Source organism: Streptomyces sp. NPDC048106, assembly GCF_040706415.1.
Taxonomy (GTDB): Bacteria; Actinomycetota; Actinomycetes; order Streptomycetales; family Streptomycetaceae; genus Streptomyces.
Window position 1 is genome coordinate 1 of record NZ_JBEZND010000022.1, and the last position, 57,532, is coordinate 57,532.

Annotated in this window: 48 protein-coding genes and 8 pseudogenes (1 of these 56 cut by a window edge); 28 read left to right on the forward strand and 28 right to left on the reverse strand. The window is 69.3% G+C overall.

All coding sequences use genetic code 11. The features are described from left to right. The 3 genes from metH to AB0927_RS22220 form a co-directional block, all read right to left on the reverse strand. Positions 1-2,774 (reverse strand): methionine synthase (gene metH / locus AB0927_RS22210; protein WP_366669406.1); only part of this gene is annotated, 2,774 nt, incomplete at its 3' end. Between the two features lie 118 nt (positions 2,775-2,892). Then, a complete protein-coding gene (locus AB0927_RS22215) occupies positions 2,893-3,606 on the reverse strand; it encodes an SUMF1/EgtB/PvdO family nonheme iron enzyme (protein WP_366669407.1) in 714 nt (237 codons plus the stop codon). Then, entirely contained in the window at positions 3,603-4,406 is an 804-nt protein-coding gene (locus AB0927_RS22220; protein ID WP_366669408.1) for an SUMF1/EgtB/PvdO family nonheme iron enzyme, read from the reverse strand. The genes AB0927_RS22215 and AB0927_RS22220 overlap by 4 nt, the downstream gene beginning before the upstream one ends. A gap of 199 nt (positions 4,407-4,605) precedes the next feature. Here AB0927_RS22220 and AB0927_RS22225 point away from each other — a divergent pair, with 199 nt between their 5' ends. Further along, positions 4,606-6,192, forward strand: coding sequence for an AMP-binding protein (locus AB0927_RS22225; protein ID WP_366669409.1), 1,587 nt, complete (start codon positions 4,606-4,608; stop codon positions 6,190-6,192). A 557-nt stretch (positions 6,193-6,749) separates the two neighbouring features. On the opposite strand, the gene AB0927_RS22230 is transcribed toward AB0927_RS22225, so the two are convergent. Then, entirely contained in the window at positions 6,750-7,766 is a 1,017-nt protein-coding gene (locus AB0927_RS22230; RefSeq protein WP_366669410.1) for a radical SAM protein, read from the reverse strand. A 252-nt stretch (positions 7,767-8,018) separates the two neighbouring features. Between AB0927_RS22230 and AB0927_RS22235 the strand changes: the two genes are divergently transcribed. Next, entirely contained in the window at positions 8,019-9,239 is a 1,221-nt protein-coding gene (locus tag AB0927_RS22235; RefSeq protein ID WP_366669411.1) for a cytochrome P450, read from the forward strand. Between the two features lie 52 nt (positions 9,240-9,291). Here the strand turns inward: AB0927_RS22235 and AB0927_RS22240 are convergent, their stop codons facing one another. After that, positions 9,292-10,524: an MFS transporter gene (locus AB0927_RS22240; protein ID WP_366669412.1), complete on the reverse strand. Its 1,233-nt coding sequence runs from the start codon at positions 10,522-10,524 to the stop codon at positions 9,292-9,294. Between the two features lie 4 nt (positions 10,525-10,528). Next, complete coding sequence (locus AB0927_RS22245; RefSeq protein ID WP_366669413.1) at positions 10,529-11,734, reverse strand: GNAT family N-acetyltransferase; 1,206 nt, start codon at positions 11,732-11,734, stop codon at positions 10,529-10,531. Between the two features lie 74 nt (positions 11,735-11,808). On the opposite strand from AB0927_RS22245, the gene AB0927_RS22250 reads away from it, so the two are divergent. Beyond that, a complete protein-coding gene (locus AB0927_RS22250; protein ID WP_366669414.1) occupies positions 11,809-13,089 on the forward strand; it encodes an ATP-grasp domain-containing protein in 1,281 nt (426 codons plus the stop codon). Between the two features lie 155 nt (positions 13,090-13,244). Here the strand turns inward: AB0927_RS22250 and AB0927_RS22255 are convergent. After that, positions 13,245-13,445: pseudogene (locus tag AB0927_RS22255) on the reverse strand (IS5/IS1182 family transposase); the annotation flags it as partial. Positions 13,446-13,599: 154 nt separating this feature from the next. On the opposite strand from AB0927_RS22255, the gene AB0927_RS22260 reads away from it, so the two are divergent. The 3 genes from AB0927_RS22260 to AB0927_RS22270 all read left to right on the forward strand — a co-directional run bounded on the left by AB0927_RS22260 (position 13,600) and on the right by AB0927_RS22270 (position 15,199). After that, entirely contained in the window at positions 13,600-13,734 is a 135-nt protein-coding gene (locus tag AB0927_RS22260; protein ID WP_366669523.1) for a hypothetical protein, read from the forward strand. 132 nt (positions 13,735-13,866) lie between these two features. Beyond that, a complete protein-coding gene (locus AB0927_RS22265) occupies positions 13,867-14,652 on the forward strand; it encodes a DUF4253 domain-containing protein (RefSeq protein ID WP_366669415.1) in 786 nt (261 codons plus the stop codon). A 10-nt stretch (positions 14,653-14,662) separates the two neighbouring features. Then, positions 14,663-15,199: a hypothetical protein gene (locus AB0927_RS22270; protein WP_366669416.1), complete on the forward strand. Its 537-nt coding sequence runs from the start codon at positions 14,663-14,665 to the stop codon at positions 15,197-15,199. 212 nt (positions 15,200-15,411) lie between these two features. On the opposite strand, the gene AB0927_RS22275 is transcribed toward AB0927_RS22270, so the two are convergent. Continuing rightward, positions 15,412-16,317 (reverse strand): helix-turn-helix domain-containing protein, encoded by a 906-nt coding sequence (locus tag AB0927_RS22275; RefSeq protein WP_366669417.1) that lies wholly within the window; start codon positions 16,315-16,317, stop codon positions 15,412-15,414. A gap of 76 nt (positions 16,318-16,393) precedes the next feature. Here AB0927_RS22275 and AB0927_RS22280 point away from each other — a divergent pair, with 76 nt between their 5' ends. Continuing rightward, positions 16,394-17,251, forward strand: a complete 858-nt coding sequence (locus AB0927_RS22280; RefSeq protein WP_366669418.1) for an alpha/beta fold hydrolase — start codon at positions 16,394-16,396, stop codon at positions 17,249-17,251. Positions 17,252-17,269: 18 nt separating this feature from the next. Beyond that, on the forward strand, positions 17,270-18,535 hold the full coding sequence (locus tag AB0927_RS22285; protein WP_366669419.1) for an FAD-dependent monooxygenase: 1,266 nt from the start codon (positions 17,270-17,272) through the stop codon (positions 18,533-18,535). Between the two features lie 25 nt (positions 18,536-18,560). Here the strand turns inward: AB0927_RS22285 and AB0927_RS22290 are convergent, their stop codons facing one another. Further along, entirely contained in the window at positions 18,561-19,181 is a 621-nt protein-coding gene (locus AB0927_RS22290) for a DUF2238 domain-containing protein (RefSeq protein ID WP_366669420.1), read from the reverse strand. A 181-nt stretch (positions 19,182-19,362) separates the two neighbouring features. On the opposite strand from AB0927_RS22290, the gene AB0927_RS22295 reads away from it, so the two are divergent. The 3 genes and pseudogenes from AB0927_RS22295 to AB0927_RS22305 all read left to right on the forward strand — a co-directional run bounded on the left by AB0927_RS22295 (position 19,363) and on the right by AB0927_RS22305 (position 21,613). Continuing rightward, complete coding sequence (locus AB0927_RS22295) at positions 19,363-20,136, forward strand: hypothetical protein (protein ID WP_366669421.1); 774 nt, start codon at positions 19,363-19,365, stop codon at positions 20,134-20,136. 149 nt (positions 20,137-20,285) lie between these two features. Then, complete coding sequence (locus AB0927_RS22300) at positions 20,286-20,810, forward strand: DUF5707 domain-containing protein (protein ID WP_366669515.1); 525 nt, start codon at positions 20,286-20,288, stop codon at positions 20,808-20,810. Positions 20,811-20,850: 40 nt separating this feature from the next. After that, a pseudogene (locus AB0927_RS22305) lies at positions 20,851-21,613 on the forward strand (DUF2071 domain-containing protein). Positions 21,614-21,703: 90 nt separating this feature from the next. On the opposite strand, the gene AB0927_RS22310 reads toward AB0927_RS22305, so the two are convergent. The 3 genes and pseudogenes from AB0927_RS22310 to AB0927_RS22320 all read right to left on the reverse strand — a co-directional run. Continuing rightward, positions 21,704-22,312, reverse strand: coding sequence for a hypothetical protein (locus AB0927_RS22310; RefSeq protein ID WP_366669422.1), 609 nt, complete (start codon positions 22,310-22,312; stop codon positions 21,704-21,706). Between the two features lie 113 nt (positions 22,313-22,425). After that, the gene (locus AB0927_RS22315) at positions 22,426-22,878 is read right to left on the reverse strand and encodes a DUF1330 domain-containing protein (protein WP_366669423.1); all 453 of its coding nucleotides are present in this window, start codon (positions 22,876-22,878) and stop codon (positions 22,426-22,428) included. Positions 22,879-23,805: 927 nt separating this feature from the next. Then, positions 23,806-24,339 (reverse strand): annotated as a pseudogene (locus tag AB0927_RS22320) (helix-turn-helix domain-containing protein); the annotation flags it as partial. 134 nt (positions 24,340-24,473) lie between these two features. On the opposite strand from AB0927_RS22320, the gene AB0927_RS22325 reads away from it, so the two are divergent. Both AB0927_RS22325 and AB0927_RS22330 read left to right on the forward strand, forming a co-directional pair. Next, entirely contained in the window at positions 24,474-25,484 is a 1,011-nt protein-coding gene (locus AB0927_RS22325; RefSeq protein ID WP_366669516.1) for a hypothetical protein, read from the forward strand. A gap of 417 nt (positions 25,485-25,901) precedes the next feature. After that, a complete protein-coding gene (locus tag AB0927_RS22330) occupies positions 25,902-26,126 on the forward strand; it encodes a hypothetical protein (protein ID WP_366669424.1) in 225 nt (74 codons plus the stop codon). Positions 26,127-26,504: 378 nt separating this feature from the next. Here AB0927_RS22330 and AB0927_RS22335 read toward each other — a convergent pair whose 3' ends face one another. From AB0927_RS22335 to AB0927_RS22350, 4 genes are read right to left on the reverse strand one after another with little or no spacing between them, the layout of a single operon-like run. After that, complete coding sequence (locus AB0927_RS22335; RefSeq protein ID WP_366669425.1) at positions 26,505-28,802, reverse strand: FtsX-like permease family protein; 2,298 nt, start codon at positions 28,800-28,802, stop codon at positions 26,505-26,507. After that, a complete protein-coding gene (locus AB0927_RS22340) occupies positions 28,799-29,497 on the reverse strand; it encodes an ABC transporter ATP-binding protein (RefSeq protein WP_366669426.1) in 699 nt (232 codons plus the stop codon). Before AB0927_RS22340 ends, AB0927_RS22335 begins: the two co-directional genes overlap by 4 nt. Further along, on the reverse strand, positions 29,494-30,018 hold the full coding sequence (locus tag AB0927_RS22345; RefSeq protein ID WP_366669427.1) for a PadR family transcriptional regulator: 525 nt from the start codon (positions 30,016-30,018) through the stop codon (positions 29,494-29,496). Before AB0927_RS22345 ends, AB0927_RS22340 begins: the two co-directional genes overlap by 4 nt. A gap of 32 nt (positions 30,019-30,050) precedes the next feature. Next, positions 30,051-30,347 carry a hypothetical protein gene (locus tag AB0927_RS22350; RefSeq protein WP_366669428.1) on the reverse strand — a complete coding sequence of 99 codons (297 nt, stop codon included), beginning with the start codon at positions 30,345-30,347 and terminating at the stop codon, positions 30,051-30,053. Positions 30,348-30,585: 238 nt separating this feature from the next. Between AB0927_RS22350 and AB0927_RS22355 the strand changes: the two genes are divergently transcribed. Together AB0927_RS22355 and AB0927_RS22360 are read left to right on the forward strand one after the other, a co-directional pair. Further along, a complete protein-coding gene (locus AB0927_RS22355) occupies positions 30,586-31,071 on the forward strand; it encodes a hypothetical protein (RefSeq protein WP_366669429.1) in 486 nt (161 codons plus the stop codon). Between the two features lie 151 nt (positions 31,072-31,222). Further along, positions 31,223-32,053 carry a DUF2625 family protein gene (locus AB0927_RS22360; RefSeq protein WP_366669430.1) on the forward strand — a complete coding sequence of 277 codons (831 nt, stop codon included), beginning with the start codon at positions 31,223-31,225 and terminating at the stop codon, positions 32,051-32,053. A 25-nt stretch (positions 32,054-32,078) separates the two neighbouring features. Here AB0927_RS22360 and AB0927_RS22365 read toward each other — a convergent pair. After that, positions 32,079-32,721: pseudogene (locus AB0927_RS22365) on the reverse strand (transposase). Positions 32,722-32,917: 196 nt separating this feature from the next. Here AB0927_RS22365 and AB0927_RS22370 point away from each other — a divergent pair. The 3 genes and pseudogenes from AB0927_RS22370 to AB0927_RS22380 form a co-directional block, all read left to right on the forward strand. Next, positions 32,918-33,701, forward strand: a pseudogene (locus tag AB0927_RS22370) (IS5 family transposase); the annotation flags it as partial. 589 nt (positions 33,702-34,290) lie between these two features. Next, positions 34,291-34,635, forward strand: coding sequence for a recombinase family protein (locus AB0927_RS22375; RefSeq protein WP_366669431.1), 345 nt, complete (start codon positions 34,291-34,293; stop codon positions 34,633-34,635). Position 34,636: 1 nt separating this feature from the next. Then, entirely contained in the window at positions 34,637-36,142 is a 1,506-nt protein-coding gene (locus tag AB0927_RS22380; protein WP_366669432.1) for a S1 RNA-binding domain-containing protein, read from the forward strand. Between the two features lie 216 nt (positions 36,143-36,358). Here the strand turns inward: AB0927_RS22380 and AB0927_RS22385 are convergent. After that, positions 36,359-37,233, reverse strand: a pseudogene (locus tag AB0927_RS22385) (transposase); the annotation flags it as partial. A gap of 282 nt (positions 37,234-37,515) precedes the next feature. Further along, positions 37,516-37,947 (reverse strand): MerR family transcriptional regulator, encoded by a 432-nt coding sequence (locus tag AB0927_RS22390; RefSeq protein WP_366669433.1) that lies wholly within the window; start codon positions 37,945-37,947, stop codon positions 37,516-37,518. 56 nt (positions 37,948-38,003) lie between these two features. Between AB0927_RS22390 and AB0927_RS22395 the strand changes: the two genes are divergently transcribed. Both AB0927_RS22395 and AB0927_RS22400 read left to right on the forward strand, forming a co-directional pair. Continuing rightward, the gene (locus tag AB0927_RS22395) at positions 38,004-38,987 is read left to right on the forward strand and encodes an SDR family NAD(P)-dependent oxidoreductase (protein WP_366669434.1); all 984 of its coding nucleotides are present in this window, start codon (positions 38,004-38,006) and stop codon (positions 38,985-38,987) included. Positions 38,988-39,096: 109 nt separating this feature from the next. Further along, positions 39,097-39,444, forward strand: a pseudogene (locus tag AB0927_RS22400) (transposase family protein); the annotation flags it as partial. 64 nt (positions 39,445-39,508) lie between these two features. On the opposite strand, the gene AB0927_RS22405 reads toward AB0927_RS22400, so the two are convergent. Then, the gene (locus AB0927_RS22405; RefSeq protein ID WP_366669435.1) at positions 39,509-39,919 is read right to left on the reverse strand and encodes a hypothetical protein; all 411 of its coding nucleotides are present in this window, start codon (positions 39,917-39,919) and stop codon (positions 39,509-39,511) included. A 303-nt stretch (positions 39,920-40,222) separates the two neighbouring features. Here AB0927_RS22405 and AB0927_RS22410 point away from each other — a divergent pair, with 303 nt between their 5' ends. Further along, a complete protein-coding gene (locus tag AB0927_RS22410) occupies positions 40,223-41,710 on the forward strand; it encodes an FG-GAP-like repeat-containing protein (RefSeq protein WP_366669436.1) in 1,488 nt (495 codons plus the stop codon). A 254-nt stretch (positions 41,711-41,964) separates the two neighbouring features. Here AB0927_RS22410 and AB0927_RS22415 read toward each other — a convergent pair whose 3' ends face one another. After that, positions 41,965-42,744 (reverse strand): NAD(P)H-dependent oxidoreductase, encoded by a 780-nt coding sequence (locus AB0927_RS22415; RefSeq protein WP_366669437.1) that lies wholly within the window; start codon positions 42,742-42,744, stop codon positions 41,965-41,967. A 137-nt stretch (positions 42,745-42,881) separates the two neighbouring features. Here AB0927_RS22415 and AB0927_RS22420 point away from each other — a divergent pair, with 137 nt between their 5' ends. The 4 genes from AB0927_RS22420 to AB0927_RS22435 all read left to right on the forward strand — a co-directional run bounded on the left by AB0927_RS22420 (position 42,882) and on the right by AB0927_RS22435 (position 47,428). Further along, the gene (locus tag AB0927_RS22420; RefSeq protein ID WP_366669438.1) at positions 42,882-43,709 is read left to right on the forward strand and encodes a helix-turn-helix transcriptional regulator; all 828 of its coding nucleotides are present in this window, start codon (positions 42,882-42,884) and stop codon (positions 43,707-43,709) included. A 527-nt stretch (positions 43,710-44,236) separates the two neighbouring features. After that, the gene (locus AB0927_RS22425; protein ID WP_366669439.1) at positions 44,237-45,121 is read left to right on the forward strand and encodes an ATP-grasp domain-containing protein; all 885 of its coding nucleotides are present in this window, start codon (positions 44,237-44,239) and stop codon (positions 45,119-45,121) included. An 8-nt stretch (positions 45,122-45,129) separates the two neighbouring features. Beyond that, positions 45,130-45,957: an alpha-L-glutamate ligase gene (locus AB0927_RS22430; RefSeq protein WP_366669517.1), complete on the forward strand. Its 828-nt coding sequence runs from the start codon at positions 45,130-45,132 to the stop codon at positions 45,955-45,957. A 193-nt stretch (positions 45,958-46,150) separates the two neighbouring features. After that, the gene (locus AB0927_RS22435) at positions 46,151-47,428 is read left to right on the forward strand and encodes an endonuclease domain-containing protein (protein ID WP_366669440.1); all 1,278 of its coding nucleotides are present in this window, start codon (positions 46,151-46,153) and stop codon (positions 47,426-47,428) included. Between the two features lie 15 nt (positions 47,429-47,443). On the opposite strand, the gene AB0927_RS22440 is transcribed toward AB0927_RS22435, so the two are convergent. Both AB0927_RS22440 and AB0927_RS22445 read right to left on the reverse strand, forming a co-directional pair. Beyond that, a complete protein-coding gene (locus AB0927_RS22440) occupies positions 47,444-47,944 on the reverse strand; it encodes a hypothetical protein (RefSeq protein ID WP_366669441.1) in 501 nt (166 codons plus the stop codon). A 425-nt stretch (positions 47,945-48,369) separates the two neighbouring features. Beyond that, positions 48,370-48,903, reverse strand: coding sequence for a GNAT family N-acetyltransferase (locus AB0927_RS22445; protein ID WP_366669442.1), 534 nt, complete (start codon positions 48,901-48,903; stop codon positions 48,370-48,372). A gap of 740 nt (positions 48,904-49,643) precedes the next feature. Between AB0927_RS22445 and AB0927_RS22450 the strand changes: the two genes are divergently transcribed. Then, positions 49,644-50,621 carry a helix-turn-helix domain-containing protein gene (locus tag AB0927_RS22450; protein ID WP_366669443.1) on the forward strand — a complete coding sequence of 326 codons (978 nt, stop codon included), beginning with the start codon at positions 49,644-49,646 and terminating at the stop codon, positions 50,619-50,621. A 190-nt stretch (positions 50,622-50,811) separates the two neighbouring features. On the opposite strand, the gene AB0927_RS22455 is transcribed toward AB0927_RS22450, so the two are convergent. The 3 genes and pseudogenes from AB0927_RS22455 to AB0927_RS22465 form a co-directional block, all read right to left on the reverse strand. Continuing rightward, positions 50,812-51,360: a GNAT family N-acetyltransferase gene (locus tag AB0927_RS22455; RefSeq protein ID WP_366669444.1), complete on the reverse strand. Its 549-nt coding sequence runs from the start codon at positions 51,358-51,360 to the stop codon at positions 50,812-50,814. A 145-nt stretch (positions 51,361-51,505) separates the two neighbouring features. Continuing rightward, positions 51,506-52,411: an oxidoreductase gene (locus tag AB0927_RS22460; RefSeq protein ID WP_366669445.1), complete on the reverse strand. Its 906-nt coding sequence runs from the start codon at positions 52,409-52,411 to the stop codon at positions 51,506-51,508. A 273-nt stretch (positions 52,412-52,684) separates the two neighbouring features. Further along, positions 52,685-52,786: pseudogene (locus AB0927_RS22465) on the reverse strand (IS5/IS1182 family transposase); the annotation flags it as partial. 179 nt (positions 52,787-52,965) lie between these two features. On the opposite strand from AB0927_RS22465, the gene AB0927_RS22470 reads away from it, so the two are divergent. Both AB0927_RS22470 and AB0927_RS22475 read left to right on the forward strand, forming a co-directional pair. After that, positions 52,966-53,370, forward strand: coding sequence for a hypothetical protein (locus AB0927_RS22470; RefSeq protein ID WP_366669446.1), 405 nt, complete (start codon positions 52,966-52,968; stop codon positions 53,368-53,370). A 954-nt stretch (positions 53,371-54,324) separates the two neighbouring features. Continuing rightward, on the forward strand, positions 54,325-55,506 hold the full coding sequence (locus AB0927_RS22475; protein ID WP_366669447.1) for an MFS transporter: 1,182 nt from the start codon (positions 54,325-54,327) through the stop codon (positions 55,504-55,506). A gap of 120 nt (positions 55,507-55,626) precedes the next feature. On the opposite strand, the gene AB0927_RS22480 is transcribed toward AB0927_RS22475, so the two are convergent. Further along, positions 55,627-56,442 (reverse strand): methyltransferase domain-containing protein, encoded by an 816-nt coding sequence (locus AB0927_RS22480; RefSeq protein WP_366669448.1) that lies wholly within the window; start codon positions 56,440-56,442, stop codon positions 55,627-55,629. A 61-nt stretch (positions 56,443-56,503) separates the two neighbouring features. Further along, positions 56,504-57,532, reverse strand: partial view of a low temperature requirement protein A gene (locus AB0927_RS22485; protein WP_366669449.1) — the 3' portion only. It continues 99 nt past the right edge of the window; the window shows 1,029 of its 1,128 coding nt (coding positions 100-1,128); the start codon falls outside the window, past its right edge; it ends in the stop codon at positions 56,504-56,506.

The window sequence follows — 57,532 nt, forward strand, 5'->3', positions numbered from 1 at the left end:
ATGCCCTTGACGACGCGGGTGCCCCAGAACGGCGGGGTGGGCACGGGGTTGTCGGTGGCCACGTCGGAGCGGACGTGGCCCTCCTCGGGCCGCTCCTCGACCTCGGGGGCGGCCGTCGCGCGGACCCGGCGCTGCTTCAACTCGGGCAGCTTCGCTCCCGGCACGCCCCGCTTGACGCCGATCAGGGCATCCATCAGGCGCAGCCCCTCGAAGGCGTCACGCGCGTAGCGGACCTCGCCATCGTAGATCTCGTGGAGGTCCTGCTCGACGTAAGCCCTGGTCAGGGCGGCGCCGCCCAGGATGACCGGGAAGCGGGCGGCGAGGCCGCGCTGGTTCAACTCCTCCAGGTTCTCCTTCATGATCACCGTGGACTTCACCAGCAGGCCGGACATGCCGATGACGTCGGCCCGGTACTCCTCGGCGGCCTCCAGGATCGCGGAGACCGGCTGCTTGATGCCCAGGTTGACCACGTTGTAGCCGTTGTTGGACAGGATGATGTCGACGAGGTTCTTGCCGATGTCATGGACGTCGCCGCGCACGGTGGCCAGCACGATCGTGCCCTTGCCCTCGGCGTCCGACTTCTCCATGTGCGGTTCCAGGTGCGCGACCGCGTTCTTCATGACCTCGGCGGACTGCAGGACGAACGGCAGCTGCATCTGTCCGGAACCGAACAGCTCACCGACGACCTTCATGCCGTCCAGGAGCGTGTCGTTGACGATGTCCAGGGCGGGCGTGGTCGTCAGCGCCTCGTCCAGGTCGGCCTCCAGGCCGTTCTTCTCACCGTCGATGATGCGCCGCTTGAGCCGCTCCTCCAGCGGGAGGGCGGCCAACTCCTCGGCCTTGCCCGCCTTCAGGGACTTCGCCGTGGCGCCCTCGAACAGGGCCATCAGCTTCTGGAGGGGGTCGTAGCCCTCGCTGCGGCGGTCGTAGACCAGGTCGAGGGCCGTCTGAACCTGCTCCTCGTCGAAGCGGGCGATCGGCAGGATCTTGGAGGCGTGCACGATCGCCGAGTCCAGGCCCGCCTTGACGCACTCGTCCAGGAAGACGGAGTTCAGCAGGATCCTCGCGGCCGGGTTCAGGCCGAAGGAGATATTCGACAGACCGAGGGTGGTCTGCACGTCCGGGTGGCGCTTCTTCAGCTCGCGGATCGCCTCGATGGTGGCGATGCCGTCCTTGCGGGACTCCTCCTGGCCGGTGCAGATCGTGAAGGTCAGGGTGTCGATGAGGATGTCCTCCTCCCGGATGCCCCAGTTCCCGGTCAGATCCGCGATCAGCCGTTCGGCGATCTCGACCTTCTTCTCCGGGGTGCGGGCCTGGCCCTCCTCGTCGATGGTCAGCGCGATCAGCGCCGCACCGTGCTCCCGCGCCAGCCTGGTGACCTTCACGAAGCGGGAGTCCGGGCCGTCGCCGTCCTCGTAGTTCACCGAGTTGATCACCGCGCGGCCGCCGAGCTTCTTCAGGCCCGCCTCGATGACGTCGACCTCGGTCGAGTCCAGGACGATCGGCAAGGTGGAGGCGGTGGCGAAGCGGCCGGCCAGTTCCTCCATGTCGGCGACACCGTCACGGCCGACATAGTCCACACACAGGTCGAGCATGTGCGCGCCCTCGCGGATCTGCTCGCGCGCCAACTCCACGCAGTCGTCCCAGCGGCCCTCCAGCATGGCCTCACGGAACTTCTTCGACCCGTTCGCGTTCGTCCGCTCGCCGATCGCCAGGTAGGCGGTGTCCTGCCGGAACGGCACGCTCTGATACAGCGAGGAGGCACCCGGCTCGGGCTGCGGAGTGCGCGGTGCCGGCACGCTGCCGTGGACTCGCTCCACCAGGTGGCGCAGGTGCTCGGGCGTCGTCCCGCAGCAACCGCCCACCAACGACAGCCCGTACTCGCGCACGAAGGTCTCCTGCGCATCCGCCAGTTCGGACGGGGTCAGCGGGTAGTGGGCGCCGTCCTTGCCCAGGACCGGCAGGCCCGCGTTCGGCATGCAGGACAGCGGCACACGGGAATGCCGGGCGAGGTAGCGCAGATGCTCGCTCATCTCGGCCGGCCCGGTGGCGCAGTTCAGGCCGATCACGTCGATGCCCATCGGCTCCAGCGCGGTCAGCGCCGCGCCGATCTCGGAGCCGAGCAGCATGGTGCCGGTGGTCTCGACGGTGACCGAGCAGATCAGGGGGACGACGAAGCCGAGACGGTCCATCGCGCGGTGCACCCCGAGCACCGCGGACCGTGCCTGCAGCAGATCCTGCGACGTCTCCACCAGCAGCGCGTCCGCACCGCCCTCGAGCAGCCCTTCGGCGCTGGCCTGGTAGGCGTCGCGCAACACTTCGTACTCCACATGGCCCAGGGTGGGCAGCTTGGTGCCGGGGCCCATGGAGCCGAGCACCCAGCGCTGCCGGCCGCTGGACTCCGAGGACCGGTCGGCGGCTGCCCGGGCCAGCGCCCCGCTGGCCCGGGACAGCTCGAAGACCCGGTCGGCGATGCCGTACTCCGCCAGCGCCGAGTGGTTCCCGCCGAAGGTGTTGGTCTTGATGCAGTCCACGCCCGCGTCCAGGTACGCGGTGTGTACCGAGTCGACCACGTCGGGACGAGTGATGCTGAGAACTTCGTTGCACCCCTCAAGACCCTCGAAGTCCTCCAGGGACGGCTCCAGGGACTGGAGCATCGTGCCCATGGCACCGTCCGCCACCACGACCCGGGAGGCGAGGGCGTCCCGGAGAGCGGTGACGCGGGCGGAGCGCGTGGAAGCAAGGACGCCAGTGAGGACAGAGCTCGAGGACATAGAGTCTCCTGCGGTTGCGACGGCTGTCGGCGTACGGCTGCCAGAAGATCGGCAGCCGTCCCCTTCACGGTACCGGTTCTTGTCCGTCCTGGAGCGCCAAAGGCGGGCAGGAGCGCTGCTATCCGCCCACGCGCAGCACCCGGAAGCCGATGTAGGGAACGGTGCTCAGCTCATCGGCGGTGAAGACGGTCGCGTTGTCGAAGCTCTCGGGGTTGCGTACCGTGTATGCCCCTCCCTTGATCACCCGTGAGCCCAACCGCTCCCCCGACGGAGCGGTGAGTCCGTCCGCACACCATTCGAAAATGTTTCCGGTCATGTCTCGCAGGCCGAAGGCATTGGGGCCGGTGGTGCCGACCGGCCGGGGCGCGTCGGCGTGCGGGGCGTAGGTCGCACGATCGAACGTGTCTCCCAGGGACCAGCGGAACCGCTGCGGACCCGCGGCGGCGTACTGCCACTCGGCGGCCGTCGGCAGACGGCAGGACGCGCCCGTCCGGGTGCCGAGCCACTCGCAGTAGGCGACCGCGCCGCGCCATGTCACACGAGTCACGGGCAGCTCGCTGAGCTCCTCGTCCAGGACGACGGTGCCCGCCGGGTCGGTGCGCAGTCCGCTGCCGGGGTGCCGGGCGAAGAAGTGCAGGAGCGGCCGTGGCGCATCGACGAGCTCCCGGTCCACCAGGTAGCGCCAGTACTGGCCGACGGTGACCGGGAAGACGGACAGGTCGAACCCGGCGGTCTCCTCGCCGCCGGGCAGCTCGCCCGCGAGGACGGCGGCGAAGTCGGGCAGGGCACCGGTCCCCGTGCCGGGGACGACGGAAGCGTCATGTGTGGTCATCCCTGACGCACCACCCGGAAGCCGTAGACCTCGCACCTGGTGTCCTCATGTGCCGCCGTGCGTGTCGCGGGCGACAGGGTGTGCCCCGGATCGACGAACGAGCCGCCGCGGACCACCCGGAACGCCCCGCGGGCCGAGCCGACGGGGTTGCGCTGGAACCCGGGTGCGTAGGCCCCGTAGCGGTCGTGGCACCATTCGCGCACGTTGCCGAGCATCTGGTGCAGCCCTGCGGCGTCCGGTGACAGGCCGGCCACCGGTATCGGGGCCGGGGCCCCAGGCAGGAAGTTCCCGGCCAGGGTCTCGCCGGCGCGCAGTGCGCGACACGTCGGGCCCGCGTCGGCCGAGTTGCACTCGTCGGGTGCAGGACGCGTGCCCTTCGGCCGGCCCTCCTGGCACGCCGCCTCCCATTCGGCCTCGGTGGGCAGCCGGTAGCCGCCGGTGCCCAGCTCGGCGGTGCGCTGCTCCAAGTCGTATACGACGGGAAGCGCCTCGCGGTGCGAGAGCCAGTTGCAGTAGGCCGCCGCGCCCCAGTAGCTGATCTGGATCATCGGGAAGTCGCCGCAGCCGGGGCGGAGTTCGAACGCACCCGCGCGGTTCACGATGAACGCCGGGTCGATGCAGTCGATGAGGGTGTGGTCCAGGGCATCGGGTTCGTCCCTCAGGAACTCGATGAAGTCCGCAGCGCTCACGCAGCGGTCAGCGAGCTGGAAGGCGTCGATCTCCACCTCGTGCGGTGGTTCCGCGTGGTGGTCCGGATCCGACGAACCGACGGAGAAACGCCGGCCTGCGAACCCGACCATGGTGAAGGCACGTTGCGTGACGCTCTGCACTCATTCCCCCAAGTGCATTGAGATACAGGCTGGTTATGGGATTGCGGAAGTCGTCATCGTGTCAGTTGGGTTCAGGTCGCAGCAAGGCCTGTCGGGTGTGAGGCGTACGGCATCTACGAATTCGGGCAACGCGGCGACGTACCGGCACGTGCTGATTAGGATCCGCGAAATGAGGATCTTCACCGTTTCGACTGTCGGGGCGCTCGTCGACTCCGCTGCCCAGCAGTACGGTCCGCGTCCCGCGCTGCAGGACGGCGCGCTGTCGTTGACCTTCGACGAGCTGCGCGAGAGGGCGGTCAGGACGGCCGCCGCGCTCGGCCGGGCCGGTGTGCGGCGCGGCGACCGGGTCGGCGTCTGCATGGCGAAGAGCGCCGACCAGGCGATCGCCGTACTCGGGGTGCTGCTGGCGGACGCGATCCTGGTTCCCGTGCTGCCCAAGCTGAAGCGCGAGGGGGTGGCGCACATCGTCCGTGACTCGGGCATGCGGCTGATGATCACCGACGAGGCGCGCGCGCGTGAGGTCACCGAGGCGGTACCCGAACTCCCTTTGCTGTACGGCAGTGAGGCCGACGTGGACCCGTCGCTGGTCCTGCCGAGGCTGCGCGGGAGCGAGTCGCCGGACGGGGGCCGTGCCGGTGCGTCGATCGGCCCCGACGTCGCCGCGATCATCTACTCCTCCGGATCCACCGGCAGGCCCAAGGGCATCATGGTCACTCACCGCAACATCACGGACGGTGCGCGGATCACGGCGCAGTACCTCGGTGTCGGCCCGGACGACCGGATCGGCAGTCTGCTCTCCCTCAACTTCGACTACGGGCTCAACCAGCTGTGGCAGGCCCTGCTCACCGGGGCCTGCCTGTGCCTGCACGAACTCGTCTTTCCCACGGACGCCTTCCGTTTTCTGCACGAGCAGCGGATCACGGTCCTGCCCGTCATGCCGGTGATCATCACCCGGTTGTTCGACCCGCGGCTGCTGCGCCGGCGGCCTTCCTACGACCTGTCAGCGGTGCGCTGTGTGTCCACGTCCGGCGGGGCGGTGTCCCAGCGGATGATCGACGACCTCGCGGGCGTGTTCCCCGCTGCCGAGGTCTTCCTCATGTACGGGCTCACCGAGGCGTTCCGTTCGACGTATCTGGAGCCGGACCAACTGGCCAAGCGGCCGAACTCGATCGGCAGGGCGATACCGGACGTGGAGATCCTGGTGCTCGACGAGGACCTGCGCGAGGTCGGCCCGGGCGAGCGGGGCGAACTCGTCCACCGGGGCGGCTGTGTGAGCAAGGGGTACTGGAACGCGCCGGAGGCGACGGCCGCCCGGTTCCGGTCGCTGCCTCAATTCCCGGGTGAGCGAGTCGTCTTCAGCGGTGACATCGTGACCCGTGACGAGGAGGGCTACCTCTACTTCGTCGGGCGTCGCGACGCCATGATCAAGACGTCCGGTTACCGTGTCAGCCCGACCGAGGTCGAGGAGATCGCGGCGGGCTTCCCGGCCGTGGAGACGTGTACGGCCGTCGGCGTGCGCAACATCGAGATAGGCGAGGACATCGCGCTGTTCTACTCGTCCACGGGAGCCGAACCGGTCGACGAGGAGGCTTTGCGGAGCTTCCTCAAGGACCGTCTGCCGTCCCACATGGTGCCCAGGTACCTCTGGCGGCGCGACGCGTTCCCCGTCACCGGCAACGGCGGAAAGATCGATCGGCAGGAACTGGCCGCGGAAGCCGCCATGCTGGTGAGCGGGCCGGGCGACGAAGACCGCTGAGTCGGGAGCGGGCCGCACACAGGGCCGGCAGCGGCCCGTACGCCCGCAGGCCGGGTGTCGCGTCGACGGCGGCCCTGCGGGCGAAGGGCCGGCCGCCGCACGCGGCTTCGGCCACCCTGCTCGTCGTCCGGCGGCAGGGCCGTCGCGTCTGCCTCGACCGACCGAGACCGAGCCCGCTGAGCATTCGGCTGTCGACGGAGCGCGGGCCAGGACCGACGACCGCGCTCCGGGACCAGTTCGCGGGTGGCCGGCGTACGGCAGCACGCCAGGCAGGCCGCGTCCGGTGAGGATCCGGCCGATGTCCACGCACGCCGTCTCCCCCTCGCCGTTGATGGAGGAGGAGACACGCGTACGACACGGCTGCCGGTCTCCGGTGCCGCGCCCACGAAGTCGTCGATCTCGGTGTGCGTCCCGATGCCGAACGGACGGAATCTGTTCTCGGCGAGTCCGAGGGCCAGGACGCGGTCGGCGACGACGTGGATGTCGTGCCCGATCACTCCCAGGACGATCGCTGGCCGGGCTGTCCCCCGGACTCGTCGGTGGATCCTGCGGTCACCTCACTGCTGGGGGCGGACCGCCAGCGTGGGCATGGGCAGCAGCGTGACCGTCTCGTTCTTCTTGCCCTGGATGTCGAAGTGCCGGAAGCAGGAGAAGGTGTCCTCCTCGTGCTTGCTCTGCACGAACTCCTGCAGCTTCGGGCTCTCCTCGTAGATGCTGAGCAGGTCGGTGTCGAAGACGTTGCCGATGACCTCGGGAGCGCCCAGTTCGCAGATCAGCACGTCGCCGTTGGAGTGCAGGTGGAGCTGGGCCTTGCCCTCGATGCAGCTGGCGTAGACGACGCCGGGGTCGCGCAGCAGCGGCTGCAGGCGCTTCCAGGCTTCGGTGCCCGGACGGAAGTACGCGGACAGGCAGCTGAAGAAGATCGAGGTCCGCGGGTCGCGGGCGCTGATCAGGTCCGAGATCGCATCGCAGATGACGTCGGGAGAGAGCGTGTTCTCGTAGCCCTGGTGGACGCCGGGGATCTCCATCTGGATCTCGTGCTTGCGCACCCCGAGGTCCGCCGCGAACCGGTGCACGTCCGCCATCCGCGTCTGCGTCTCGTCGAACAGGATGGTCTCGACGACGGTGTCGATCGAGGAGGAGGCCACCGAGCGGCTGATCGCCTTGACGATCTTCGGGAACATCTTCTCGGTGACCTTGTAGAACGCCGAGTGGCTCTGGGCGTCGGTGTGGTTGAGCGAGAAGTGCAGCACGCCGAGTCCGGCCGCCTCGAGGCGGGCGAACTTCTCGTCGTTCAGCAGCGTGCCGTTGGAGTTGATCTGGGTGTGGATGCCCTTTTCGGAGCAGTACGCGACGATGCTCTCGCACAGGTCGAACTCGAGGAGCACCTCACCGCCGGACAGCTTGACGCGCTCCAGGTCGGGCAGCGTCTCCACCGTCTGCTTGACCTCGTCGAGCGACAGGATCCGGCGCTCCTGGAGGTCGTAGGCTCCGCAGTAGGAACATCGGAAGTTGCACCGTGAGGTGACGCCGATCTCGATCGCGCGCAACTTACCGAAGCCGGTCTTGCTCATCTCAAGCGACTTGAAAGACAAAATTCCCCCATTTGGCGCTCGTCGAACGCAGGCCTGCGATCGGATTCGGTCAGCAGCTTAAAGACAGCCGACGTCCGACCACAAGGTGGCGACAGCGACATTGAATTCGACCAAGTCCGGCTGACTATAGGGAAGTTGTTGCCATGCCGGACTGAAAGTGGTAAGTGCGCGACACGCTGTCAGGGACCCCAACGCCCTTATGATGCACGGAACATGACAGCGGAGGCGATCTTGACGGACACGCAACTCCCCACGCCCATACGGCTGGACGAGGACTTCCTGCAAAATCCGCACCAGCTATTCACCCAGTTGCGGGCGCAATCCCCGGTGCGTGAGGCGATCTTGCCGCGCGGCATCAAGGTGTGGCTGGTGACCCGTTACGACGACGTCCGCACCGTGCTGGCCAGCCCGCACGTCAGCAAGGACATCCTGAGTGCCGTACCCCTGCTGGAGCGGCACTCGACATCCGACGAGCCCCAGTCCTTCGAGGCCGAGCTGGCCCTGGCCGGGCACATGCTGAACACCGATCCGCCGGACCACACCCGGCTGCGGGCGCTGGTGAACAAGGCGTTCACGCCGCGCCGGGTGGAACAGCTGCGCACCAGGGTCGAGCGTGCCGCCGACGAGCTCCTGGACGCGATGGCCGGACACGCCGAGGTCGATCTGCTGACCAGTTACGCCTTTCCTCTGCCCACCACGGTCATCTGTGAGCTGCTCGGCGTTCCCGACACCGACAAGGAGGAGTTCCGGGAAACCTCCGTCACCATGACCTCCGCCGCGCAGCATCAGGAGATGGCCGACGCCGCGATGCGCATGGTGGACTACCTCACGCGCCTGGTCGAGTCGAAGCGGAGCGATCCGGGCGACGACCTGCTGTCCGCGCTGGTGCACGCCCGCGAAGAGGGCGTCGGACTGACAGCCGACGAGCTGCGGGCCATGACGTTCCTGCTGCTCGTCGCGGGGCACGAGACGACCGTCAACCTGATCGGCAACAGCGTGCACCTGCTGCTGCGCCATCCGGAGCAACTGGCCGCGCTGCGTGCCGACCCCGCCCTGCTGCCTGGCGCGGTCGAGGAGGTACTTCGGCACGAAGGACCCCTCAACATCGCGACGTACCGCTACACCACGAAGCCGCTTCAGCTCGGTGACGTGCTCGTACCGGAAGACGAATTCGTCATGATCTCCCTGGCATCGGCGAACCGCGACGGTGCCAAGTTCCCCGACGCCGACCGGCTGGACATCACCCGGGATCCGACGGGTCACCTCGCATTCGGCTACGGGATCCACTACTGCGTGGGCGCCCCGCTGGCCAGGATGGAGGGCGAGATCGCGCTGCGCAGACTGCTGGACCGGTTCCCGGGGTTGGCCCTCGCACGAGACCCGGAAGAGCTGCGGTGGCGCCCCAGCACGCTGATGAGGGGTCTGGAGAGCCTGCCCGTGCGCCTGCGATGACCCTTCTTCCGTCCTGTCTCCTGCCCGCCGAGGCAGGCAGGAGACAGGACGGTCAGAGGGTGACCCGGCGGACGGCCGGCAGGGTGAGCAGCGCGGCCGCGCTGAGCACCTGCCACAGCGCGGCCGCCCAGAGCACGACTCCCGCACCGCCGACCGCCTCGGCCACCACGGCCGCCGCCACCAGCCCGATCGGCGAGAGCGAGTACGAGCACACCGCGTCGAACGACGACACCCGGGCGATCAGCTCGCCGGGCACCTTGCGCTGGAGCAGGGTCGTCCAGATCGCGTTGAAGACGGCGAGGGCCGCACCGCCGATGAAGGCCGCCACCACCGTGAAGGGCAGCCCGGTGGGCACCGCGAGGCACATCACGGGAATCGCCCAGGCCGCCTGCGCCAGGATGATCACGACCACCGGCCTGCCGGGACTCCACCGCATGAGCATCGGGGCCGCCAGGATGGAACCGGCGCCCAGGGCCGCCAGCACCACTCCCCATCCGTCGCTTCCGCCGAGGTCCTCCTTGGCGACGATCGGACCGAGGACCAGGAAGGGCGCGTACAGCAGCCCGTTGAACAGCGCGAACGTGACACTGGTGAGCCAGATCCAGGTCTGCCGGCGCCACTCGCCGAAACCCTCCCGCAGGTCGCCCAGCGGCGATCTGGCGGTGCGTTTCGTGTACGGCGGTACCTTCACGACGGCCACCGCGATCACACTGACCAGGTAGGTGAGGGCGTCCAGGCCGAGCACCGTGCCCGGGCTGGTCGTCACGATCAGGATGCCGGCGACCGCGGGGCCCGCGACGACGCCGATGTCCTTGGCGAGACCGAGCAGCACATTGGCCCGTTGCAGTTCCCCGGCGGGAACGATGTCGGGGACGAGCCCTGCCATCGCGGGGGTGAAGAAGCCGGTGCCCACGCTCTGCAACGCGTGCAGGAGGAACATCGCCCAGACCGGTGCGTGTCCCAGCAGCACCAGCGTGGCGAAAACACCCTCGGCGAGGAAGCGGAGCGTGTCGCTGGCGAGCATCACGCCGCGGCGGCCGTACCGGTCGGCCACGACCCCGCCCGCCAGCATGCACAGCACGTTCGCGGCGACTCCACCGGCGATGACCAGACCGAGGTCGGAGGCCGAACCGCCGGTGTCGAGCACGGCGAACGCGACCGCGATCCGCTCCATGCCGGTACCGAACAGCGAGACGCTGTGCCCGGCGTAGAAGCGGCGGAAGTTGCGATGGGCGAGGGGGCCGAACCGTCCGCCCGTCGGCAACCGGGTCTCGATCGTGCTCATCCGCTCAGACACCGGCGACGCGGGAGCCGGGCGTGGGCCATTCGCCCTTGGTGCACAGGGCCTGCCACTCCTCGGTGTCCAGCGCCTTCGCCACAGCCGGGGACTCGGCCGTCAGACGCTTCACGAAGGCCGTGTTGTGCGCCTGGATCTCGGCCTCATGGTCTTCGAGGGGGCTGCCGGGCGTCAGGTCGAGCAGCCACAGAGGGGTCAGATCCGCACCCCGCAGGGCCTTTCCGCCCGGGGTGGCGATACCGGCGTGCAGCCGACGCACACCGGGCATCCGCGCCGGTATGTAGTAGGCGAGGTTGAAATACTCGGCGGCGCCGAGCAGTTGCTCGTACTCGAAGCCGACCGCGCGCAGGTACACCGTGTCCCCGTCGCGGACGTAGAGGCAGCAGCCCACGGGCGGCTTGTCGCCGAGGGAGCACAGCAGCACCTCGGCCCGGTCCCCGGCGAGTTCGGCGTGCTTGCGGAACGCCTCGATGTAGGCGTCGGCGCTGCCGGCGATGCCGTACCGCTGCTCGGTCCTGGCCGCGAGCCGGCCCACGTCGGCGTAGCAGTCGCGCAGCACCCGGTGCTCGACCCGGTATCCGGCCTGCTCGAACTTACGGACCTCGCTGCGCACCCGCCGGCGCCGGTGGCCGGAGCCCATGGTCGTCAGCCACTCCTCCCAGCCGCCCTCCGGAATCGCCAGCGAGGCGTCGGCGGTCAGAGCGACCGGCAGGGCCCGCACGCCGGCCGCCCGCAGGGCCAGCACGTCCGGCGTGGTGAGGTACATGGCGACACGGGCCGGGCCCGACGGAGCACCGGACGGCCCGAGGGGGTCGGGCATCGACCGTACGGCCTCCAGCAGGGCGCCGGCCGCCTCGACGCGGTCCGCTCCGGGCGTGGTCAGCAGATGCGCCAGGTAGCCCCGGCGCTGGGCCACGAGGACTCCGCCGGACGCGGGACTGGGCAGCCCCCGCTCGGTGAGCTGGTCGTGCCAGCACAGGTGCGGGTTGGTCATGCCGTCCGGTTCCGTCGCGGCGAGGGGGACCGTCGCGCGTCCGCCGCCCGGCAGCGGCACATGGGCGCCGCCGGAGACCGCTCCCGGCTCCAGGGCCACCAGCCGCAGCCAGAACGCGGACGAGTAGAAATGGCCTTGGGCCGTCTCGTCCCACTCGGCGTCGGTCAGGCCGCCGAGTGGGCCGGTGAAGTAGTCGGCCTCCATTGCGAAGTGCCCCCCATGTTCACGTTCCGCGGTTCGATGTCGAAGGCTGTAAAAACTGCCCTAGTCTAACGTTCATGGGATCATCTACTGCCGGGGAAAGCCAGTACCTGCTCGTGTTCGGCGCGACAATGGCCTTGCGTGAACGAGCAGTTGTGGCCGCTTTGCGCGTCTTCGACGGTCCGGTCGTCACGATCGCGCGCTCTCGCGACGCCCGCGCGGCGAAGTTCTTCGACCATGTGCTGCTGGGCGACTTCAGTGACCCCGAGGCGTCACTGACGGCGGTGGTGGACTTCGAGAAGGAGACGGGGATGACACCGGCAGGTGTCGTGCCGTTCTTCGACCCGGGACTGATGCCGGGCCGTGCGATCGCCGACCACTACGGACTGCCCTTCCTCAGCCGGCAGGCCATCCTGGACTCCTCCATCAACAAGGACCGGATGAAGGATCGCCTGCTGGCCGCAGGGGTCGCCACACCGCGCTACGTGACGGTGGACGGCCTCGACGCGGTCCGTGCGGCCGTCGCCGAGCTGGGGCTGCCGTGCGTCATCAAGCCGGCGGCGTTCGGCGGCAGCCTCGGCGTCCGGCTCATCACCGACGAGTCCGAGATCACCGATGCCTACGACACCGTGCGCGGCGTCATCGCGGCCAACTCCGCGACCTTCACGGTGCAGAACCACGGCATCCAGGTCGAGGAGTTCTGCTCGCTGACCGACGAGGTGTCCGTCGAGGTGCTGACCCACGGCGACCGTCCGCGGGTGCTGGCCGTGACCGACAAGTCCCATGGTCCCAGGCCCTACTTCGCCGAGGTCGGCCACCGCGTCCCCAGCGTGTACTCGGAGCGCGCCGACGTCATCGACCTCGCCGAGCGCGCCTGCGCGGCCATCGGCCTCGATCGCGGTGTGGCGCATGTGGAGATCCGTCTCGAACCGGATCAGCCGCCCCAGATCATGGAGGTCGGTGCGCGGACGGCCGGTGACGGCATCCTGGACCTGGTCGAGCAGGCCCTCGGCTTCTCCCCGTACGAACTGCATGTCCGCTCCTACCTGGACCGGCTGGACGGCCCGCTGCCCGAACCCCGGCAGGCGGGTCTCGCCGCCCTCGCCGTGCTCAAGGCTCCGCCCGGCCGGATCGCCGCGGTCCGGCCGGCCCGCGCGGTGGGCGCCGAGGTGCGCTCGTACGAGGTGTTCGCCGCCGCCGGGTCCGTCTCCAGCGGTCAGCAGGCCAACTACCTTGACCGGGAAGGGTACGTGGAGTGCTTCTGGCCGGGCGCAGCGCCCGAATCCGTGCCGCGCTCGGCACACCTCGACATCGCGGCCGCCCTGGCAGCCGAGGTGTTCGAGATGGATTCAGCCTGACCTTGTCAGCAAATCCCGCAAGTTGACGCCCTGTTGCGCCTGTCCCTGGGGATCACGGGGACAGGCCGGGCAGGCCGAGCTCTCCCGCGACATGTTCACGGGAGAGCAGATCGGCGAGCACGTCCGCAGGCTCGGTGCCGAGATCACCGGTGGGCCTGGTAGTTCTTCGACCGCTCGGCGCTGGTGTGGTCCCGCGTTGGCACCAGAGTGCCGTCCACGATGAACACAGCACCCTTGGCGAACCGTTTGCGGGGCTGGAGCGCTGGCATCGGCCCGAGATGGTCGGTGATCCGGTGCGCCACCGACTTCGGCACCCCGGACAACGGGGCGAGCTGCCGCATGGTGAGGTTCGCGCGCGAGTCCGACTGTTGCGAACGGCGTCCGCATCCTGACGCCGCAGACTCCGGCGCCGTGATCACACCAGCCAAGACGAAATCGATAGGACGAACAGGAGACGGATGATGGAGCAGGACGAGGCGCTGCAGCTCGCGGTGGCGTTTTTGGCGCTCCGTGCAGTACTTCGTCTCGCGTGACGACAGGCAGATGCTGCTGGACTGCTGGCCCATCCTCGTCGACCTCGAACACGGAGACGTGCGGTTCGGGACGCTGGACGATCGGCATCTGTGGCGCAACCAGGGCGTCTGACGAGACTGCGGCTCTCCGCAACCACTGTTACGGGCCAGCCCTTCGGGCGCTTCATTTGGATCACTGGCGGCGGATGCGTCCTCGTGCCCTGTGGGTGGCTGCGCTGTCAGCACCACGGTCTACGGTGCGACCATGTCGTTCGCCCTGCCCGATGGTCTGCCTCCCGGCCGCTTACTGTCTTCCGGCCCGGTACGCATATGGGTCTCTGACGCGTTCCCTCAAGACGTCGATCAGCTATGGCCTCGCCTGCTGAGCGAGCAGAAATCCTGCGGCCTGGTTCCGCTCCTGTGCCGACCCGACGCCATGGGAAGACCGCTCGGCCTGGACCACCTCGATCCCGTCCGCTTGGAGGAGGTGTTGGCCACGGACTTCGCCGAGTACCGGCGCAGGAGGCTGCCCTTCTGGATGGATCCGACACCAGCCCCGGCGCCTGAAGGCATCGAGCCATGGCCGCACGACCCCGGTCCGCCCTTCGAACAGTGGCCGGGCCTGGCGCCGCAGATGCCGGCTACGTCCGCGGACCCGAAGCCCGGGGAGGCCGCCACAAGCCTGCTGGCCCGGCTCATCGGGACGGGCCAATCCGGGTTGGACGAGTGCCGCCTCGTGCTCGTCCCTGCCCGTCGCGGCAGCGATGCCCTCGCATTGATCGGCTGGTCCGCGCAGGCACCACTGCCTCTGCTGTGTGCACTCCTGCGGAGCTGGGAGGAACGCTTCGGCGCCCAAGTCGTCGCGGTGTCCGGCAGCGAGCTACACGTCTCGGTCGCGAGGCCTCCCGTTGAAGCAGGAGACGCGAACCTGCTCGCTTTGGAACACGTGCTGTCGACCGCGAACAACATCGTCGATGACCCGCCCACACCGTTCCCCCAGTACGCCACGGACCTCGTGGGACGGACTTCCTGGTCGTTCTGGTGGGACTAGGTCGTGTCCGATGGGTCGCATCACCCGCCCCCTGGTGGATCGTTCCGGTCGTCGCGAGACGTTCACCCTGCCCGAACGGCAGCGTGAAGTGGCAGACGTTCAGCAACACGCGGCAGAAGAGGCACAGCGCGATGGTCGCGTGCCGATGATTCTTGGGCTGGGCCTCGGGCTGGTCGTCGGATTCACGACGCGGGAAGCCGTGCTCACGATCTTCCAGCACACCTGGACCTACTGTCTCTACATGGACTGGCCGCCCACCGCCGACCTGGTCGACTCACCGCGCTTCAGCCTGCTGCCCTGGCTCGGCTACGGCATGCTCTACTCCGCGTGCCTACCAGCGGGATTCTGGGCCGGCCGACGGCTGCTCCGCTCCCACGTCCGCTCGCCACAACTCCTCCTGGGCCTCTTGTTCACAGCAATTCTGCTGAGCGGCAGCGCCTTCGCGGACCTGTCGATGCACATCGGTCTCCACACGGCAGCCGCAAACTCCTCCCGTTGCCAGACAGGCTTGCCGACCTGCTGGCCAACCTGGTGGCCCGCCCGGTAACCGAGCAACGGCCAGGGCCCGACGGGCCGAACAGCGCGGCGAACGTTGGGTGCAGGTGGCCACGCCGCCACGCAAGGCGGTCACGCGCGTGAGAACGCGCCCCGGGCCTTTGTTTCAAACTCCCGCAGCCAGCAGCCACCGGGCCGGTACGGCAGGCGCCCTTGACCGCTGAGCGCCGCCGGACCGCCCGGCGCAGGCGACCGCGGCGACCTTCACAGCGGCAGCCGTCCCACCTTCGGTCGGCGACCGAGCAGGGGATCCCTGGAGACGTGAGGCTTGGCGAGTGTTCCCCAGCCGGGCCATGCGATGTCATCAACGGCGAGAAACCGCTCGCCGGCCACGGTCGCGGGCGTCGCCCCGGTGAACGCCATGACGTCCCGATGCAGGTGGGACTGGTCGGCGTAGCCGGCGTCGGCTGCGACTTGGGCCGCGCCTTCACCCGCGACCAGGCGGTGCGCGGCATGGTCGAAGCGGACCAGCTTCACAGCGGACTTGGGCGGCAGGCCGAGCTGCGACCGGAACCGGGACCACAGCCGCTTACGGCTCCATCCGACCTCGGCCGCGAGCCCGTCGACCCGGGCCCCGCCACGGCTGTCGACGATTCGTCGCCAGGCCCAGGCCACCTCCGGGTCCACCGGCGGCCCCGCCTCATGCCGGCGAGCGAGCAACGCGTCCGTCAGCGCGAAGCGATCCTGCCACGACGAGACATCGCCCAGTTGCTCGCGGATCCGGGACGCCTCCCGGCCCCACAGGTCGCTCAAGGGCACGACGGCGCCGTCGAGGTCGGCGGGGGAAGCGCCCAGAACCGCGCGTGCGATCACCGGAGACAGCCGCACCTGCACACACTCGACGTTCATCCCTCGCGCCCGCACCGCACCCCCGGCCCCGAGCCCGGGCCCGGCGACCATGCTCCCCCGCTCCTGTCGACCGTCGGCACAGTCAACGACGGGCGAGCCGGCGCCGAACTCCAGGAGCAGCGTCACGGCCGGGTGCGGGACCATCCGGAGTGGGTCGAGGTCACGGACACGGAATCCGGCCATGGTGAGACCGGCCACCCGGCTGGGACGCTGTGGGCATGCGACGTCCCACACAGCCGCACCGTGCATGAAAGTCCGCACTGCTCCATGCTACTTGAGCCGGCCCAGGGGAACATTTATCCAATCCCCGGTGGGGAACGGCGGTGACAGTGGGCTCATGACTGTTTCTGAGGGCGGACCGCACGTGAATGCCGGCGCCGAGGCCACGGAGAGTTCCACCCTGTCGCTGGACGACGGCGACATCCACGTGTGCCAGGACGGCCCCCGCGACGCCCCCGCTCTCCTGCTCGTCCACGGGTCCGCATCCTCGACCCGCTCATGGGATCCGCTGGTTCCCCTGCTGACCAGATCTCACCGCGTCATCCGGATCGACCTGCTCGGGCACGGCCGGTCGGCCAAACCGGCCGACCGCAGCTACGCGCTCCCGGACCAGGCACGCAGGGCCGGCGTGGTACTGGACCGGCTCGGCGTCGAGCACGCCGTGGTCGTAGGTCATTCCAGCGGTGGCGTGGTCGCCACCGCCCTCGCCGAACAGCGGCCCGACCTGGTGACCGCGCTCGCGCTCATCAACACCGGACCCAGCCTGGACGCCTTCATCGCACCGCGGTCCGCGGCAAACGGTCCCTCGCAGTGGCCGCCGACCGACGAGCAGATCCGCCGGTTCGCGAGCACCGGTTTCAGCCGCGCCGGCTACCAGATCCCACCCGAACTCCTGGACGACGTACGCCGCATGACCCACCACACGCTCACCACGACGATGCAGGCCACCCGCGACTACCTGGAGCAGCGGGCGCTCCCGGACAGACTCACGGCCCTCGGCAAGCCGCTACTGGTGATCTTCGGCGAGGACGACCGCAGGTGGCGATCCTCCTGCGCCGCCGACTACCGCGGCGTTCCGGGCGCGAAGGTCGAGTTGCTGCCGGGTCTCGGACACTCGCCCATACTCGAGGATCCTCCGCGGACCGCCATCCCCCTACTGGCCTTCACCACGATCCACGCCTCACGGGTGGACTGAATGACAAGGAGGGGTGCCGTGCGGATTCTCGTCTCCGGCGCCAGCATCGCCGGTCCAGTTCTGGCGTACTGGCTCACCAGGTACGGCTTCTCCGTCACCGTGGTTGAGCGTGCGCCGGCTCCACGCAAGACCGGCGGCCACGCGGTCGACCTGTTCCGGCCCGCGATGGACATCTCGGAGAAGATGGGTGTGCTCCCCCGCGTCGAGGAGCGGGCCACCGGCACCAACCGGATGTCTGTCCACCAGGAGGGCGCACGGCGTCCCGTCCGGGTAGACCTCTCCAAGGTCTTCAGTGCCGCCTCCGACCGGCACGTCGAGGTCATGCGCGACGACCTGAGCGAGATCTACTACGACGCCGCGCGCGACGACAGCGAGTTCATCTTCGGCGACTCGATCACCGCGATCTCGTCGGACGGCGAGGTGCGGTTCGAGAACGCCGCCTCGCGCCACTTCGACCTCGTGGTCGGCGCGGACGGGCTGCACTCCAACGTGCGCCGCCTCGTCTTCGGCGACGAGTCCCGCTTCAGCGCCTTCATCGGGGCCTACCTCGCGGTGCTGACCCTGCCGAACGCCTCCGCGCTCGACGGCGAGCTCCTCATGCACGTCGGCGTCGGCCGCACTGCCGGCATGTACGGCGCGCGGCACCTCGGAGACGCGCGGGCGCTGTTCCTGTTCCGGAGCGAGCGCGAACTCGACTGCCACCACCACGACGTGCCCCGCCAGAAGGAGCTGCTGCGCGGTGCGTTCGACGGCATGCACCCAGAGGTGGACCGCTGGCTGGACGAGCTCGACCGGACCCCGGCGTTCTACTTCGACTCGATCACCCAGCTCCGCATGGACACCTGGTCGCGAGGGAGGGTGACGCTCGTCGGCGACGCGGGCTACTGCCCCGGCCCGGCCGTCGGCGGCAGCACCAGCCTGGCCGTCGTCGGAGCGTACGTCCTCGCCGGGGAACTGGCGCGGGCGGACGGTGACCACCAGCGTGCCTTCCCCGCCTACGAGCACGCGATGGCGGAGCACGTGCGCGGCAGCCAAGCGGCCGCGCTCAGCGCGGCGAAGACCCTGATCCCCACTTCGCGCCTCGGCGTGCGTGGGCTGGCCCAGGGCGCCCGCCTGATCTCCGCCCTGCCCGCAGGGGCCGGCCGCGCCCTCCTCCGCCTCACCACCAAGAGCGTACGCCTTCACAACTCCATGACCCTCGACGACTACCCGCCGTCGCCCACCACATCACGAGGTCGGGTCGGCCTCGCGATCGACCCCGGAGGCGGGCTGGGGGTGGAGTGACCGCCACACCGCTCCACCGGCCCGCTCAGTGTGGCAGTTGGCGGTCGTGGACGCGGGAGAGCAGCGTCACCGAGAGCGTGGCACCGATCAGGGCGCAGAACATGTCCCACTGCGTGTCCCACACGTCTCCCTGCGTGGCGAGGAACGCGTCCGCGGAGTGCCCGCCGATCACGGCCGTCACCCATTCGAACATCTCGAAGACGGCGCTGAAGGCCAGGCACGCGCACACCGTCAGCGGTGCCAGCCAGCGGCTGCCGCGCAGCGGGGAGGTCCGGATGAGCAGCTCGCGCACCAGAACGGCGGGCACGAACCCCTGCATCAGATGGCCGAAGCGGTCGTAGGGGTTGCGGTGGAGACCGAACGTGTCGCGCACCCAGTTGCCGACCGGTACCTGCGCGTACGTGTAGTGTCCGCCGACCGCCAGCACCAGCGCGTGTACGGCGAGCAGGCCGCACAGCAGGCCGGATAGGGGGAAGCGGCGCCAGGTGAGCATCACCAGCGGCAGCCCGACCAGTGCCCATACGGTCTCCAGCAGCCAGGTGGTGCGGTCACGGGGATGCCAGGCCGAGACGGCCAGGCCGGCGACGACGACACCTGCCCACAAGACAGGCGGGACACGCCGCGGGACGGTCAGTGCAAGGGACATCGCGAGAACTCCTGTCGTTGGTGCGGTCATCCTGGCGTCCACGCCCCGACGGCGGCATGAGCATGCCTACTCATCCTTCTGACTGAGCAGTCCCGGTACTGGATGAGCGGCGGGCCCTGATCGAACCGGTGACCAGCACGAGGGATGTCCGGCGCCGTTCAGAGCACTCCATACTCTGCTCATGCTCGTCGTACTCCTCACCGTGCTCGCTCTGACCGTGTCGGTCGGCTCGGCGGCCTGGGCCGCCGAGCACACGCTGCGCCGCACGCGTCAGCAGACCGAGTTCGGGCGGTACGCGCCGTGGATCCACGCAAGCGGCCGGTCCGCCGCCCCTCTGAACTGGGCGGCGAACAGCCGTCTGCTGCGCGCACTGTGCGAGCGCATCCCATCGGTCGCGTTCGTCAGCGACGTCACCGACGTCGTCTACGTCAATTACCTGGTCGATGCCGACCGCATCGCCCCGCTGATACCACCCGGCCTGGAGTTGCAACGCATCGGTGAGCGCGGTGACCGGGCCATGCTGACCTTCCTGACCTACCACCACGGTCACCTGGGCCCGGCTCTTCTCGGCCGGTGGCGGCGGCTGCTTCCGTCCCACGGCCGTACAGACCTCCTCCTGGACCCTGGACGCGGCACAGCACCGGATGCCGAGGCCCATCTCATCCCGCTGTCGAAGTGGCCGGCGGACGGGCCCTGGCGCCAGGGGTTCGCCGACTACGAGCAGATGCCGGCCTACTGCGTCCCCCAGGACCGGGCGCTCTCGGTTCAGCCGTGGCACGGACAGGTGACCCGGCAGGAGATCGCCCTGGACATCCCCCTCGACTCCTGCGTCCCTCTGACCGGGCCGGTCATCTCCACTGTTGCCGGTGCCATCACGGGCAACGCCGAACCGTTCACCTTCTTGGTCCCACGCGTGACTTTCCGCTTCGAGCGCCAAGAACGTACCCGCCTCTGAACCCGTGTCCCAGGAGGCGAGGAAGAGGCCGCCGCACCGTCCGTCGCAGGGTCCGCGCCTGCGTGGGTGCGAATTACGGTACGCGGCACGGCTGTTGAGTAGCGGCTGAGTACCTGTCCCCATGCCGGGCAAGGCCCCCGCGCCACACGCTGTACACACAACGCCCACCGCGCACCGAGCGCCCGGCGAAGACCACAGCAGCCACCTGCGAAGGGAACCACCATGTCCAGGCGCATCGTCATCCCGGCACTCGTCGGAGCCGTCACCGTCGCGGCCGCCGCCACCGTGTTCGTCACCTCGGCCCACGGCGCGACGCCCGTCAAGCCGACGATCTCCAATGGGCGGCCCGCTTCACCCCGACCAGCACAGGCGGCGTCACGCTCACCTTCAACGCCACGGTCGCCGCCAAGTCCGGCGTACAGAACCTCAAGGTGCTGGCCTGGCCCGCCGGCTCGCATCTCGCCCCCACTGCCCACGAGATGACGCAGGTCGACGACGCCACGTGCAAGGCCACCTCGCCGACGACCGCGACGTGCACCTACGCCGAGAAGAGTTCCGCCAAGGAGGCCGCCGCACTGCCCAAGGGGACCTGGTACGTCTCTGCGCTGGCCACCACCAAGGACCACCACACCACCTTCGCGCCCAAGGCCGCACACTTCACCGTCAACCACTGACGCGAGCCGCCGCACCACGAAGACACCGGCATGCGACGCCATGCCCTCAGCCCCGATACCCACGGAGCGGATAACGCCCGATCCGGCACGCCAGGTGCCCACCACCCTGCTCACCCAGTCTGGCTCGACCTGACGTTCCTGCACTGGGCCGCCGACCCGGCCGACGTGGCACCGTTGCTGCCACCCGGAACCGTGCCGGACACGTTCGACGGGCTCACGTACGTCGGACTGGTGGCCTTCCGGATGCACGGGTGGGCTGGTTCGCGCTGCCAGGCATCCCCTACCTCGGCACCTTCCCCGAAACCAACGTACGGCTGTACTCCGTCGACCGGCACGGGCGGCGCGGCGTGGTCTTCCGTTCGCTGGAGGCATCACGGCTGTTGCCGGTGGCCATCGCGCGCAGCGTCTTCCGGCTGCCCTACATGTGGGCCCGGATGACGATCCACCGCGACGCGGAAACGGTCACCTACACCAGCCGCCGCCGCTGGCCGGGGCCGCGCGGGGCGAGCTCCCGGATCTCGGTACGCATCGGCGCGCCGATCGAGGAGCCGACCGCGCTCGACCACTTCCTGACCGCCCGATGGGGCATGCACAACGCCTTCTTCGGCGAGTCGCTGTACCTGCCCAACACCCACCCACGCTGGCCACTGCACCGGGCCGAACTCCTCTGTCACGACGACGAGTTGGTGACCGCGGCCGGGCTGCCGACCCCGACGGGCCCGCCGGTGAGCGTGCTCTACTCGCCTGGCGTCCCCGTCCGCTTCGGCCGCCCCACCCGCCCAGCAGGCATGCCCACCCCCTGAACCACGGCAACAAGGTGTGGCCGCCAGCCGGCACGGCCGGGCCTTCGGGGCCCTCGGGCCCTGCGTAGCGTCGCTCGTACGGCGATCAGCCTACGCAGGCCCGGTGGTGTCAGCGCTTCTGACGTGAACAACGCGGTCTGGTCTGCCCAGGCCAGATGTGTCGATCCACCCCCTGCCACGGTCGAACCCAGCGCTCCTCAGGCGCTTGGTCTGCCCGGGCGGAGCAAGGGAGGCATCGTAGCCTTGGCACAGGCCGGTTCCGGTGTCGGCGAATGAGTGCCTTGTCGCGTACACGACCCCAGCATGCAGCCATTCGTTGCGCACGAGGGGTCGTCTGAGGATTGCCTCGAACCAGTCTGCTGTCCGGTTCGCTGTCGCCCGGGGGCTCCCGGTCACGTCGAGGGCGAGGGCGGTCGGCTTGCCCGGGAGAGTGAAGTCCTGATTATGAAGCTTGTCGCCGCGGGCGCGGACCCCGTCAAAGTGGACTCCCACCGTCAGCACACTGCGGTTGCACTGGGGGTCGTCGATGTCGAGGTAGGCCAGCAGACAGCCGTACGGGGTGTGTTCCGCAGGCAGCAGCACGGTGTCGAAGGGGTGGACAGGCCAGGCTCGTGCGCGGTCCTGGAGGACATGGGCGAACTGACGCTGGACCGGCTGCAGATCGATGTCGTCACACTCGAACCTGGGGATCTCTTCCACACCCGCACCCTATGGTCGGCCGAGCCGCGGAGAACCCTCTGCGGCATCTCGCGCCGCTGTTCGGTGTCTCTTGAAGGAGCGCACCAGTTACGGCACACGCCACTGGTGCCGGGTCAGATCTTGGGAGTTCCCGGGGCGCCTGCCAGTACTCCCTGGCGCATCGCGGCCGCCGCGGCTGTGGCGTCGTAGCCCGGAGGGTTGCCCTCCACGACGATCAGTTCGCCGTCGACATGGCGGCGTCGCAGCTGAATGATCTTTTGGTACTCCACCGAGTTGTACCAGCCGTGGGCATGGTCCGCGTCGGGGAATCCCAGGATGACGGCGTAGCCGTCCCACACGCCTTCGAGGGTCTGCACCTCCTTGCCGTGGGAGAGGATGTGGCCTCCGAAGGGCGTCATCGTCGGTAACAGCCGTTCCATGTACTCGGCTAAGTCCTCTTGGGGCTGTTCGGGGAACGTCAGCCGGGCGATGACATAGGCGTTCAGGTCGCCTCCTACCGCGCCTGGTGAGGCCTTGCGCGGCCGTGCACCCGACGGATTACCTGATGTGTTGTCCTGGGTCGTCATGACGTCAATTTCCGCCCATCTCTTGTATCGGTGCCGCTCATGTTGCGGCAGGGTGCAGGTGTAGTGGGGTCCGAGTCGGTCGGTAAGGGGGTCGGCCGGGGCGCCCCGTTCTTCGTCTGTCTCCACCTCCCAGCGGGCCGGTGCGGCGCCGGCGCCCGGGTGGGTGCCGTGGCGGAGGGCAACACGCTGACTCTCGCCACAATCCGCGTCGAGGTGCCCGGAGTTGGGGAAGACGCGCTCGTCGTGGTCAGCGGAGGGGACGCCCAGGACCACCAGGTGGGCCCACGAAGTTGACCCTGGCGAACTACTCACTCATCTCCGCGCAGGTGCCCCGTGATTCCTCGGGCTCGTCCAGGATGAGGATCTTGCGGCTCTGCGCGGCAGACTCCCGTCGAGTGGCCCGTCCACGAGGGCCTGGATACGGAGGCTCCAGATGAGCCGCAGGTGGTTCATGCCGGTGTAAGGGTCGTCGTTACTGGTGACCAGCAAGGTCTCGCCCCCGTCGGGCAGGTCCACCTTGACCGGTGGCTTCTCCCGTAGCTCGGCGTCTTCGCCGGGCTCGGCTATCAGGCACTGGCGGGCCATAAGCCAGGCATGAGTCGCCATGATCGCACGTCCTTGGATCGCGTGGCCGTTCTGTGGCAGTCGACCGTACAAGTCTGCCGTGACATGCCGCTGACAAGTAACTGACGTGTCCCTGTGCCGAATTCGTCCACCGTAGGGTGGGCTGCGGGCCGCGTGGTAGGTCTCGTCACTGAGCGTTTACCCGCGGATCGATTGACGGCGGGGTGATCAGGGCGACGGAGAGTTCCTGCGCCGCGAGACTGATCACGGCGGTCCTGAGCCGCGGCCTGGTCGAGCTCCGGACACGGTCCGACGGCGCGGCCTCCCAGAACTGGGCCGCGTTTTAGGCGCGGTGAACCTGGGTCAGCTGAAAGTGCGGCGGTAGGTGTGAGGGCTGACACCGGTGGTGCGTTTGAAGCGGTCGCGGAAGGCGGTGGGCGAGCCGTAGCCGACCTGGGTGGCGATTCGCTCGACGGGGTGGCATGTGCTCTCCAGGAGGTGTTGGGCTTGGCGGATGCGGGCCCGGTGGAGCCACTGGAGCGGAGTGGTGCCGGTCTGCTCCCGGAAGCGGCGTATCAGGGTCCGGGTGCTGACTCCGGCGTGGGCGGCGATGTCGGCAAGGGCGAGGTCGCGGCCGAGGTTGTCCTGCAGCCAGATGAGGAGGGGTTCGAGGGTGGAGCCCCGAGGGGCGGGCGGGTGGTCGTGGACGATGAACTGCGCTTGCCCGCCTTCGCGTTCGAGGGGTGTGACGGACAGGCGGGCCGCGTCGGCGGCGACAGCTGAGCCGTAGTCGCGGCGGATCATGTGCAGGCACAGGTCCAGGCCCGCGGCGGCGCCGACTGAGGTGAGGATCTGCCCGTTGTCGACGTACAGGACGTCTGGGTCGACCTCGATATCAGCCCCCGCCTCTCCCGGAGCCGAAGCCGCGGACCACCAGCACCGGGACTCCCGCAGCAGCAAGCAGCCCGGTCAGCGGTTGGCACAAGGTATTCTCCGCCGCGACTTCGACGGCAGGAGGGGACGGCTTGGCGGTGTTCGGGTGTGCCGGCTGCGGTGCGGTACTGACGGCGGCGGTGTCGAAGGTGGCACTGCCGATCCATCTGAGCGACACCTATTGGGAGACGCTTCACCCACCGCTCCTGGAGGCGGGGACCTACGCCATTGACCCCGAGCCGTACGGGCCGCCCTGGCGGCTGTGGGAGGAGGTCGAAGCACAGGCGGCAGCAGCACGGGGAATCTTCGCTCCGCTCAGCGCACTTTCCGATGGGCCGCCGGACACCGTCCTGCTCGCGCCCGGCGACATGCGCGGCACCGGGCTGATCCCGGAGCGGACCGAAGGCTACTGCATGGGAATCAACGGGAGCGGCGGACCGAACCTCGCCTGCCTGGGCTGCGGGCTACCGGTCGGATCACGGATCGACGACTGCGGGCAGTGGCAGGTGGTACGACTCCTCCCGCAGGCGGTCGTACGGCTGCCCGGCCCACCGGAGCGGCCTGTCATGGACTGGGCAGACCTGCCTGCCGACGGCGCGCTGTGGCACGGACTGAGCGAGTACCGGGACATCCCGGCGGGCGTGGCCCTCGCCCACGTGGTGATGGCCGCCGAGGGCGGGCCGGTCAAGGCGGCCCCCGGTCCCGTCGCCGGGCTCCTCGGCCGGGCACTCGCCGCACTGCTGCCCTCCGGAGAGGGCGCGAAGCGGCTGGACCTTGCGGGGCCCGGGGTCGGCGAGCCGGCCGCCGAGCTGCTGCTGGTACCGGTCCACCCGCAGACCGCAGAGATATGGCAGCCGAGAGGCGAAGCGGTGGCCGTGCCCGTCGAGGCCGCGCTCTGGGCCGAGCTGGCCTTCCCGCCCCACCGGACCCGGCTGCCGACGGTCGGCGGCCTGCCGGCGGGCGTGGAGCGCGACGATCCGCTGCCGCCGCACCCGCGCATGCCGTTTCGGCCGTCCGACGATGCGTTCCGGCACACGCTGGCACGGATGCCCACCGTCCAGGAACCATGGCGGCGGGCGGTCCCGGCTGATCTTCCGGCCACGCAGTAACGACGGTCGGCATGACGGACGCAAGAACCTCAGATAGGCGACCAGCGGCTTGTCGGTGGCCGGGCTCGTAACAGGGCAGCGCGGCGACAGAGATCACTCCTGTAGACCCTGTACGAGCACGACCCGCCTACTCCCCCAGACACCGACGCCATGGCGTGAACGCGCCGACCAGCGAGCGCACTCCGTAGCATCACGGGTGAGCCCCGCAGCGGCCCTGCACCGCACGCCGCTCATTGACCAGGAGACTCCTATGTTCTCGATGGTGGCGCCCCCTTGTCGGCGTCGATCCAGTGCTCGACGGCGGTGCCGCACGCAGCCGGTTCGATACGCCGTACGTGTCGGCATGGGTAGCTCCGTACGGGGGAGCCGGCACATCCTCGCCGCCGACCGGTCGTTGCCTCGGTCATGTAGAAGATCATGACTCTGGCAGCGCTGCCGCTCGCCGCTCTGGCCCTGTCCGCCCCGGCCGCACACGCCTACGACGACTCGAACGCCGGCTCCAGCGTGAGCGCCGCGAACACCTGGCCCATCACTGCGGCTGTGGTGTGCTTCCAGGAACTGGCCGTCATCCCCGTCGGCGGCGCCACCCTCGCAGACGCCGTCAGCCACTGTGTGAACGGCAACGTCCCCAACCCCTCCTGAAACCCACAGCACGACGATCACCTCACCGTCCGCATCCAAGCGGCCGGCCTGAACGCCAGGTCGCTTGGATGCCAAGTGACAGCCGGCAAGGCCTCTGCCCAGGTACGGATGCTTCCTCGCGAAGGCGTCGGGCACCGCCGGTGTCGGCGTCACTACCTGGCGGAACCCGGCGGAGCCCTGTGCGGTGAGCGGTGGCAACCAGGGCGATGACGACGTCATGGGCACCGGGGTGCGGGCAAGGAAACTATCCGCACGTGCGTATCCCAGCTGATGGCAGCGGGCAAGTCGCGCTGCTCAAGCACGAGTTCGCGATCCAGCGGGCCCGAACGAGGGCTCGGACCGGCCGTGGTCAGCCGGTCGGAGCCCTCGCCGCAGCTGCTACTCGTTACGTGCCGCTTCGGGTCCCGTGATGCGCCTGAGCAGCGGCATCGTGGACGCGATGACCGCCAGCGACGCGGCAAGCCCGGCAAACACGATCGCGTAGTACTGGATCCCCGGCGCCTGGATCGAGTATCTGAACTGTGCCTGTACGAACAACTGGGCGGCCAGGAAGCCCATCCCGATCGCCACCACGGCGACCACCAGGAGCGGGACCGCGCTCTCCAGAAGCACCACCCGTCGCAGCACCCCGAGCGGTGTGCCGGTCAGCCGCAGCAGGCTGAAGGGGCGCTTGCGGTCGCGCAGGCCCCCGGCCACGCTCACCGCCAGGCTGCAGCCGGCGATGGGGAAACTGACCAGGATGACCACGTTGGCCAGTTGCTGGTATCCGGCGAGCTGTGCGCCGCTTTCCGCATGAATCTCGCGGACGGTCGACGGAACGTCACGGTCGGCATACGTGTTCGCAAGGATGGTGCGCGCCCGTTCGATCGCCGACTTCGACCCGTCGGTGGCCACGACGATCTCCTGGACCGGGAGGCGTGCGAGACGCGCGGCGGAGATGTCGGCGGCGGGCCATGCCGCGGGCCAGCGCATCCAGTGGTACGTGGCGAAGCTGCCGTAGTCATGGGCGACCGACGCCGCGTGGGACCCGGGGGCGCATGCGCTGTGGGCCGGCATCCTCGCGAGCTCCGTGCACGAGGCCAGGCCCGCGATCGGGGGTGCCGCGGAGCCCTGGGGGCCGTGAAAGGCCGGGTCCGTGGTGCCGAGCGGGTTCGTGTGGATCATCAGCACGCCCTTGACGCCCGGTACGGAGTCCAGGTCGCCGACCGCGGCCTTCGAGAGCGGGGGCACACTGCCGATCTCCCGTCCAGTACTGCTGTCGTAGCCCCGGATGTAGTTGGCGTCCAAGGCGCCTGCGACCGCCCGGCTCGCCTGCGGGATGCTGCGCTCGGCGTTCAGCGAACCGATGATCCCGACGGCCGCGCTGGTGACGCACAGGGCGAGGACCAGCCCGCTGACCGCGCGGAAGCCGGCCTTCGGGTCGTCCGCGAGCCGTCGGCCCGCGACGAGCAGCGCGGGCCGGCTGGTCTGCCGGGCCAGGAGGCGGGCTCCGGCCATGGTCAGCCAGGGGCCGGCGATGACGAGTCCGGTCAGGACCAGCAGGATTCCCGGGACGAAGACCCAGATCTGGCCGTTGGTGCTCCTCGGCACCCGGCCGATGGTGTACGAGAGTTCGGCGATGCCGACGACCAGTGGGATCACCCGGTAGACCCGTGGCGGGCGTGGCGTGACGCGCCGGTTGACGCCCAGCGGGGAGACCTGCACGCGACGCAGGGCGAGCCGGGCCGCGACGGCGGCCCCGACTGGGACGGCGACGGACACGAGCAGGATGCCGCCGGTCCCGAGCGTGAGGTCGCTGGCGAAGAAGGGCGTCCGCGTGAGGTTGACCAAGGCCAACTGCGGACGGAACAGGTAGAAGAGGCCGAAGCCGACGGCCGTGCCGACGATCGCGGCGACCGTCGATTCGACGGTCGCGAGCAGCGAGATCTGCCGCGGTGTGGCGCCCACCAGGCGCATCGCTGCGAAGCGCTGCTCGCGGCGGGCGGCTGCCAGCCGGGTGGCCGTGCCGATGAGGATGAGCACGGGGAAGATCAGGGCGGTGCCCGCGACGGAGAGGATCAGCTTGATGCCCCCGCTGTCGATGCCCGCCCTGACCGTACAGTTCGTGCCGTTGCAACTGCTGGGGGGCGCGGTGGTGATCGTGGTGACCTGGACGGCGTCGCGCTGCTTCGCGAGCTGGTCGGGGCGGTGGCCGATGACGACGATCAGGGAGTCGGGGCCCGGAAGCGCCTCGTTGCCGACCGTGCCGACTCGGTGGCCGGGATAGCGGTCGGCGAGTTCGGTGGCCGGGGTGGAGCGGAGGAGCTTGTCCAGGGCCGGTGAGGCGTAGAACTCGCCCGGTCCGGGAAGGCGTGAAAGTCCTGGTGGGACCGGGGAGTTCGGGCCGGTGGCGGCGACGTCGACACGGCCGATGGTTTTGCCGTCGAAGTGGTCCGCCCTGAGCAGCCACCACAGCGGGTCGGTGTCTGCCTTCGCCGCGGACCGGCTCGTCGCGCTTTTGCCCGAGCCGGTGTTGAGCCAGGCGTTCCGGCTGTTCTGGGTGGCGGTGGCGTTGAGGGCCGCCAGGATGCTCAGGAGTAATCCGACGCCGAGGGCGACGGCGGCCACGATGACGGCGAGGCGGGCGCCGGCCTCCCTGCCTCCGCTCAGGGTCAGGCGCAGACCGAGGCGGATCATGAGCCCAGCCGTTCGACGAAGAGCGGCGTGACCTTGCCGTCGCGCACGATGACCTCGCGGTGCGCGTAGGCGGCCACCCGTGGCTCGTGGGTGACGAGGACGACGGTGGTGCCCTCCTCCCGTGCGGAGGCGACCAGCAGGTCCATCACGTGCTCGCCGGTGAGCGAGTCGAGCGCCCCGGTCGGCTCGTCGGCGAACAGCACCTGGGGCCGGGAGACCAGGGCGCGAGCCAGGGCGACGCGCTGTGCCTGTCCGCCGGACAGTTCGCCGGATCGGCGCCCCTCCAGGCCGTCCAGGCCGAGCCGTCCGAACCACGACCGGGCCTCGGTCAGCGCGCTCGCCCGGCGGGACTTGGCGAGCAGCAGTGGCAGGGCCACGTTCTCCTCGGCGGTCAGCTCGGGGACGAGCTGACCGAACTGGAAGACGAAGCCGAAGTGATCCCGGCGCAGCGCGCTGCGTTCGGGCTCGCCCTGTGTGTCGACGCGGCGGCCGTCGAACCAGATCTCGCCGGAGTCGGGGACGAGGATCCCGGCCAGGCAGTGCAGCAGCGTGGACTTGCCGGAGCCGCTCGGGCCGGTGACGGCGAGTATCTCGCCGGCGCGGACCGAGAGGTTCGCGCCCTGTAGCGCGGGCGTCTGCCCGAACGACAGGACAGCATCCCGTGCTTGTACGAGGAATCCGTCGTCCGCACTCATGAGCGCACCTCCGCCGTCAGAGCGGCGAGCCGGGCCACCGTCTGGTCCATCCACCGCAGGTCGGCTTCCAGGTGGAACAGGCCGTGATCGGCCAGCAGCGAGTCGATCGTGCTGCCGGTCCGGCGCAGTACGGTCAACTCCCTCATCCGCTCCATGTGGGCGGCGCGCTGGATGTCGAGGTACACACGAGGGTCGCGCTCCAGCAGCACCGCCAGTACGACCTTGGTGAACAGCACCGTCTGCAGGTGCGGTTCACCCTCGACCGGCTCGGTCAGCCAGTTCTCGACCTGCGTGACCCCGAGCTCGGTGATCACGTAGCGCTTGCGGTCCGGCCCCGCCCCGGGCCCGGTCTCGCCGACCTCGACCTTCCCGTCACGAGCGAGGCGCCCCAGGGTCGAGTAGACCTGCCCGGCGGGCAGCGGTTTACCCCGGCCGAAAAAGGTGTCGTAGTCGCGCTTGAGGTCGTAGCCGTGGCTCGACTCCCGTTCAAGGAGTCCGAGGAGTGCCAGAGGAACGGTCATACCCCAGTATCTACACTCAGTACCTAGTTGAGTCAACGGACGGCTTGACCCGATGGCAGGCCGGGGGTGCGCGAAAACAGCGACGGCGTGCTGCTGGCCGACGGGCCGAGGACGGACTTGAGTTGGACAACCAGCGCGCGCGGCTCGTCGCCCGCGATGGATCCCGCCTCGAACTCGATCACTACCAGGAGGCTCTCATCCACAAGCCCGGCACCTGCCCGGCGCCACCGCCCCTCGGCCAGGCCCCTTGGTGGGAAGCCACCGTCAAAGCCCATGGCGAACGCGACGGAACCCGCGCCCTGACCGAAGTCCTCCTGCTCAGCCGACACCTGCCCTACGAACACTTCGTCACCGGCCGCGCCGCAGCCCTGAAGATCGGTGCTCTCACCGCTGATGCCGTCGCTCTGGAAGCCCGCAAGGCAGCCGATGCCCTCCGTGGCCCACTACGACGCCGGGTTCCCTCGCGACAAGTGGCTCCAACTATCTGGAGGCGGCTGAGGGCGCGGTCGCCCCGCTTCGGAGTTAATCTGCTGTGCTGTTGGAGGGGTGCTTCCATATGATCGCGTCATGAATGCCGATGCCCCTCTCACCCGAGAGTCGTTCCGGCGCCTCCACCCGATCAGCAAGCCACGGCCGGTGTCACAGTTGCCGGATCGTGTCTGGACCGACGAGGACTGGGACCGGATCCAGCGCGGATATCGAGCCCGGGACATGGATGAGAAGTGGAACGTCTTCGTTGAAGGCGATGTCCTTTTCATGCACCGGAGTTGGACCGGTCGCGGCATCTATGAGGTGTCCTTTGCCCCCGCGGCTGGTCCTGGGAGGAAGATCGCCTCTGCTGTGGTCGAGGCCGATGAGGAGCGCTATCGGAGCGGGGGCGACGAGTACGACTGCTTGATGATGGAGCTGATCATCAGCGCGATCATCCTTGGCGAGCCCGCCGCCGAACTCCGCGCTGGCCTCGTCGAGTTGACTGCCAAGGCTTCGGGAAAGAAGGATCTTCCCTCGGGTGTGGTGGAGCACAGTGCCCTGGGATTGCGCTCCGGATCGTAAGTTCTACTCGCCGTGTGCGACGACAAGTCGCTGTTCGAGTTCTTGGACGCACTCGCGGTGACTGGTGCGCTCACGACGAAGGTTTTCAGCAAGGGAACGGATGACCGCACCGTCGTCCACTGAGGGCGCCTGAGGAGCAAGGCGGCCCTCGGTGGGCATAGAGGAAGTCCGGGCTGACACCCGCCCTGCGAGCGACGGCGCGGAACAGGCGACCCGGTGGGCCGGGCCTTCGGTACCAGTGCGACGATGCGGAAAGCGCGAGGTCAATGAGCTGCTCAACGTCGATGATCCGGCCTGGCCGCTCCTCCTTCAGGAGCTGTCCGGCACTGACGTACCAGTCGAGGTGTTGCCCGGCGATGCCGAGATGGGCCGCGCGTCCCTGCTGCAGCTCCAGGTCTCTGCCCGGTCCAACCTGGGCGCGATCGTACTGAATTGCGGCGGTCTGCTCGTGGACAGCGGATGGTTGCGCATTTTCGGAAGCCCGCACGGCACCGACCCCGAGGGGCTGCCGGGCCTGGCCGAGATCAACGCAATGCCCTCGACCTTCGATCCGGACTGGCGGCCGCCGGCGGGCCTCGTGGTCGCGCACGATGTGCTGGGTGGGGTGTTCGCCCTCAACGGGGGCAACCCCCGCGCGGCCGGTCGGCCCGGTGAGCCGGGCGAGATCGTCTACTTCGCCCCCGACGTCCTGGGCTGGGAGGCGCTGGGGGCTGGGCACTCGGCATGGCTGTCCTGGATTCTTGCCGGAGGGCTGCAGGAGTTCTACGGGGGCCTGCGGTGGGACGGCTGGCGCACTGAGGTCTCCGTGCTGAACGGCCAGCACAGGCTGTCGTTGTTTCCGCCGTTGTGGTCGGCCGAGGCCCGTGAGAATCTGCCGGGAACCAGCCGCCGTGCACTACCCATGGCGGAACTCCTGGGTTTGAGCCGCGACTCGTGCCTGCAGTTCGACGGCACCGACCCGGGGTTCCTCGGAGCCGCATGAACGGACTGACCCCGCCCAGACGCCGTTAGCAGATGAGCGCGGCGGCGATGCCGGCAAAGGCGAGAATGTGCTCGGCCTTGCGCTCAGTGCAGGCAGCACCCGGCATTCCAGGCGACCGTCTGCTCCATGGTCCAGCGATAACGGCCCATGTGCCGGGAGGACTCGATGCCGATGCACGATGCCACGCACGAGGGGTCGGAGACCCTGGCTGTCGGGGGTATTCGCGGCGGAGACCCCGATCGAGAGGAGCAGAACCGATTGCTCGGTGACCAAGTAGATCTTTGAGCCCCTCTTGCCGCGATCTACACGGTCCGGAGCTGTCAGAGCCCCCCTTTCAGAGCCCACATGTTCACCGAGTCGATGGCACACCGGGGCCAGTCCAACTCCCCGCGCGCCGAGTTCGTCCAGGACCAGGCGGTGGAGTTTGCCCCGCGGGCCCAGGTCCGTTCGGTGAAGCGGCGGTGCGCGGTCAGCCCGGATGGGCCGAAGCCCGACGGCAGTTGCCGCCAGGTACAGCCGGTCGTGGCCAGGAACAGGATCGTCGCCAGCACTTCGCGATCGCCGTAGCAGCGTCTTCCGCCGCCCTGCGAGCGCACCGAAGCAGCCGGAACCACCCGCTGGAACAACTCCCACAGCCCGTCCAGCACCAGACTCCCCACCATCGCCATCACGGCCGCCAGCCCAGTGACCAAGCGAGTTGAGACGATCCGTCCGTAAGGGGAACCCTGAAGGAACAATCGTGGCCTTGCCTGGTGGGATGGCCTGCGCTGACGGCGGTCTGACGCTTCTCATTTACTGATCGTTTCAGAATGAGATCGGTGTGTCGGTTCGCGTTTGGCAGTGGTCGTCGGCAGGCTCTGTGCGGTGTCTGCTGATCTTGTGTCGGATGAGCTGTGGTCGCGCATAGCCCCGTTGCTACCGCCAAGGCCGGCACGCAGGCATCGTCATCCGGGGCGGCTGCGAGTGCCTGACCGGGTAGCGCTGGCCAGCATCATCTACGTGCTGCGCAACGGTGTGGCCTGGCGTGATGGCCCCGCTCAGGTGGTGGGCTGCTCCGGTGTCACCAGCTGGCGTCGGCTGCGTGACTGGACCGAAGCAGGCGTCTGGCACCGGCCCTGCACCGCACGCTACTGGCCGAACTGCGCGGCGCTGACCTGCTGGACATGAACGACTGCGCGATCGACGGCTCCCATGTCCGGGCCCTCAAAGGGGGGACCACGTCGGGCCATCGCCCGTCGACCGCGGCCGTCCCGGGGCCAAGCACCATGTGATCGTCGACCGACACGGCACCCCGCTCGCTATCTCGGTCACTGCTGGCGACCGGCACGACGTCACCCAGCTCATACCGCTGCTGGACGCCATCCCGCCGATACGGGGACTGCGCGGGCGCCCCCGCAACAGACCGAAGCGGCTGTTCGCCGACCGTGGGTACGACTACGACAAATACCGCTGCCTGCTGTGGAAGCGCGGCATCAAACCCCTCATCGCCCGCCGAGGCATCGCCCACGGTTCCGGCCTCGGCAAAACCCGCTGGGTCGTCGAGCGCACCTTCGCCTGGCTCCACCAGTTCAAACGACTCCGCACCCGCTACGAACGCCGAGCCGACCTCCACCAGGCCCTTCTGGAACTCGCATGCTGCATCATCTGTCTCCGTCGCATGCCCAAAACAGGTGCCTCCTACGACCGTAGCTTCCCACGTGAGACGTCAAAGCAGACCAGCCCCATGGACGCCGCGACCTGCGCCGCGAACCCCGAAACCTCCTCGGCCATGTTCCACCGCACACCGAAGTAGATCAACGGGCCCGTCTCGTTACCGACCAAGCCGTCCTCCCATACCGGGTGGTCATCGACTTCCCCAGTGGGGTTGGGCCACCGCTCCAGCAATGCCCCCACATACGCCGCTATGAGCTCGGTCGGAGGCTCGCCTGGGCAGTGGATCTCGTGCGGGTCGCCGCTCCAGACGAAGCGCCTGTAGAGCTCCTTATAGGTCTGACCCGCAGCGATGTCGTCTGGCGGGCGTTCGCCCTCCCAGACGGCCAGACAGCAGGCAGCATAGTTCGGCGTGTCCTCATTCATGGCGGAACAGTGCCACACGACTCTCCAGGGCCTGATGCGCCCAGATGAGACATGCGCGGGTTCGCACGAGAGGTCGAAGCGGACCGAACTCATTCTGAAATGATCAGTTAAGCTATCTGGTGATCTGTACGGTGAGCGGAGACTTACCGTACGCTCCAGGCGTGAGTGAACGCGTCAGCTACTCGGGATGCGGTCCGGGCAAACAGGACCATACCTCTCAGCGTGAGATTCTCCTCAACTTGGACGTCCCGGCGGACCGGATCTACCTGGAACACCGACTCACCGGAACCAACCGCGACCGGCCCAGCCTGGCTCAGACCCTCGCGGCCGTGCGTGCCGGTGACACCCTCGTCGTCCCGACGCTCGGCCGCCTCGCGCGGTCGGTACCTGACGTCCGCGACATCGGCGACTCGCTCAACGCCCGGGAAGTCACGCTCTCGCTCGTCTGCCGTGTCCTCGAACACCACCCAAATGCAGCGGCGCCTTCGAACTCTGGCGGGCAGTGACGTGCTGCCTTACGTCTACCTGGTCACCAAGTACGACCCGGCCGATCGCGATCAGCACGGCCACTATGCCGGTGCCGAGCCGACGACCAGCGCCCACGAACCGGTCGAGGCCGCCTACCTGAAGGCCGTCGCCGCCTTCGCCGAGGAAACCGGCGTCGACCGGCTGGCCATCCGCGAGCCGCAGATCGGGAGCCTCCCCCGCTTCGGCTTGGAGCCACCAGCCGACGGCTACGGCCTGGCTGGCCTGTTCCCGGGTGGCCTCGCCGATTTCCACGACGGTGCGCTGGTTCCGATTACCGTGGTCCTGGAACTCGTTCGGGCCATGCTCCGCGACAGCGGCGCCTGGTGCCGTCTGGAGGTGGAGGGAGCGTTCGCGGTGCACGTCGGCTGGGACCAGTACCTCTACATCGGCAGCAGCCTGCCCTGCGAAGCAGCGCTGGCCCGCGCCCGCTCGCTCGGACTGTTCCCGGAACGCCTGGACGCATCACCGTACGACTTCGCACCGGACGACCCATTGCGCGAGCAGCGCCCGGCCGACGCCGACTTCTGGGCTCGCCTGCACTGGACGGTCAGCGCCCACCGCGCCACGTTCCTGGAGGAGACCTACGCCGGGAACGCTACCCGGTGGCACCGCCTCACCCGTGACAACATCGAGACAGTGCGCTCCCAACTGGCCCCTCGCGCCCAGCTGGCGGTCTGGCCGGACCTGCTCACCGACATCGACGCGGCCATGGCCTCGCTGCGCGACGAGGGCCCGGTAGAAATCCTCTGGGAGGACGAAGGCGGACGGATCACCAGCACCGTCACGGACGAGATCCAGTTCGAGGCAGTGACTTCCCAGCTCACCGGCGCACGCGCCGCCGGCGTCGTATCCCTGGCTACTGATGAGCGGCGCCCGCTGTTCACCGCCGTACTGCCGGACAGCGACGGTGTTCTGCGCGCACGCTGGCAGACCGAGCCGACGCCCAGCGACCGGGACTGGGCCTTCCTGAAGACCCTGCGGCGCGGCCAAGTCGTCACCGGCACGGTGACGACCATCGCCAGCTTCGGCGTCACCTTCGTGGACATCGGCGGCTTCACTGCCGTGATCAACATTCCGGAGTTGTCCTGGCGGCCGATCAACCACCCGTCCGACGTCGTCAGCGTCGGCGAGGAGATCACAGCCCAGATCCTCGACGTCGACATGGTCCGGGAACGGGTGCCTCTGTCGCTACGAGCAGTGCGGGAAGACCCGTGGCCGCAGGTGGCGCAGCGGATTGGACAGGTGGTCACGGGCCCGGTCACCAAGATTGTGTCGTTCGGCGTGTTCGTCCGCATCGAAGACCGGCAGGACGGCTTCGAAGGGCTGGTGCACACCAGCGAGCTGGACGAATCACCCGAAGACGTCATCAAGGTTGGCGATGCCCTTACCGTGATGGTCATCGATGTCGATCTGGCCCGACGGCGCATCGCGTTGTCTCAGACGCGGACCCGTGCACCCCACCATGAGGGAGATCGCCGTTCCTGACGAAACGGCTGCCCTCACGCCCAAGAAGCAGGAGTACAAGTCGGGTGCTGGATCGGATGAGTTGGCCCTGCGCATGATCTCCTGATATGGCGTCAGGATGGCAAGGCAATAGGACCGAGCATCACATCCCAACCGCTGATCTTTGTCAGATAGGCCCTAAGCTTGTCGCTAACCATCCGGCTTCGAACAGGCGGCCTCTGGGGTGGCAGGCTGTGGCTGGGTGTGCTCGGCGATCACCAGCCACGTCCAGCGGTCGGCCGCCGCCGAGTCCCGCAGGCGGGGCCGGGTCCAGCCGAGGGTCTGCTTGAGCAGGCGGAACGTCTGCTCCAGGTCGGACCTGCGCAGGAAAGCCTGCCAGCAGCAGTCCACCTCCTCGGCGTTGGCGCCGGTGCGAGACCACCACAACCACACCGGCCGGTTCGCCCCGCCGCTGGGCAGCTTCTCGACGGCCAGCCGGACGGTGGAGCCGTTCCCAGGCCCGGGCGACGGCGGTGCCGTATCGGCGGGTCGCGGTGCAGGTCACCGCCTGCTCCTTGCCCAAGGTGGCGGGGTCGCCGAAGATGAACTCACCGCCGTGCTCAGGCGGCCGGCCGCCGGCCGGGTTCGCCGCAGCGAACTCCACGCGGCTGGGCGCCCAGCGGCGCATCACCCGGTCCGATCGGAGCCGGCCGAGGACCTGCACCGGCAGGTCGCCGAGCAGGTGGGCGATGCTCGGCGCGTCGTAGCCGGCGTCGATCACCACCAGGACCTCCGGATCACCCGCCTTCCACTGCCCGAGGCGATCAACCTGCCTACCGCGTGGCGAAGTTGGGAGGTGGTGACGGCGGCCAAGTCCGCACCGGGCTCCAGCCGTACCGCGTCCAGGACGGCGGTCCAGGATGTGCGACCGGTCTCCAATGCGCCGACGAACGAGTACGGCCAGCCGGGCATCATCTGGTGCTTGGCGTTGCCGCGGCCGTGGTGCGGCAGAACAACGGGTCTGGGCAGGTCTCCGCGACCGACCTAAGCCACAGCGAGACGTCGACGGCAAGCACCAGGCGGCCGTCCGGAGCGCGGGGCAGCGGCAGGCCGGCCAACTCGTTCCGCAGTTGCAAGTCCTGCAACCCTTCACCCTTCTTGGAGTTCAGGATCACGCGAAGGCCGCATCCACTTCCCGGAGACACCGAACGAGTGATCAACGGACCTGCCTGTTCGAAGCCGGATGTTAAACGACAGGCTAAGGGCCGCCCGTAAACCGTGTTCCAGGTGACGGCGGCAGAACAGAGGTGGAGAGGCCGGTGGCAGGTTGACCGCCGGTGAGGGGCGATCACCGTGTAAACAGCCCTACTCTTGCCCGACGCCCGAATGCGTTGAGTGGAGCTGGCAGAGACGGTTCAGCCCCCGGCAGCCGTCGGGTCCCACAGCCCGGCGGCCGTACCGCGCGCGACGTGCTCGGCGTAGACGCCGACCTTGCGGGCGATGATGGAGCGGCATTCCTCCAGGGCGCGGATCTGGTCCTCGACGCGGTGTTGGTGGGCGTCGAGGAGCCGCAGCCGCTCCGGCTCGTTGCCCGGGCCCTGCCGAACCAGTTCGGCGAATCGCTTCAGTTCGGCGAGGGGCATCCCGGACTCCCGCAGCCGGACGCAGATCCCCAACCAGTCGACGTCGGTGGGGCTGTAACGCCGGCGGCCGCCCGCAGTGCGGTGGACCGGACCGACCAGCAGGCCCTCTCGCTCGTAGAAGCGCAGGGCGTGGACGCTCAGGCCGGTGCGGTCGGCGACCTCGCCGATGCCGAGCGAGTCAGTGAGGGTTTCGGTCGTCGCCATGCGGATCACTCTAGGACTTGATCTAGACCTTACTCTAGCTCTTAGCGTTTCTGGGCATGAGCACTCAGACCGCTACCGCGCAGCACCCGATCAACTCGCCGTTCTCCGCGGCTTCCACCGCCGAGGAGGTCATGGCCGGGGCCGACCTCTCTGGCAGGACCGCTGTCGTCACCGGCGGCTATTCCGGCCTCGGCCTCGAGACCACGCGGGCCCTCGTGGCCGCCGGGGCCCGGGTCATCGTCCCCGCACGCCGGCCCGAATCCGCCCGGGAGGCGCTCGCCGGACTCGGCGGCGTCCCTTGCGAGATCGTCCCCATGGACCTCACCGACCTCGGCAGCGTCCGTGCCGCGGCCGCGCGCATTCGGGAGTCGGTCGAACGGCTCGATTTCTTCATGGCTGTCGCCGGGGTGATGGCCACCCCGGAGCAGCGCGTCGGGCCCGGCTGGGAGTATCAGCTGGCCGCCAATCACTTCGGGCACTTCGCCTTGGTGAGCGAGCTGTACCCGCTCCTGCGCGAAGCGCAGGATGCCCGCGTCGTCGTCTACAGCTCCGGCGGCCACGGCATCACCGACTTCCGCTGGCACGACCCGCACTTCCGTACCGGTTACGACCGCTGGCAGGCGTACGGCCAGGCCAAGACGGCCAACGTCCTGTTCGCCGTCCACCTGGACGCCCTCGGTCGCGGCGATGGTGTTCAGGCGTTCGCCCTCCACCCGGGAAGCATCATCACAGGCCTTCAGCGGGAGCTGACGCTCCGTGAGCAGGTGGAGCTGGGCTGGGTGGACCAGCAGGGCACCGTGATCGGCGAGGGCTTCAAGAGCCCGTCGCAGGGCGCCGCCACCGGCCTGTGGGCGGCAACCTCCCCTCTCCTGGCCGGACGCGGCGGGCTCTATCTGGAGGACTGCGAGGTGGCGCGGGTCACCGACGAGGACGGGCCGATGGACGACGGCTGGGTCCGCGGTTACGCCGTCGACCGGGCCTCGGCCGTACGGCTGTGGGAGCTTTCCGTCGCGGCTACGGGGGCCGGGCCGATCGGCTGACTCGTTCTCGATGGCTCTCGGACGGCGTCCTTGATGGATGGATTGCGCCAGCGACGAGCGTGACATCGGAGACGTAGTGGCGCCTGTGGAAATGGCAGGCCACCACACGCTGGTCACGGTGAGACGACCTGACGCGGCTGGTGTGATCACGGCGTCGTCGCCTGCCCCTGGAGGACCAGGTCCTGCTCGTCGCGACGTACCGGCGCACTAACCTGACGCTGCGCCAGCTCGCCCCCGCTCTTCGGCATCTCCACGTCGACGGCCGACCGGATCGTCAACCACCTCAGCCCCAAGGTCACAAGCGGTTCGCGAAGGACTCCGTGCTCGTCGTGGACGGCACCCTGGTGCCCGCCCGTCGCCAAGGAAGATCCTCCGCGACTGCCGCCTCAAGGGCGACGGCATTCACCACGCGATGCGCGGCGTCGCCCGCTTACACAAGCCAGCCCTCACGGGCTGAGCGAAGAGTCCAACCCGCCGTACCCGCGTCCCCGCCTCCGCGGAGATCTTTTACAGGCCGCCCCTTAGCCGAGTGCGGCGCGCAGCACTGCGGTGACGTCCATGTCAGGGTCCGAGGCGAGCAGGATCTCGGTCGCCCGCCGGATCAGGTCGGCGCAGTCCTCCAGCGGTGCCGCGTCCAGGGCCGCGCGCACCCACATGGGGACCTCGCCTGCCTCTACGGGCGGCGGGGCCTCCCACGGCAAGGGGAGGTTGCTGGTGGCGTACGGGGCGGCCGGCAGCCCGACGCGATCGGGGTGCACGCACACCGGTACGCCGGCCGCGGTGAACCGGTGGCCGGTGACCGGGTCGAACGCGCAGTCCCGGGAAGGGCGCTCGAAGACGTCGAACCGTCCACCGGGCAGTCGTAGGGACGGGCATACACCGCACACTGGCCGGCCGTCCCGTGCGAACGGCTCCCCGTGTTCCCTCGTCACCGAGTCGCACCTTCCGTGAGTTGGTGGGGAGCACGGTAGCCGAGTCGGGCCCCGGCTCCAGGCGGTGTCGTCAAGTCCCCGCGGGCCGTGGGCGGGGGCGTGACCGCGCTCGGTGGCGCTGACGTCGAGCTCGCGGATGCAGTCCGGGAAGACGCAGTGCCTGATGCGCGCGGTCGCGCCGGCTACCGCGCGCACCGGTACGGTGAGTCCAGGTGCGCGCCGGAGACGTACAACCTTTCGGGCGGTTCGGGTGCCCGGTGGAGCGCCCGAGATCGTTCCGCTGTTCCACGTAAGGGAGTTCGTGTGCGCAGAGTCCTCACGGCGTCAGCCGTGCTCGCCGCCGTCATAACGGCCGTGCCGCTCTGCCCGGCCGCCTCCGCCGCCGCGCCCTACAAGGGGGCCAACACGGCCGCCGTGCAGGACGACTTCAACGGCGACGGCTACCGGGACCTGGTCGTCGGAGCGCCGTACGCGGCCAACGGCAGTGTGGAGGCGGCCGGTGCCGTGGTCGTGCTGTACGGCTCGTCGACCGCCGTGAGTGCCACACACCGCACCGTGATCACGCAGGCCACGGCCGGCATCCCCGGCGACCCCGAGGAGTACGACCGTTTCGGCACCTCGGTGGCCTCCGCCGATCTCGACCGGGACGGGTACGCCGACCTGATCGTGGGCACGCCGGACGAGGGCGTGGGCAGCAAGGTGTCGCGGGGATCGGTGACCGTGGTGTGGGGTGGACCGCATGGGCTGGCCGGCGGCATGAACATCGCGCCGCCGCCCGGTTTCGCTGGAGGGTTGACGTACTGCAGCTTCGGGATGTCCGTGGCCGTCGGTGACATGAACGGCGATGGCGCGCCTGAGCTGGGGGTCGGCTCCAGATGCGGCGGCTCGGCCTACATCGGCCCGTTCGCCCGCACCGGCTGGTCCGCCTCCCGGTACCTCGAAGGACGGGCGTCCGGGCGGGGCGTGGTGATGGGCGACGTGAACGGCGACGGACGGGCCGAGCGGTTCTGGCTCTCCGGACCCGCCGACGACGACCTGCGCGGCACCGTCTACCTGGAGAACGGCGCCGCCGCAGACGGCACCGGAACCGTGGGCGGCCCCACCGAGCTCCCCTACGCCGACGGCCACGCCGGGCAGATCGGTGACGTCAACGGCGACGGTTACGGCGATCTCGTCACTGGCATCGCGGAGGACGACTACCTGGCGAACGAGACCGGCGCTGCCCACCGCGGCGGTGAGATCCAGGTCCTCTACGGCGGCCCCCACGGCATCACCACCGACCAGCACCCCACGGTGTTCCACCAGGACACGGCGGGCGTGCCTGGAGTCGCCGAGAACGGAGACGAGTTCGGCCAGTCTCTCAGTGTCGGCGACGTGAACGGTGACGGATACGCCGATGTCCTCGTCGGCTCGCCCGGCGAGGCGGTCGGCAGCAACCCGATGGCCGGCACCGCCGTCCTGCTGCGCGGCTCGGCCTCCGGTCTGACCACCGCCAAGGCCGCCGGTTACACCCAGGACACGGCCGGGGTGCCCGGCGCGGTGGCGAGCGGGGGCAACCAGTTCGGTGCGACCGTCCACCTCGCCGACCTCAACCGGGACGGCAGGGCCGAGATGGTGGTCGGAGTGCCCACTGAGAACAGCGACGGCTGTGTATGGGTCGCCCGCGGCTCGATCGTCGGTCCCGTCCTGAGCAGCTCGTTCGACGTCTGCGGCAAGAGCGCCGGGATCAGCGTCCGAAACATGAAGGGCTACTTCGGCGCGGCCATGACCAGCGCGCACGTGCAGATGTGAGCTGCCCCGGCCGCGCCCGGCGCGGCCGGGCGACCGCCCCCACGGATGACGAGCGCGAGCGAGACCAACGAGCGGCGGCGCAGCTGTGGTCCACCGTCGGCCGCCCCGGCACGGCGAGTGCGTTCTGGCAGACGCAAGGGTGAGGCCCCGAAGAACGGGGGCGCCCGGGGCCGAGAGCAGGTGGTCGGCCGCCACTGCCGCCCCGGTGCTCGGGCTGCTCCTCGGGCTCGCGTCGTCCTGTCCGTCTCCGGCGGTCAGCCGTGCACGTGCAGCCCGAAGCCCGTGCGGCCCGCAGGCTCCCTTCCCTCCTTCAGGTGCAGCGAGGGGATCTCGTAGTCGCCGAAGTTCTGGCGCCGGAACGCGATCGGCTCGGTCGACTCCAGGGTGAGCAGACGCCGCTGCCATGCCTTGGCGACGTCCGGGTAGGCATCGCCGGTCATCCGGTCGGTGCCGTACAGCACGAAGGGCGGCAGTACCTCGATGCCCGGGTAGTAGAGGATGCCATGCTGGATCGGGAACAGCAGGTCGTCGATGGGGCCGTTGATGCCGCGAGCGGCATAATGCGACTCCGGGCCGCCGGCGGTCACCGACAGCAGGGCCTTCCTGCCCGCGAGAGTGCCTTCACCGAAGCGCTCGCCGTACTTGGTGTCGCTGTGCTCGCCGACGCCGTACGCGAAGTGGTAGGTGAACACCCGGTCCACCCAGCCTTTGAGGATCGCGGGCATGGTGTACCACCACAGCGGGAACTGGAAGATGATCGTGTCGGCCCACAGCAGCTTCTCCTGCTCGGCGAGGACGTCCGGGGTGAGCGTCCCGGCGTCGAAGGCCCGGCCCGAGTCCCGGGCGACCTCCAGCGGACTTGAGGCGTTGGGGCCGTAGTCCGTGGCGTCCACGACTGCCTTCCAGTTCATCGCGTACAGATCGCTCACCCGTACGTCGTGCCCGGCGGCCTCCAGCGTGGACACCGCGAGGTCCTTCAGTGAGCTGTTGAGCGACTTCGGCTCCGGGTGGGCGTAGACGATCAGCGTCTTCATGGGAACTCCTTCGGATCGGATGCCTCGATCCTGGGCGTCGCGGCGCCCGGCGTTCAGGGGCTCCTCTTCCGTCGGACGGGACTTCCTGGTAACGACAGGGCCACCTTCACGGGGAGCACCGACGCCATACTGGGGGCATGGATGATCTCGCGGGCTTCCTGCGGACCCGGCGTTCCCGGGTCACCCCGGCGGCCGTCGGCATCCCCACCGACAGTCGCCGCCGGGTCGAAGGGCTGCGCCGCGAAGAGGTGGCGCACCTGTCCGGAGTCAGTGTCGATTACTACGTACGCCTGGAGCAGGGCCGCGCGACCCAGCCGTCCGAGCAGGTCCTCAACGCGCTCGCCCGCGTCCTCGGCCTGGACGAGACCGAACGCGGGCACCTCTACCGGCTCGCGCGGCAGCGCCGCCGCCGCGCGAAGGCACCGAGCGGGCGGATCCGGCCGGAGCTGCTGCGCGTCCTCGACCTGGTCGCCGACGCACCCGCGCTGATCATGAACCACCGCCTGGACGTGCTCGCCGGGAACCGCCTCGCCGGAAACCTCTTCGGCCGGCCGATGCCGGGCTTGAACACCGCCCGGCACATCTTCCTCGAGGAGGCCGAGCACGGCCTCTACGCGGACTGGGAGAACTGCACCCTCGACGTGGTCGGGCACCTGCGCCTGGCCGCCGGGAAATTCCCCGACGACCCCCGCCTGGCCTCGCTCATCGGCGAGCTGGCGATGGGCAGCGAGCGCTTCCGCCACCTCTGGGCCCGTGCTGACGTGCGCGCCCGCACCCATGGACGCAAGTCCTACTGGCACCCGTTGGTCGGCGCCCTGGAGCTGCACCAGGAGAACTTCCCGCTGCCGGACGAGTCCGGCATGGAGCTGCTGGTGCTGTCCGCGTCCCCCGGCAGCCCCGCCGAGGACGGACTGCGCCTGCTCGCGGGCCTGAACGAGGACGCGGTGCCACACATCGCACAGTGAACGCTCGGCTGCGCGGACAACTCAACGACGCCCGCCCACCGTTGGGAGCGCCGTAACACTGGCGTCGGCCGCTGTCGTGTCTGCGCCTGGTAGCCCACCGACATCACCTCACCCCCTGCCGAGCCGTCCCGGTGAGGCACCGCCCGGCGCGGCCCCCAACGCCTTGGTACGCCCTCCGCTTCCTTCCCAGGGGCGGCTCCACAGATCCTGAGCATTGCTCCGCCACCGCACGGGCCCTCGGCGACGAACTTGATACGGCATTGGCTGGAGTGGCGAAGCCCTGTCCGGGGTGCCGCTCCCCGAACCGGGCCAGTCCCGCCGGCGCCCCGCGTCCCGTATCGGCCCTCAGGGCCGGGGCCACAGCGGGAGCGGGTATCGTCCGCGCGCAATGGAGGGGATCTTGCCGCCGGCTCCATCCGTCGCGGCAGGGGCCCGTCGGAGTGGTAAGCGATGTGGGAGATCATGATCCCTCAGGTGTCACTGGTCGTTGAACGGGCGCCCTGGGGGCCCGAGACGGGGTAAGGCTGATGAGACTCTGCTTCCTGGTGGAGGAGCAATACCGGCACGACGGCATGCCCGTTGAGGTGATACACCAACTCGTCTCCTGGGGACACAGGGTGGATGTGCTGCGCCCCGGCAGCTCGCTGGTGGCCGTGTCCGAGGCGGTGCGTGCCGGCAGCCACGACGCGTGGGTGCTCAAGACGGTGTCGGGAGGGCCCGGACTCACCCTGCTGGAGGCGGCTGCCGCCGTCGGCCTCACCACCGTCAACGACGCCCGTGCCATCAGAGGTGTCCGGGACAAGGTGCTGGCCGCGGTGATCGGCCGCAGTCACGGCCTGCCCGTTCCACTGACCTACGCCGTGTCCCGCTGGGAAAGCCTGGCGGAGGTACCCGAGGCGGACTATCCGCTGGTCGTCAAGCCGGCCGACGGCAGCTCGGGGCGCGGTGTGCGCCTCCTGATGTCACCGGACCAACTGAGGGCGTTGGGAGCGGACCTGGCGGACCAGGGAACCCTGATCGCCCAGCCGTACGTGCCCAACTCGGGAACCGACCTCAAGGTGTACTGCGTCGACGGCGAAATGTACGCGACCGAGCGCTGCTCACCCCTCCAACCGAGCCTCACGACCCGCGAACGACGCGTCCGGCTACCCAAAGAAGTAGCACGGATCGCGGCGGAGGTAGGCAGGGTCTACGGGCTTCAACTGTACGGCGTGGACGTGCTCATGGGCCCTGACGGCCCGATGGTCGTGGACGTCAACGACTTCCCCAGCTTCCGCCAGGTTCCCGACGCGCCCGCCCGGGTGGCCAGGGCCATCCTGAGACTGGCACGCGACGCCGACACGACGCCGCGCGTGGGCGCCGCAGTGACCCCTCCGCCGGCCGCCGCCAGGATTCCGGTGCAACTCCCGTGACCGGACGGATGAAGATAGGTTTCATCACATCACGGCCCGACCATCCGCTGCTGACGGCCACGGCGGCTCTTCTGTCACCCCGTCACACGGTCCATTGGATCGACCCGGCCGACGCGGCGAGCCCGCGTATGAGCGACCCGCCGGCTGACGTCTACCTGCTCAAGGCGCGTACAGCGCCGGCCCTCGCGCTGGCCGGGGCTCTGGAGAGGCACGGCGCCCCCGTCGTGAACTCGTCGGATGCGACGGCGTTGTGCCAGGACAGGACCCGCATGGCGGAACTCGCCACCTCCGGGGGGCTGCCGTTCGCAGGCAACAGGACGGTCGTAAAGCTCCGGCACCTGCTCACCGAGCCCGGACTTCCTTATCCACTGGTGGTGAAGAGCCGCCACAGCAGGCGCGGCGACCTGGTCGCACGGGTCGACGGCGCTGGGTCGCTCCGTGACCTGTGCGACCAGTGGGCCGACGAGCCGGTGGTGGTACAGCCCTTCATTGCCAACGACGGCTGGGATCACAAACTCTGGGTGATAGACGGCCAGGTGTTCTCGGCGCTGCGGCGCTCCGAGCTTGCCGGTGAAGCTGCTGCCGAGCGTGTGACGGTGTCTCTGCCACTGTGCGAACTCCCGGAGGGCTGGGTGGAACTGGCGAGAAGAGCCGGTCAGGTCTTCGGGCTCGACGTGTACGGGGTCGATGTGATCGACATCGGGAACGGCACGCCGCGGATCGTGGACATCAATGCCTTTCCCGGGGTACGGGGCCAGGCGGGCGCCCCCGAGGCGCTGATGGCACTTGCGCTGCGCACCGCCGGGAAAGGGGGACGTCCGAGGGGAGGGCTGTGAGGCCGCCGTCGAATTTTCAAGGATGCGGCGGGCCGTACAGCAGGGTCGGCTGAGCCCCGTGAGGTGCGGGCCGGCACGCGCAGGGCGGTCGGCGCTCCACAGGGCTCTCCGTGTGCGGAGCGGGGGCAATGGTCTACAGGCACCGAGGCCCTTGGAGAGCCGTCGCCGCGTTGCAGGCCGTTAACCTGTCCGTATGTCAGAGCGTGTCATGTCCGGCAGCGTGGACGGCCTGATCACCCTGGAGGCCGCGGACGCTCTGTGGGCCGATCTGACGGCCGACAGCGCTGTACCGACGGCTTCTGGGGCGTTCACCTGCTCTCCTGCCCATGCCCGGATGGGGTACGTCCTGCTCGGCGGCCACGCGGTGACGACGGTGAGCGCGAGCGGCGGTCAGTGGAGTGTTTTGGAGGTTGAGGTGCGCCGGGCAGCCGCGGCGCTGAACTCGGTGGGGATGGATCGACGCGACCTGGTCCGCATCGGCCCGTTTCGCGGGGCGCCGAGGCTGGAGTGCGACGAGGAGACACCGCTGCGTTGGCGCCAGCGCATCGCGGGGGAACTGCAGGAACCGGGCGGCCCGGGGCTGGCAGCACGACGTGCGGCCGGCCGGCCGTACCACCTGGCGGGAATCGACTGGCGACAGATGCTCGTGGAGCAGACCCGCGACCGGACGCAGCGGACATGGTGGCTGCCGCGCGCCGTGGTCAGGCTGCTGGACGCGGCCGAGCACGCCGAAACGCAGTGGGTGCAAACCACGCGAACCCGCCAGGCAGGCGCAGCCGCCGCCGGGGCCCCCGCGCCGCGCCCGTACAACGAAGAGCTGAGAGGCCAGCTGTACTCGGTGCTCAGCAGGAAGCCCGGCACCGCCCGAAAGGTGGCCGGGTGGGCGTGCGCCGTCTGCCGCACCGCGCCCGCCGCAGTCCTCGACCACTGCCACGAGCACGGCTACGTCCGCGCCCCCCTCTGCCAATCCTGCAACACACAAGAGCGCCCCGACCACCTGTACAGCAACGACATCCGCGTGGCGAACCACTACACACGCCTCTTCCACACCGACACCGACGACTGGCTCCGTCACTGGCACCGCTGCCCCGGCTGCCGCGCACGCACCACCCTGCCCCTGCCGCACCTCGCCGCATGGACCGCCCACATAGCCTGCCGGTCGCTGCGCCCGACCCACCGCGCTCCCCGCGGACGCAAACCCTGCGGTGTCCTGCGCGTGTCCTGGACGGGCAGTCAGAACACGCCCCGCTCCTGTCTGATCACTGTCGCCGTCGACTGCTGCCCCTCCGGCGAGCACCGGGTCCTGGCACAGGTCTCCTACCGTGAAGCCGCCGAGCGGTTTCGTGTCTGGTTGGCCGAGACGGCCCCTGCCGTGGCCGCTGCGGCCGGTCCGGACCGTTTGGACGGCCTCCCTGCCCAGCTCCGGCCAGTCATCGCGGACACCGACGGCGAGGGTCTTGCTCTGTTCTGAGCGCGGCCGGATGTGCTATCCGATGCTGTGGATGACGGAAGCCGTCGGCTTGGCACCGTCCTCGCGGCAGTTCGCCTTGCGCTCCTGCGGCGTCGCGCCCCTGCCCTTGAAGGTCACGGCCACCAGGACGTTCCTCTCCACCTCGATCGTGGTGCAGTCTCCTCCGGCGTAGTCCACGCTGCCGTACGCCTCGGTCGGGGAGACCGCCGTCATACCTCGGGTCTCGGTGGCGAACATCGCCTGCGCGCGTGCCGGGCCGTCGTGGACCTTGCCGTCCCGATACGGCGCCAGGGTGCGCGGGTCGTACTTGCCGCTGTCGAAGATGTCGACGGAGACGCGTGTCGCGGCGCCGGACGTGCAGGCCAGGGAGGCGAGGCGGATCGGACGAGACTCCCCGGCGGACGTCTCGGTCCCGTCGGTGCGCAGTTCCTCGGCCAGCGTCGGCTTTCCCGGCAGCTTCGCCGCCAACTGCGTGCAGTGCGGCAGCTTCGGATGCCACGCTTCGCCGCCGGACACGGCCACGATGGTGCCGACGGCCGCCACGACGACGACCGCCGCGGCACCGGTGAGCCACCACAGGCGGCGGCCCTTCCCCCGGGGGCGGCGGATCGCCGGCCGTCGAGGCCTCGGTGGGAACCCGCGGTTGTGGCGCCGCGGTGCCCGGTATCTCAGACATGATGGTTCCCCCGTGTCGTCCGCATGTTCGGCAGGATGCCGCGCCGACATGGTAGGGGGCTGACGCATGGTCGACGTGCCACCACCACAGATGGCCTCGGCCGGCCGCCCCGGACCGTCCCGCTTCGGGATCCTCGAAACCGGTCAAGGGCGACAAGGACGGGTGATGTTGCCCGGCTCTGGCTCCCGGAACTCCTGCTCAGCTCGTGAAGAGACCGCCTGCCAGCACTGCGCGGAGCCGGCCGCAAGACCGAACGCCGGGTGTGTCAAAGCCGTTTCATGGTGAACAGGGTGGTCCCGTGCACCGCGTCCACTTCCTTCCGATCGGTCTCAGTGAAACCGACCTTGGCCAGCACACGGCGGGAAGCGGTGTTCCAGTCCCAGACCGTGGCCCACAGGCGTTCGTACCCAGACGATCTCGCCCATTCCAGAACCGCCAACGAGGCCTCGGTCGCGTATCCCTGACGCCAAACTCGGCGTAGCAGCTCGAATGCCAGTTCCGGTTCCCTTGCCGACCCCCGCCCGCTGTCGACCAGCCCGCAGTAGCCGATGACGTCACGAGACGCCTTCCGTTCGACCGCCAGCAACCCGGTCGCCCACACCGGGTTGGTGCGGATCGAATCCTCGAATTCCGCGACCGTGGGGCGTCCGTCCGCGTCGATTCGGCGGTGCGGCGGCACTCGTGGATCACGTTCGGTCCACAGTTCACGCTGAACGACGGCCTCGGCTACCCGCCAAGGCCTGAGCAGCAGGCGACTCGTCTCGAGTGCGACCTCGCTGTCCGGCGCGCCAACTGTCATGACAGCAACCATCTCACGGGCGAACACGCTGTGGGCATCCGAGATCCGTCCCGAGCGTCGTCTTGGACCTGTGCACGTTCGGTTGTGCACGAGTGTGGTCTCTGCGGGCCCGACCCGGCGCAGCCGCGACGAACGACGGTCGGCGGCACCGCGCGCATGCTGGTTTGGTTCCGTCCTCATGGGCATCGACGGATCAGCGGACACGGATACTCGTGCGGTCCAGGTACCGTCCGGCCTGACGTGGGCGTCTTCCTCGGGCTGGACGTCTGATACGACTCCAGGGCCCCGCGCATGGTCCAGCGGCTGCTCGACGAGGATTTCGACGCGCTGGACGAGCAGACCGGACCGGAAAGCCCCACCCCAAGGCGCTTCTCCGGCTGGCCCGCCACCGGTGACCGCGAAGCACCAGGTCGAGCAGGAAAGCCAACGGTGTCCTGTGCTGTCGCGGTACCGCACAGCGTCGGACGTGCGCGCGGACTGCCTCGATTCTTGCCGACGGTTGTGCCTGGAGGTGAACGAACTCCACTGCTTGGCTGTTGGGTGCCGGCGGGAACCCGGGCCTCGCCGAAGCGGTCCGGTCGCGCTCCAGCGAGGTCGCTGCCCGTACGACGAGCATCCGGCCCTGCCGGGCACCAGCCCGAGAAGGGTGTGGCCGGCCGTCCTGTTCCCGTCGGTTGCAGCCCCTGAGTCACTTCCCCCGAGGGGAGAGCAACTTGAGCTTGGTGTTGACGACCGCTTCCGTGCCGGACCGTGAGAAGGTCGCGTACTGGAACGACGCGGTGAGCAGGACACTGGTGCCGATGACGGTCGCGCCACGGGGAGACGGCCCGTTCCACGGCCGGATCGCCACCGACCACCTCGGTTACCTCCAGGTCTCCACCATGGAGGCCGACGCGAAGCGGGTCAGCCGCACTCCGGCACTGATCGCCCGATCGTCCGAGGCCATGGTGGCTGTCGGCGTCCAGGTATCGGGCACGGCCACCTTCGTCCAGGACGGCCGACGGGCCGAGGTGGGCGAGGGAGACCTCGTGGTCTACGACACGGCCCGACCGTACTTCTTCGACTATCCGCAGCGGTTCACCACGCACGTCTTCCAACTGCCCCGCCATAAGCTGGGTGTGGCGGACGGCGACATCCGCCAGGTCACCGGCAACGCCATCGGGACCACGGACGGCTTCGGGGCGGTGCTGCTTCCGTTCCTGGCCACCCTGGCAGCCTCGGCGGACGGCTACCCACCGGCCGTCGCGAGTCAGTTGGCAGGCCATGTCGTCGACCTGTTCGCCACCCTGATCACCGAGCGGACCCACCCGGGCGGCGCGGACGCGGACACCGCCCGCAGCCACGTGCTCATACGCGTCCGCGACTACATCAACCAAAACTTGGGCGACCCGGACCTCTCGCCGGAGGGCATCGCCCGGACGCACCGGATTTCCGTGCGGTACCTGCACCGGCTGTTCGAGAGTGAGCGGACCACCGTGAGCCGGCTGATCCAGCAGCGGCGCCTGGAGGAATGCGGCCGGGAATTGGCCCACCTCGGGACGGCCTCCACCGTGTCCGCCGTGGCCCATCGGTGGGGATTCGTCAGCACCTCCCACTTCAGCCGGGCCTTCCGCCGCACTTATGGCGTGTCCCCCCGTGAATGGCGCAAACTGCGCGCCGCCCAGGTCGATGGCGGGCAACTCTCGGCGGGCGCGCGGTCGCCCTCCGCGTCCCGATGAGGGACGGCGGAAATTCACCGCCGCAGCACGAGGAGCCAGGGGGCGGCCGGATAGCGGGAGTTGTGACCGCGGCCGCCGCCTTCACGGGCGGCGCGCCGTACCACCCCGTCTTGAGCCTCGAAGGATTTCCTCGTGCTCGGCCGACTTCAGCGCGATTCGTGCGGACACTCGGACACTGCCGAGCACGACCTCAGTCGGACCGCACGACCGGGGACCACATGCCGAACCACTGCTCGGCGCCCCAGTCCTCGTACCGTTGCACCTCGGTGAATCCCAGCTTCGCCGCGAGGCGCATCGAGCGCTCGTTGGCGGTCTGGGTGGTCAGCACCACCGGCTCGCCGGGCAGCGCTCCGGCGCACCAGTCGAGTGCCGCCACGCACGCCTCCGCGGCGTATCCGTGTCCCCACGCCTGCGGCAGGAACATGTAGCCGAGCTCGGCCTCCGAGGCCCCGGGCCGGACGTGGACCGGATGCTCCGGGTCACGCCGGTCGAGCGTGACGATCCCGATCATCGCCCCGTCGAGATCGACCACGAAGAGGCCAGGGCGCCGCTTGGGCGTCTCGGGCACCGCACGCTCGAACTCGTCACGCTGCCGAGGGCCACCGATGTAAGTGCCCACCTCGGGCGAGGTGAACAACTCGATGACCGCCGCACGATCCCGGGCCTCGGGCTCACGGAGCACGAGCCTCTCGGTCCTGATCGGGGCAGGTGGCCAGGCGACAGGTTCTAACTCAGTCATGCAGGCCAGCTAATCAGCAGGCCCGGTGACGATCAAGGCTCGCGGACCGGTCAACGCGCCTGCTCAGGCTCGGGTTTCTTCTCTCACACCCTCCAACGAGCCACGACTCACACTGCTTCGCCCTTCGGGTTCACGGCTGGGAGTCTCAGGTTGTGCCCTTGTCCGGCTGGTCGAGGAGAGCCAATTCCTCTGCGGTCAGGCGCAGGCTTCCGGCGGCGATGTTCTCCGCGAGGTGTGCCGGGTTGGTGGTGCCGGGGATGGCCAGTACGTGCGGACCGCGGTGGAGGGTCCAGGCGAGCCGTACCTGGGCCGGCGTCGCATGGTGGGCGTCGGCGACGGAGCGGACCCGCGCATCGCGCTCCTGGCCTGGGGACGCCTCGCGGCGCAGGCCGGAGACCGCGAAGAACGGGACGAAGGCAATGCCCTGGGCCCCGCACAGATCCACCAGCCCGTTCTCGTCGGCACGGCGCCAGTCCAGGCCGTAGGAGTTCTGCACGCAGACCACGGGCGCGATCTTCTGGGCCTCGGCCACGTGCTCGGGCAGGACGGCGGAGAGCCCGAGGTGCCGGACCAGGCCGGCCTCGCGCAGCTCGGCGAGAGCGCCGAAGTGCTCGGCGAGCGAGGCCGTGCGAGGGCCGCCGACGCGTAGGTTCACCACGTCCAGGCAGTCCCGGCCGAGCTGGCGCAGGTTCTCCTCGACCTGGCCACGCAACTGGTCGGGGCGGACCGTGTCGAGCCACTCACCGGAGGGATCACGCCCCGGGCCGACCTTGGTCACCACGACCACGTCGCCGGACCAGGACGAGAGGGCACGGTTGACGAGCTCGTTCGCGGACCGCAACGGTGAGAAGTAGAAGGCGGCCGTGTCGACGTGGTTGACCCCCTGCTCGAACGCGCTGTGCAGCAGGCCGACAGCGACATCGCGATCGATCGGCGGGCCGTCGGAGTTGCCCATCATGCCGTTGCCCGTCAGCCGCATCGCGCCGTAGCCGATGCGATTCACCTCCAGGTCCCCGAGCTTCCACGTCCCTGCTGCCGCTGCTGCGCTCACCGTGCTCCTTCATCCTCGGTTCGTCACGTCCCGGAGTATGGGGCCGTCACGGTGTGCTGCGACAGGTCGACGGGCCGGGCGAAACGTCACATCTCTGCCGGGAACTAACCAGCACCGCAGAGCCGTTGGACGTGGCAAGAGAGTCGCTCGTCCTTCGTCGGTGAAGGAGTTGGAGCGGGTGCTGGGGCCGAGCGGCTAGCAACTCAGCCTGTGTCGGACGTGATCCGGGTGCGCCGCGCCGACCTCGATGCCGTTCTCGTCGAGGCCGTTAGGCGCACGGCCGCGACGCGCGAAGCGCCTGGCCGTAAGGCCTGGCTCTATGAACTCCCAGCGCCCATCTGGCAGATCATTCGGATACGGGCGTCGCTTCGGCATGCTCCGCAGGTGGCGGATCCCCCTGCTGGAGTACCTCTGTCGGCCAGCACGCGCCGAGCCATCGACTCGTGCCTCCCGAAGACGACACAGCTACGCGCGACTCTGCCTCGTTCCGGGTCGTGTCCGACGGGCCGTAGCTCGCTTAGGCGTCAAAGAAGCGATTCGGCGACGATGTGCGGGTGTTCTACGAAGATCTCAGCGAGTACGACTACCAGGACGACGATGCGTTCGCGGACAGAGAGTCGGGCGTCTACGCGCTTTGGTACCGCCCGGCGTACACCCGCCTGAACATCGGGTGGCTGGAAGCCGGCGAGTCGTACGCGACTGGAACGGTCCCCGCGGTCTTCGTGGAGAAGCTGAAGGCTGTTCAGGAGGTCCAGTGGATGAACGTCTGCCTTGGGGTGCACGAGTGCGGCCTGTGTCCTGAGGAAGAGGCTCCGGAAGGGAACGGAGAGGTCCGGATCCCGGGCGTGCCCGGGATCGCCTATGCCGCTCCGTTCCTGATCACGCACTACGTCACGCATGCTGGAATAGGGCCGAGCGAACTTACGTACACAGCCAGAGCCGGATCGAAGCGACGGTGACATGCCGGACCGGCGTGCTTCCGGGGACTCTCGGTGGGCGGGACATCGGCATGGGCCTGGACGGCCCGCCTCGGGCGGCGTGGATCGGCCCTCGCCCCTTTTACTCCCCGGCCGCCCGCCGTCCCGTGCTGGGCGCGCTCTCCGGGCGCGTAATCGCGCGCGGGCGGCACACACAGCCCGCAACACCGCGCGGCACGCGTTGGACCGCCCCTCCGGCCCCCGCAGACCCGCCCAACGCCTTCCGCACGGCCGGGCAACCGCGCCCCGGCGCAGCCGTCCGCGGTGCCCCCGGCTGCGGGGATCCTGGTGGTGGTGCGATGCGGCCGGTCCAGATTGCCGTACAGCTTGTTGTCCTTGAGCGCAAGGCTCTTCGAAGGCGTCCCTCGCCGGCACCTCTCGCGGGCGCGGACGGACCACTGGTGCTGCACCGACAGACAAGATGCCTGCGCCGGCCGCTCCTAAAGTGCTACCCACGCCTGCGGTCCGTCGCCAGGCTGGAACGTCGCGAGCGCCCGTCCGACCCTGCGCTCGCTCCGGGCAAAGCAGCGAACCAGTCCCAACCGCCCGGCCGCGCATCAGCCGATCACCACGACATCGAAGGGGGTTGCGCCTTGCCCCATGGCGAGAGCCCGACCGTCGCCCCGTTCCGCGGCCCGTGTGGGTGACCGGTTCAAGCCCTGCGCCTCGGTCGCCGCAGCGGGCCCGAGCCACCGGCGGTACGAGCGCTGCGGGCCTATCTCTAATTGAGATGACTGCCATCCCGAACCATCGCCTCAGATGAGGAAGCACCGGGGTCAGATCGACGCTTCTGTCTACGTGACGGCATCGAGGAAGCTGCCGGGCACTTGTATCCACGCCGGTCTTCCGGCTCGCCCCGTCAAGAAGGTGCACATGTCCGCCTCATCCGATCTCCAAAGCTCGAACCGGCCCGCGACCGCCGCGGCCCCTCACGGCGTGCCAAGCCGGCTGGTCGCGCTCCTGGCCGTCGCCTCCGGCATGACCGTGGCCAACCTCTACTACGCCCAGCCCCTGCTGTCCTCGCTGAGCAGCGTCTTCCACACCAGCACCGCCACCGCCGGCACGCTGATCACGCTGACCCAGGTCGGCTACGTGATCGGCATGATCTTCCTGGTACCGCTCGGCGACCGGCTGGAGAAGCGCAACCTGATCACCGTCTTGCTGACGGTCACGACGCTCGCCCTCGTGGCGGCGGGACTCGCCACCAGCTTCACCATGCTGCTGATCGCCTCGCTGGTCAGCGGCGCCACCTCGGTCGTCGCCCAGATCCTGGTGCCCTTCGCCGCCAGCCTCGCTCCCGACCACGCGCGCGGCCGCATCGTCGGCCGGGTGATGAGCGGCCTGCTCGCCGGCATCCTGCTCTCCCGCACGTTGAGCAGTCTGGTCTCGGACCTCGCCGGCTGGCGTGTCGTCTTCCTCGGCTCCGCCGCCCTGATGGCCATACTCGCCGTAGCGCTGCGCACGGCCCTGCCCCAGCACGCGCCGACCACCACGATCCCGTACCACCACGTGCTGCGCTCCACCGTCCAGCTCGTGCGCACGCACCCGGTACTGCTGCGCCGTGGCCTCTACCAAGCGGCGATGTTCGGCGCCTTCAGCGCGTTCTGGACCACGGTCTCCTTCGTCCTGACCGGTCCCCGCTTCCACTACTCCCCCATCGGGGTCGGCGTGTTCGCCCTCGTCGGCGCCGCCGGAGCAGCCATCGCCCCGTTCGCCGGGCACTGGGCCGACCGGGGGCTCGTACGTCCCATGACCGGCATCGCCTTCGTGGTCGCCGCCCTGGCCTTCGTTATCGCCGGGTTCGGCGGACACAGCGTCGTACTGATCGGCCTGGCCGCGATCCTCATCGACATGGCCGTACAGACGACCCTGATCCTGGGCCAGCACACCGTCTACCAGCTCGACCCCGCCGCCCGCGCCCGCCTCAACAGCGCCTTCATCGCCATGTTCTTCGTCGGCGGCGCGGTCGGCTCGCAACTCGGTTCCGTCGTCTATCACTCCGGAGGCTGGGTCGCCGTGACCATCCTCGGCGCCGCCCTCCCCGTGGCGGCTCTCCTCTACTGGGCCACCGAGCGCGGACAGCGAGCGACGGCGGAGCCGGGTAACGCGAGCCGGTAATACCGGCCGGTATCAACAGGCCCTCGCGGCACGCCGTGGGCTGAGGGTTCCACGGAGGCACGGAACCCGACGGCCCGTTCGTACCGCGAGGCCCGCCGCTGGAAGCCGGCTGGTCGGGGCTCAGGGATGTGCCGTGGTGATGCGCAGTTCGGTGTGGATCGCCAGGTCGCCATCGGCGGTTCGTGCTGCCTCCATGACGTCGAACGCGGCGGCTTTCGCCTCGCCGAGGCGGTCTGCGGGCAGGAGTTCGACGACGCGGCGCGCCCCGTGGGACTGGATCCACTCCCACCACTGCTGTGGGCCCGTGAACCGGGTCTCCAAGGTGTGCTCGGTGATCTCGATGCCGGACCAGCCGGCCAGCAGGTCGGTGGTCGAGGCTCGGTCGCGGAAGCGGTCGGCGGGGCGGTCCGGCGGGTTACCTCCCGGTCGAGGTGGCACGAAGGAGCCGAGGGTCTTCATGGCCCGGTCGAAGACGGGGTCCTGCCTGCCGAAGGTGGAGAAGGCGAGCCTGCCACCGGGGCGGAGCAGCCGCCGGTATTCCAGCAGGGCGTGCTCGGGTTCGGGCAGGAAGAAGATGACGAGCCCGGCGAGGATCAGGTCGAAGTCGCCGTCGGGGAAGTCCGGCACGGCCGCGTCTCCGAGCGCGATCGTCACATGGGGCAGGTGCGCGGCGGCTTCGGCTGTCAACGAGACCATGGTCGGCGCCAGATCTATGCCGACGACCGAACCACCGGGGCCGGTCGCCTCGGCCGCGGGGAAGAGCACGTGGCCGCGTCCGCAGCCGACATCGAGGAGCCGGTCACCGGGTCGAATCCTCGCCCGCTCAACCAGGAGACGCCCGAACGGGCCGAAGAACTGCGGACCGACCTGTTCGTACGCGGCCGCCGACCGGTCGAAGACGGCAGCCCTGGCCGCCTTGGCTTCCGAGGGGTTCATCGTCCGATCGTGTCATGCCCATTCGTCTTGGCCCAGCGCGGAATCGTACCCGCGGGCCCGGTCACCGGCGGGGCACCGTGACCACCGCGACCAGGGCCGCCATGAGCACACCGGCGAGAAGCGCGGGCACCGGTGACCAGGCGGCCACCAGGACGCCGACCGCGGCGACGGGGAACGGAATCCGCTCGGCCAGGCTTCTTTGGTGTGGCCGCAGGTGCACGACCCAGACCGTGATCAAGAAGACGGCCGCGGGAACAGTGACCGCTGCGCCGACAGCAGTCGGTGCGGCCCCGTTGTGACGCGTGACGTGATCGGCGTACGCGGCCAGTCCGGCGCCCTCCGCGGTCGCCGAGGCGAAGAGGAGGTAGTGGCCGTAGGCCCAGGGGAATCGCCTCCGGTGGGCCTGGTGCGTCGTGGCGAGAAGCGTGTACGCGGAGCTGGCGAAGTACAGCCACCACATGGCGTACGCCATGAGCAGGCCGCCGGCCGCCAGCGCGTACAGCGAACCGGTGCCGTGATGCCGGTCGAAGGCACTGCGGACCGCGACGGTGGCGGCTGCGACGGACTCGCCGAGAACGATGAGGGTGAACTGTTCATAGCGCTCGGCGATGTGGTGCGGATGCCAGGGCGTCATCCCGGCGGACTGCGCCCACACCGGGACGGACACCTCGGCCAGGATCATCACCACGATGCACGGAAGCCGCACCGGACCCGGGACGAAGAGCAACGCCACCCAGCCGAGCTGGCACACCGTCACCCCCGCGGCGAAGCGCAGCGTGGTTCTCCGCCGGGTGGGATCGGACAGCGCGGCACGCAGCCACAGCGCGGCCAACGCCGTGCGCAGCACGACGTACCCCAGGGTGATGACGTGCAGGTCCCCGTCCTCGAACGCGCGGCGCACGCCGGCGGCGAGGACGAGCGATCCCGTGACCTGTACCAACACCGTCAGCCGGTACATGACGTCGTCCGCGTCGTAGGCGGAGGCGAACCAGGTGAAGTTCATCCACGCCCACCAGATGGTGAAGAAGACCAGCCCGAAGCGCAGCGCGCCGCTGCCGTAGTCCCCGTCCGTCAGCGCCCCGTGCAGGCT

Coding starts and splice junctions, on each gene's coding strand:
- AB0927_RS22215 (WP_366669407.1), bottom strand. CDS start 3,606: ATGACCACACATGACGCTTCCGTCGTCCCCGGCACGGGGACCGGTGCC.
- AB0927_RS22220 (WP_366669408.1), bottom strand. CDS start 4,406: ATGGTCGGGTTCGCAGGCCGGCGTTTCTCCGTCGGTTCGTCGGATCCG.
- AB0927_RS22225 (WP_366669409.1), top strand. CDS start 4,606: ATGAGGATCTTCACCGTTTCGACTGTCGGGGCGCTCGTCGACTCCGCT.
- AB0927_RS22230 (WP_366669410.1), bottom strand. CDS start 7,766: ATGAGCAAGACCGGCTTCGGTAAGTTGCGCGCGATCGAGATCGGCGTC.
- AB0927_RS22240 (WP_366669412.1), bottom strand. CDS start 10,524: ATGAGCACGATCGAGACCCGGTTGCCGACGGGCGGACGGTTCGGCCCC.
- AB0927_RS22245 (WP_366669413.1), bottom strand. CDS start 11,734: ATGGAGGCCGACTACTTCACCGGCCCACTCGGCGGCCTGACCGACGCC.
- AB0927_RS22250 (WP_366669414.1), top strand. CDS start 11,809: ATGGGATCATCTACTGCCGGGGAAAGCCAGTACCTGCTCGTGTTCGGC.
- AB0927_RS22265 (WP_366669415.1), top strand. CDS start 13,867: ATGTCGTTCGCCCTGCCCGATGGTCTGCCTCCCGGCCGCTTACTGTCT.
- AB0927_RS22270 (WP_366669416.1), top strand. CDS start 14,663: ATGGGTCGCATCACCCGCCCCCTGGTGGATCGTTCCGGTCGTCGCGAG.
- AB0927_RS22280 (WP_366669418.1), top strand. CDS start 16,394: ATGACTGTTTCTGAGGGCGGACCGCACGTGAATGCCGGCGCCGAGGCC.
- AB0927_RS22290 (WP_366669420.1), bottom strand. CDS start 19,181: ATGTCCCTTGCACTGACCGTCCCGCGGCGTGTCCCGCCTGTCTTGTGG.
- AB0927_RS22295 (WP_366669421.1), top strand. CDS start 19,363: ATGCTCGTCGTACTCCTCACCGTGCTCGCTCTGACCGTGTCGGTCGGC.
- AB0927_RS22315 (WP_366669423.1), bottom strand. CDS start 22,878: ATGACGACCCAGGACAACACATCAGGTAATCCGTCGGGTGCACGGCCG.
- AB0927_RS22330 (WP_366669424.1), top strand. CDS start 25,902: ATGACTCTGGCAGCGCTGCCGCTCGCCGCTCTGGCCCTGTCCGCCCCG.
- AB0927_RS22335 (WP_366669425.1), bottom strand. CDS start 28,802: ATGATCCGCCTCGGTCTGCGCCTGACCCTGAGCGGAGGCAGGGAGGCC.
- AB0927_RS22340 (WP_366669426.1), bottom strand. CDS start 29,497: ATGAGTGCGGACGACGGATTCCTCGTACAAGCACGGGATGCTGTCCTG.
- AB0927_RS22345 (WP_366669427.1), bottom strand. CDS start 30,018: ATGACCGTTCCTCTGGCACTCCTCGGACTCCTTGAACGGGAGTCGAGC.
- AB0927_RS22355 (WP_366669429.1), top strand. CDS start 30,586: ATGAATGCCGATGCCCCTCTCACCCGAGAGTCGTTCCGGCGCCTCCAC.
- AB0927_RS22390 (WP_366669433.1), bottom strand. CDS start 37,947: ATGGCGACGACCGAAACCCTCACTGACTCGCTCGGCATCGGCGAGGTC.
- AB0927_RS22395 (WP_366669434.1), top strand. CDS start 38,004: ATGAGCACTCAGACCGCTACCGCGCAGCACCCGATCAACTCGCCGTTC.
- AB0927_RS22415 (WP_366669437.1), bottom strand. CDS start 42,744: ATGAAGACGCTGATCGTCTACGCCCACCCGGAGCCGAAGTCGCTCAAC.
- AB0927_RS22420 (WP_366669438.1), top strand. CDS start 42,882: ATGGATGATCTCGCGGGCTTCCTGCGGACCCGGCGTTCCCGGGTCACC.
- AB0927_RS22425 (WP_366669439.1), top strand. CDS start 44,237: ATGAGACTCTGCTTCCTGGTGGAGGAGCAATACCGGCACGACGGCATG.
- AB0927_RS22430 (WP_366669517.1), top strand. CDS start 45,130: ATGAAGATAGGTTTCATCACATCACGGCCCGACCATCCGCTGCTGACG.
- AB0927_RS22435 (WP_366669440.1), top strand. CDS start 46,151: ATGTCAGAGCGTGTCATGTCCGGCAGCGTGGACGGCCTGATCACCCTG.
- AB0927_RS22445 (WP_366669442.1), bottom strand. CDS start 48,903: ATGACAGTTGGCGCGCCGGACAGCGAGGTCGCACTCGAGACGAGTCGC.
- AB0927_RS22455 (WP_366669444.1), bottom strand. CDS start 51,360: ATGACTGAGTTAGAACCTGTCGCCTGGCCACCTGCCCCGATCAGGACC.
- AB0927_RS22480 (WP_366669448.1), bottom strand. CDS start 56,442: ATGAACCCCTCGGAAGCCAAGGCGGCCAGGGCTGCCGTCTTCGACCGG.